This is a genomic window from Streptomyces sp. NPDC002669, assembly GCF_042889165.1.
Classification (GTDB): domain Bacteria; phylum Actinomycetota; class Actinomycetes; order Streptomycetales; family Streptomycetaceae; genus Streptomyces.
Genome location: NZ_JBIAQQ010000035.1, coordinates 1 through 57,671 on the forward strand (window position 1 = coordinate 1; position 57,671 = coordinate 57,671).

Sequence of the window (57,671 nt, forward strand, 5' to 3'; positions counted from 1 at the left end):
CTGCCCCTGACCCCCAACGGGAAGGTCGACACCAAGGCCCTGCCCGCCCCCGGCCACCACCGGCCCGAACTCGCCACCACCTACACCCCGCCCCGCAACTCGACGGAAGAGACCATCACCGCGGTCTGGACCGACGTCCTCGGCATCGACACCATCGGCATCCACGACAACTTCTTCGAACTGGGCGGACAGTCGATCAGCGCGGTGCGGGCGGTTTCCCGGCTGCGGGAAGCCGGCCTGGGCGTCACCCTCCAGCAGTTCGTACGGCATCCGACGGTGGCCCGGCTTGCGGCTGCGCTGGACATCCCGCAGGCGGCTTCGGCCGGGCTGGCGGTGCTCCTGTCGTCCGTGGTGGACCCGGAGCTGCCCGTTCTTTTCTGTGTGCATCCGGGTGGCGGCAGCACACACCCGTACCGGGCTCTCGCACGGTGCCTGACGGGCAGGTTCACCGTGTACGGCATCCAGGCGCCGGGCCTCGACGCGAGTGAGGCACCGCTCGTCGGGATGGAGTCGATCGCGGACCGGTACTGGCGGGAGATCCGCCGTGTGCGGCCCACGGGCCCGTGCGCCATCCTCGGATGGTCGACCGGCGCGGTGATCGCACACGCGATGGGGGTGCGGGCCCCGGAGGAGGTGGCCGGGCTGTACCTGCTGGAGCCGGCGGTGACCGGCGACGACCAGCAGGACCGCTTCCAGCAGTACGCCGAGGTCTACCGCCGGGTGAACGAGTTGTGGCACCGCGGCCAGGACGAGCGTGGTGCTCAACGGGCCGCGACAGAGCGGGAGTTGAAGCGCCTTGCTCCGGAGATGAACCTCGGCGAGGACATGGTCACGCTCGACGAGTGGCTTCCCTTCGAGGTGCTGGAGGCCGAGGTGCGCTCGCTCGCCGCCTACCGGCCCGGCCGCTCGGTGGCCAGAGCGACGCTGTTCGTCAGCGACACGGTGCGCGACGGCAGCGGCGACGAGGTGCCGGAGGCCCAGTACCTCGCCCACTGGCGCGGTCTCTACCCGGAAGGGCTCGCCCAGCGGACGATGCCGGGTCGGCACATGGAGATGGTCCGGGGCGACGAGCAACTGGAGGCCGTGGTCTCCGCGTTGCAGGAGACGACGCCGCCCGACGCCACCGACCGGGAACAGGAGTTGCTGCAGGTCTGACCGCGGGACGTCGCCGGAGCAACGGGAGCCGGCAGAGCCGACGAGGGCCCACCACGGAAACGTGGTGGGCCCTCGTCGTGCTTGTTCGCCGGCTCTTCGTCATCCGTGAGCGGCGGTGTCCGTGGTCCGGAGAGCACGTCACCCTGCCCGGTCCTTCCCGTCCGCGGCTCCACCGGAGTCCCACCCGGGCCGGGCGGCCGGGGCACCGGACCGGAAGGCCGCTGAGGGAGCCCGGCCCCGGCCCGCTCCCCGCCTGTCGGCCCGGGGCTTCGGAGTCTTGAGGCTTCGGAACCTCGGGGCTCCGAGGGCTCCCTGTCCGGCGTTGCCCCGGCCCCGCTGCCGGTGACGTCTCCGTACCGGCCCTCCCGCACTCCCTCCCCGCCCCTTCCCCTGCCGCTCCCGGCGCACATGCCGACGCCCCGGTCCCGTCGGGAGAAGCGGCCGGTGCCGCCCGGCTCACCAGCGCTTCAGCTCGGGGAAGAAGCCCGGTATCTCGGTGGCGCGACCGGTGGCCAGGGCGGTTCGGTAGATGTGGTGGCCGACGGCCAGGTCGAGGACGCCGAGGCCGAACGGGGAGAAGACGGTGGGGCGGTCGTGGGACAGGGTCACCTCGCCGCGCAGCACGTCGGCCAGCGTGCCGTTGATGAAGTCGCGTGTGCCGTACTCCATCTCCGTCAGATGGGGCGAGGTCTGCGCGGTGAGGCAGTGGTCGATGTCGTCCAGGACGTTGTTGCACTTGATCATGACGGTGGGGTGGATGTCGCGCAGGGACAGGTTCAGGATGAGCTGGCCCGGCAGGACGGTCTGCTGGTCGGTCAGCCAGGGCGCCGGGGCGGTGGTGGCGAGGACGACCAGGTCGGCGGTGGCCAGGGCCGCGTCGACCTGCGGCACGGTGCGGGCCTGCCAGCCGTGGGTGTCGGCGACGTAGGAGGCGAAGGTCTTGGCGTACGTGTCGACGTGGTCGTGGACCAGGCATTCGCGGACGTCGGTGCCGCGCGCCGCGAGGAAGTCGGAGACGGTCCGGCCGATGATGCCGGCGCCGACGAAGAGCACCGTCTTCGGACCGTCGTCGGCGGCGAGGGTCTCCACGGCGAGCGCGGCGGACGCCGCGGTACGGGCGGCGCTGATGCCGGACGCCTCCAGGCAGGCGAACGGGTAGCCGGTCTCGGCGTCGTTCAGCAGGAGGACGGCGGAGGCACGCTGCAGGTTCTGGTTCACGTTCTGCGGGTAGCTGGCGATCCACTTGAGGCCGGAGACCGGTGCGTCGCCGCCGAGGTGGGCGGGCAGCGCGATGATCCGGGCGCCGGGATCGTGCGGGAAGCGCAGGAAGTGGCTGTTGGGGTTCACGGTGGCCCCGCGGCTGTGCTGGAGGTAGGTCTCCCGCACGAGATCCAGGACGTCCGACGGCGCGGAGCCGATGACGTCCTGGGCAACGGAGCCGTCGATCACGTGGAAGGTTGACATCGGTGGTTGCCTTTCGCGGGCGGGATCAAGTGAGGACACCGAAGTTCCGCTCGACCCAGTCGTTGTTGTAGACCGTGCCGAGGTAGCGCTCGCCGAGGTCGGGAGAGATCGCGGCGATGCGGGAGCCGACCGGGATGGTGTCGGCGCGACGGCGGACGGCGGCCAGGACCGAGCCGGTGGAGCCGCCGGTGAGCAGGCCGTGGGTGCGGGCGAGCAGCCGGCACTCGCGTACGGCGTCCTCCTCGGCGACCATCACCACGTCGTCGGCGAGATCGGGCTCGAAGAGTTCGGGGATGCGGCTGGCGCCCAGCCCGGGGATGTGCCGCGGGCCGGGGGCGGCGCCGAAGAGGACGGAACCGAGGGCGTCGACGGCGACGATCCGGGTGTGCGGCGAGAACTCGCGCAGGTACTGCGCGCAGCCGACGAACGTACCGGTGGAGCCGACGCCGATGAACAGGTAGTCGAGGTGCTGGACCGTCTTGAGCAGGGTGCGCGCGGTCTGTTCGTAATGGGCGCGCGGATTGGCCGGGTTGGCGTACTGGTTGAGCCAGACCACGGTGGGGTCCGCTTCGATGCGGCGCCGGATGTGGGCGATGCGGGACTGGAGGAAACCACCGTTGGCGTCGACGGTGTCGACGACGACCACCTCGGCGCCCAGGGCACGCATGTGGTCGATGCTGGTGGCGTTGGTGTTCGGGTCGACGACGCAGGTGAAGCGGTAGCCCTTGGTCGCGCAGATGGAACTGAGGGCGATACCGAGGTTCCCGGACGAGGACTCGATGACGCGGGCGCCCGGTGCGAGGACACCGCGGTGCTCGGCGTCCTCGATGAGGCTCAGCGCGGTCTTCAGCTTGACGGAGCCGGCCGGGTTGAGGCCCTCGATCTTCAGGAAGAGGTCCGAGCCGGGCACCAGCCGGGGCAGCAGGACGAAGAGGTCGTCGGTGACCAGCTCGTAGGAGTGCTCGTAGATCATGACCGGGGCTCCCAGAGGTCTTCGGGGCCGGTCTCCTCCGCCGCGTAGCGGCCCAGTGCGCTGACGGCCATGCGCAGTTCCAGCGCCATGGCCTCCAGCAGGCGTTCGAGGCCGTGCTCGGGGTCCTCGTCGGCGGCGATCAGCGCGGCGCGGCCGAGGCCGACGGCGCGGGCGCCGAGGGCGAGCAGCTTCACGGCACGGATGCCGTCCCAGACGCGTCCGCTGGCGAGGAGGGTGCGGCCGGCGGGGTCGACGCGGCGCAGGCATTCGGCGAGGGGCAGCCCGACGTGGCCGAGGAAGCCGGTCGGGGCCCAGCCGGTGCCGCCCTCGGCACCGTCGACGGCGACGGCGTCGGCACCGGCGTCCCAGGCGATGGTGGCGGCCCGGCCGATGTCGCGGCCGGGGAAGAGCTTCACCCAGCAGCGGGCGCGCGGGTAGTTGTTGCGCATGAGCTGGATCTGCCGGCGGAAGATCTCGTCGGTGAAGGTGCCCGGGCTCGCGCAGCGCAGGATCGAGGAGGCGCCGGGGCCCAGCCGTTCGACGGCGTACTGTCCGGCGAGGTCGGCCGCGACCGTTTCGCTGATCATGGTGAGGCCGCCGAGGCCGGGCTTGGCCCCCTGGCCGACCTTGAGTTCGAAGCCGAGGCGGCCGGTGGCCAGGAGCCCGGTGACCGCGGGGTCGCTGTAGACGTGGTTCCAGACCTCGGAGTCGGCGTCCTCGGTGCTCTGCTGGACGCAGATGCCGCCCACGCCGTCGGGGAGTTCCTCGCAGTACGCCTGCACCCGCTCCAGCAGGCCCTTGCGGTGGTCGTCGCCGCTGGAGCGGAAGCCGTTCATGGGGGCGACGTTCTCGCCGATGACCATGGGGACGCCGAGCCGTCCGGCCTGGCGGCTGAGGGCGAGACTGGTGCTGGTGACACGGGTGGAGCCGAGCGCGGACAGATAGACCGGCAGCGGGGCGGTGAAGCCGCCGAGGGCGGTGTCGAGGCGGACGTCGGAGTAGAGGGGTTCGCGGCCGAGGTCGACGAGTTTGGCCAGGCGGCCCGGCATGAAGACGGGCGGGGTCAGGCGCAGAGCGTCGATCTCGTCGCCGGCGGGTTCGGGGACGGCGCCGAAGACAGTGGTGCCGTAGCTGTCCAGGGGCGGGAAGACGGCGGCGGCGCCGTCACGGGCCCGGGCGCGGACGGTGTCCTCGGGCAGGCCGGGTGCAGCCAGCTGGGTCACGGCGACACGACCCCCGCGATCTTCGGGAAGGCCGTGGTCCGCCAGACGGAGTCCAGGCCGGTGACCCAGCGGGTCAGGCGCTCCAGGCCGATGCCGAAGCCGGCGCTGCTGGGGATGCCGTGCCGGGCGACGTCGAGGTACCAGGCGTACTTGGCGGGGTTCTCGCCGGTTTCGCGCATCCGGGTGACCAGGGCCGTGTAGTCGTACTCGCGTTCGCTGCCGCTGCACAGTTCGCCGCAGCCCTCGGGGGCGATGAGGTCGAAGTTGAGCAGGGTGCCGGGCTCGGCCGGGCTCTCCTTGTCGTAGAAGCCGCGGGAGCCCTTGGGGTAGCCGACGATGAAGAACGGGGCGTCGGACTGGCGGGAGATGCGCTCCTCGGCCTCCCACTCGATCTCGGTGCCGGCGTCCTGCGGGTACCCGCCGCGGCGCAGGCCGTCGACGACCTCGCCGTGCGGGACGCGGGCGAACGGCCGGGCCACGAGGCGGCGCAGGGCCTCGGGATCGCGGCCCAGGACGGCGAGGTCGTCGCCGCACTCGTCGACGACAGTGGTCACGGCGTGACGGACCAGCCGCTCGGCGACACCCATGGCGTCGTCCCGGGTGGCGCCCGCGTACTCGACGTCGATCTGCCGGAACTCGGTGAGGTGGCGTTGGGTGCTGCTGGTCTCGACGGGTTCGAGGCGGACGTTGGGCGTGATGAGGAAGATGCGGTCGAAGGCCAGCAGCGACGCCTGCTTGTAGAGGATGGCGCTGGTCATCAGCTTGTAGCGGTGGCCGTAGTAGTCGACGTCGACCTGCTTGGCGCCGCGCGAGCCCGGGTCGGTGACGGGGCCGATGATCGGGTGGGCCATCTCCACGGCACCGTCGGAGCGCAGGAAGGAACGGGCACCGGCCATCAGGGCCTGCTGGATGCGCAGGGCCGCCCGGGTGCGCGGGTCGCGCAGGTGTTCCAGTGGTGAGGGCAGCGCGGCGGCCTCGGGTGTCGGCGGGAGATCTGTCTGAAGTGTCATGTCTGTCATGTCCTGTCCTGTCGTTGCCGGGTCGGGGCACCAGCCATTGGTGGCGGAGGGGCGCCGGGGCGGGGCCGCTCGGATCAGCTCGCCCTGTCGAGGCGGGCCGCGGGATCGTCGTAGCGGTTCTTGACATGGTTGAGCGCCTGCAGCAGCCCGGACGAGGTCAGCCGCCGGGACGGCTGCGCGGCGGTGGGCCGGCCGAGCGGGAGCGACCCGGTGCGGGACCACTCCAGCCGGCCGCGGTCGGAGATGAAGCTGCGGGTGCGCCCCGCGTTGTCGGGGTGCAGGCAGAAGGGGACGTCGAGGTAGCCGTGGGCGAAGGCACGGATCAGGGCCTGGCCCAGGTCGTCGTGCAGGTTCAGGACGGCCTCGACGAGGGAGCGGGCCTCCGCCTCGATGCCGGTGGACGGCGGCGGAGCGGCCGGCCGCGTGGTGCGGGCGGCCGCGGCGGCGGTCTCCAGCGCGATGACGTTCTCCTCGACGGAGGGGATGCGGGCCGACTCCGCCGGCGTCTTGACGATGAGCCGGGCGGCGCCGGTGCGCACGGCGAGCCGGGCGGCGTCCGCCACGAGCCGCAGCGCGCCGTCCCAGGTCTCCGGGTAGACGCCCATGTACGCGTAGACGACCACGTGCCAGGAGACGTCCGGGAGTTGGTCGGCGGCGATGGCGCGCAGCGCGTGGACGGCCTCCTCGTCCTGTTCACGGCTGGTCTGCTGGGCATAGCTGAGGGAGACGCTGCGCAGACCGTGCCGGCGGAAGAACATGGCTTCCAGGACGGAGAGGGCGACGAGCAGGGAGGGCGGGCAGAGCTGGCCCAGCATGCAGCCGCCGAAGGTCTCCAGGTGCGGTTCGGCGCCGGTCTCGCGCAGGGCGGCGAGCCTGCGGGACGCCTCGGCCCAGGCCTGGACCGAAGTGGCCAGCGGGGTGCGGCCGTAGGGCAGGCAGTAGGAGGCGGGGCCGCCCTCGGTGGCGTCGAGCCCGGCGGCGATGAGGGCTTCGACGATCCGGCCGGGCCGCGCGGAGCCGTGCCGTACCTGGACCGGGAAACCGGGCCCGTGGACGCCGTCGAGGAGACCGGTGGTGGTCTCGACGGGCATGCTGACCAGCGGATAGCCGTTGAGGTGGTGGTCCTGGGCGACGGCGCGGGCGGCGGCGGCGTAATCGCCGACACGGGTGAAGCTGTCCAGGGTGAGGGTGCCGACGGTGGTGGCGTCGGCGGCACGGGTGGCGATCAGGCCGGTGCGCATCAGGGCGGGGTCGGCGAAGCCCATACGGGGCTGCACGACGAGGCTGCCGGTGCGGGCGGCTTCGGCGACGAAGCGGTGGAAGGCGCCGCCGGCGGGTGCGGGTTCAGCGGACGGCATCGGCGTGGGGCCTTCCGTGCCGGTGCTCGGGCAGGGAGTCGAGCAGGGCGAGCAGTCCGGGGACGGCGTTCGGGCCGGTCAGGACGGCGTCGAAGCCGGCCTCGGTGAGCGAGTCGTGGACCTCCGGGGCGACGGTGCCCGAGGTGTCCAGCTTGCCTCCGATGACGAGCGGCACCTCGGCCAGCGCCGGCACGGCACGCACCGCGCGGGCCAGGCCCGTGGCCTCCTCGGCGCCGTGTCCGTTGACCGTGCTGACCACGACGAGATCGGGCGTACGGGCCGTGGCCTCCTCGATCAGGAGGTCGACCGGGACGCACGCACCGAGATTGGTGACTTCCCAGCCCTGTTCCTCCAGCAGCAGCTGCAGGAAGAGCAGGTTCCAGGTGTGCGAGTCCGAGGCGATGGTGGTCAGGACTGCGTGGTGCGGGCTGTCCGGGGGCTGGCTATGCGGGTACACGACCGGCTTTTCCTCTCGACACCGTGATGGGGCCGCGACCACTGTGATCGGGCCGGGTACCCGTGAAATCGCCCTCCGTGGGGCGTCCGGGCTGGGCGTTGGTAACGCCGTCCATGGTGGCCAGCGGTGATCGCGAGCGGCACTGGGCAGTTGTGACCATCCCCGGGGGAGTCATTTGTGTCCACTGGGGTCGTGCGTCCGCCCGTCCTAGCCTGCTCGTCGCGGACGTTCGGCGCCGGCGGCCGCGGTTCCGCCGGCGGCACGGCCCCCGGCCCGCCCGGAGGCCCCCGCCCCGCCCCTTGCCGCGCGCCGCACGACGTGCCGCCCGTGAACCGCTTGTACCGCTGACGATGTCCTGACGATGGGGAGAGAACGGTGGCTGATCACCAGCTGGGGGAGTGGCGGCACGCACTGGCGGGCCTCGAACCGTTGGAACTGCCCTCGGACCGCAGGCCGTCGGACGACGGACCGGGTCCTGCGGACCGGGTCCCGTTCGACGTGCCCGCCCGCACCGCCGACGCGCTGACCGCACTGGCCCGTGACCGGGGCGTGGAACTGCCCGCGGTCCTGCTGACGGTGTTTCACACGCTGCTGGCGCGGCACGCCGGCCGGGGCGACGTCCCGGTGGCGGTGCCGGCGGACGGCACGCGGGACGCCGACACGGCGACCATGGTGCGGGGCGCGGCCGGCGACCCGGCGTTCACCGAGGCCCTGGCGCACGTCGCGCGGGGCGTGGCGGACGCCGTCGCCCGCGGCCCGGTACCGATCGCGGCGCTGGCCGACGCGGCCGGCGGCACAGGGGCAGTGGTGGCGTGGTTCGCGTGGCGCACGGCCGGCCGGGAGGCCGCCGCGTTCCCGCCGGACGCACACATCACCCTGGAAGTCGTCGCGGACGGCGGGGAACTGAACGGTTTCCTCGGCTACCGGACCGATCTGTTCGAACGGGCCACGGCGGAGCGGATGGCGGGGCACCTCGCGACGCTCGCGCGTTCCGCCGCCGACGCGCCCGGGGAGCCGCTCAGCGCGCTGGAGATGCTGACGGAGCCGGAGCGGCACCGGATCCTGACCGAGTGGAACGGGCCGCGGTCCGCCTTCCCGGACACCGCGACCGTGCACCGGCTGGTGGAGGAACAGGTCGCGCACCGGCCCGACGCGGTGGCCCTGGAGTACGACGGGCAGCGACTGACCTACCGGGAGCTGGACGAGCGGGCCGAAGGGCTGGCGCAGTACCTGGCGGAGCGGGGCGTGGGACCCGGCGCGCTGGTCGCGGTGTGCCTGGACCACGGCACGGACCTGGTGTGCGCGCTGCTCGGCGTGCTCAAGTCGGGTGCCGCATACGTACCGTTGGACCCGGCCTACCCGGCCGAGCGGCTGCGGTACATGGTCGAGGACAGCGCCGCGCCGGTGGTGGTGACGCAGTCCGCGCACGCGGACCTGTTCGCGCCGGACACCACGCTGCTGCTGGCCGACCGGGAGTGGCCGGCCGGCACCGGCACCGCCCCGGTCGCCGCCGCGGGCCCGGACGACGTGGCGTACGTCATCTACACCTCGGGTTCGACGGGCCGCCCCAAGGGCGTGCGGGTCGGCCACCGGGGCGTCGTCAACTACCTGCACTGGTGCGACCGGAACTACCCCCCGGCACCCGGTGCGCGGATCGGTTCCCTGCTGTGCTCGTCGGCGGCCTTCGACTTGACGGTGACCGCGCTGTTCCTGCCGCTGGTTCAGGGGCTGTGCCTGGTGGTGCCGAAGCCGGAGCCGGGACACGGAGTGTTCGACGCGGCCGTGGACATCGTCGCGACCGGTGTCCCGATCAGCTTCCTGAAGGCGACGCCCGCACACCTGGAGCTGCTGACCGCCCGGCTGGAGCAGGACGGCGTCCGGCACGGCATCGCCACGCTGGTCGTGGGCGGCGAGGACCTGGCACCGGTGCTGGCGCACCGGGCGCTGACCCTGGGCACCGGGGAGACCGCGGTCGTCAACGAGTACGGGCCGACCGAGGCGACCGTCGGCAACGTGGTCAGCCGGACGACGACGGTGGACCCGGCGGCGGACCACGTTCCGATGGGCCGGGCGATCGACAACACCGAGGTGTACGTCGTCGGGGCGCACGGCGAGGTCCAGCCGGTCGGAGTGCCCGGTGAGCTGCTGATCGGCGGCATCAACGTGGCCCTCGGCTATCTGGACCGACCCGACCTGACGGCGCGGCGGTTCGTGCCGCACCCGTTCTCGGCCGATCCCGGGGCACGCGTGTACCGCACAGGCGACCTGGTGAAGTGGCTGCCGGACGGGCGCCTGGTCTACCTGGGCCGCATGGACGACCAGGTCAAGCTGCGTGGGCACCGGGTGGAACTCGGGGAGATCGAGAACGCCCTGCTGTCCCGGCCGGCCGTCGCGGCGGCCACGGTCGTGGTCCGTGAGGACACCCCGGGCGACAAGCGCCTGGTGGCGTACCTGGTGCCGGCCGGCGGCACGGCCGTGCCCGTGGCCGGACTACGCGCGGCACTGGCACGGGAACTGCCCGAGCACATGCTGCCCGCCCGGTACGTCGTACTGGAACGGCTGCCGCTCACCCCGAACGGCAAGGTGGACCGGCGGGCGCTGCCCGCGCCCGAGAGCCACCGCCCGGACGTCTCCGCCGCGTTCGCCGCGCCGCGCACCCCCACGCAGCGAACGATCGCCGGGATCTGGGCCGAGCTGCTGGGCGTCGACGAGGTCGGCGCGGACGACGATTTCTTCGAGCTGGGCGGCCACTCCCTGCTGGCCGCCCGGGTCGCAGCCCGGCTGCGCCGGGACCTCGGGGTGGACGTGCCGTACCGGACGCTGTTCGACGCACCGACACCGGCGCTGCTGGCGACGGCCGTGGACGCGCTGGATCCGGGGACCTGTGCCGCGATCCCGCGGGCGGACCGGTCGACGGGTGCCCTGCCGCTGTCCTTCGCACAGCAACGCATGTGGTTCCTGGACCAGTTGGCCCCGGGCCGGGCCGAGTACGCGATCCCGGTGGGGCTGCGGATCGAGGGGGACTTCGCGCCGGACGCGTTCGGCGCCGCGCTGACGGCCCTGACCGCCTCGCACGAGATCCTGCGGACCCGGTTCGTCGCGGACGCCACGGGACACCCCTTCCAGGTCGTCGACGCCGCGCGGGAAGTGACGGTGGACGTCCACGACGCCCGGCACCTCGGTGCCGACGCCGCGCGCGAGATGCTGCGCGAGGCGGCGGGACGGCCGTTCGACCTGGCCACCGGCCCGCTGCTGCGTGCGATGGCGGTGCGGGTGGCCGACACGGAGTGGCTGCTGCTGCTCACGGTGCACCACATCGTCTCCGACGGCTGGTCGGAGGGCATCCTGGCCCGGGAGCTGGGCGAGCTGTACGGTGCGGCGGTGGCCGGCCTGCCGGGCGAACCGGCTCCCCCCGGTATCCAGTACGCGGACTTCGCGAGCTGGCAGCGCGAGGTGCTGGACGGTCCGGCGCTGGCGGGGCAGTCGGCGTACTGGCGGGAGCGGCTCGCCGGAGTACGACCGCTGGAACTGCCGACCGACCACCGGCGGCCGGCCGAGCGGTCGGGCCGGGGCGGCACGGTGTCCTTCTCGGTGCCCGCCGACGTGGCCGGCGCGGCCCGGCGGCTGGCGGCGGGACAGGGGGCGAGCCTGTTCATGTCGCTGCTGGCGGTGTTCCAGCTGCTGATGGCGAAGTACAGCGGCCAGGACGACATCGCGGTCGGCAGCCCGGTCGCCGGCCGCAACCGTGCCGAGACGGAGGAGCTGATCGGCTTCTTCGTGAACACCCTGGTCATGCGCACCGATCTGTCCGGCGATCCGGTGTTCACCGAGTTGCTGGACCGGGTCAAGGACACCGCGCTCGGTGCTTTCGACCACCAGGACCTGCCCTTCGAACGCCTCGTGGAGGAACTCGCCCCCGACCGCGACCTGTCCCGCAACCCCCTGTTCCAGACCATGTTCGCGCTGCAGAACACCCCCGACGGCCACGCCTGGCAACTGCCCGGAGCAGCGGTGGAGCCGTTCGCCGTCCGCGAGGAGGAGGCCAAGTTCGACCTGACCCTCATCCTCACTGAGCGGCCCGACGGCTCGCTCGCCGGCGATCTGGTGTTCGCCCTCGACCTGTTCGCACCGGACACGGCGGAGCGGCTGGCGGAGCACTTCACCACGCTGCTGCGCGCGGCGGTCGCCGGCCCGGAGCGGCGCCTGTCCGAACTGGAGGTGCTGACCGGTGCCGAACGGCACCGGGTGCTGGGCCGGTGGAGCGGGACGGCGGCCGCCACGGACACCGGGACCGGGACGACGGTGCACCGGCTCGTCGAGGAGTGCGCCGCCCTGCGACCCGACACGACGGCGGTGCTCTCGGCCGACGGGGAACTGACCTATCGGGAGCTGAACGCGCGGGCCAACCGGCTCGCCCGGCACCTGCGCCTTCGCGGAGCCGGCCCCGGGGACGTGGTCGCCGTGTGCCTGGAACGAGGCCCCGAACAGATCACCGCACTGCTCGCGGTCCTCAAATCCGGCGCCGCCTACCTGCCGCTGGACCCGGAGCACCCCGCCGACCGGCTCGCCCACATGGTCGCGGACGCGCGGGCCGCTCTCGTGGTCACCGACAGCGCCCGGGCCGCACGGCTGCCCGACGAGCCCGGCCGGTTCCTCACCGACCGGGACCGGCCCTCCCTCGCGGACCTGCCGGCCCACGACCTCGAACCCGCGGCGTCCTCCGACGACCTGGCGTACGTGATCTGCACCAGCGGATCCACCGGCCGGCCCAAGGGCGTCGAGATCGAGCACCACAGCCTGGTGGGCCTGGTCCACTGGACGGCCGACACCTTCGGCGCGGCCCCGGGACGGCGCGTCGCGCTGCTGGCCGGGGTCGGATTCGACGCGGCGGCCTGGGAACTGTGGCCCGCACTGGCGACCGGTGCCACGGTGTGCGTACCCGACGACACGGTGCGGCTGACACCGGCGCTGCTCCAGCGCTGGCTGAGCGAGCGGCGGATCACGGGCACCTTCGTCTCGACACCGGTGCTGGAGTCGCTGGCGGCCCTCGACTGGTCGGAACCGACCTCCCTGGAGTACGTGCTGACCGGCGGTGACGCGCTGCGCCTGCCGGCCGGGCTGCACCTGCCCTTCCGCGTCGTCAACAACTACGGGCCGACCGAGTCGACGGTGGTGACGACCTCGGCCGAGATCGTCCCCGGCACGGCCGTACCGCCGATCGGCCGCCCGGTGCGCGGCACCTTCGTGTACGTGGTGGACCGGTACGGCCGGCCGGTGCCGACCGGGGTGCCGGGCGAACTCCTCGTCGGCGGCTCCGGACTGGCACGCGGATACCGGGGCCTGCCCGAGCAGACGGCGGAACGGTTCGTGACCGCCGACGTCGACGGCACACCGCGCCGGGTCTACCGCACCGGCGACCGGGTGCGCTGGCTGGCCGACGGGCAACTGGAGTTCCTGGGGCGGCTGGACGACCAGGTGAAGCTGCGCGGACACCGCATCGAACCCGGTGAGATCGAGGCGGTGCTGCTGGCCGGCCCCGACATCACCGCGGCCACCGTCGTCGTCCGGGAGGACGCCCCCGGCGAAAAACGACTGGTCGCGTACGTCGTCCCGGCCGCGGGCGCCACAATCCACGGCGAGACCCTGCGCGGGCGGCTGCGCCGTGAACTGCCCGACTACATGGTGCCGTCCGCGTTCATGGCGCTGGAACGGCTGCCACTGACCCCGAACGGCAAGGTGGACCGGCGGGAACTGCCCGCGCCCGAACCACGCGCCTCCGGGGCCGGCGGCCCGGCCCCCCGTACCCCGGTCGAGCGCGCGATCGCCACGGCCTGGTCCCAGGTGCTGGGCACCGAGGTCACCGGCGCGGACGACAACTTCTTCGAGCTCGGCGGCCACTCCCTGCTCGCCACCCAGGTGACGTCACGGCTGCGGGACGCGCTGGGCGTGGAGGTACCGGTGCGGGAGCTGTTCGCGTCACCCACCGTCGCCGGGCTGGCCGCGGCCGTGGCGGAACTCGCCGCCGACGGCACGGCCGGTGCGGAGCGCATCGTGCCGGCCGACCGGACCGACGGGCCGCTGCCACTGAGCTTCGCCCAGCAGCGGCTGTGGTTCCTCGACCAACTGGAGCCCAGACGCGCCGAGTACGTCGTGCCCTTTGCCCTGCGCGTCAGCGGTGCGCTGGACACCGACGCCCTCGACGCGGCGCTGACCCGCATGCTGGCACGGCACGAGACCCTGCGGACGAGGTTCGTCGCCGCCGACGACGGCGAGCCGACCCAGATCGTCGACCCGCCGCAGCCGGTGCACACGGCCGTCCACGACCTGCGGCACATCGCCGACACCGAGGAACGCCAGGAGGCGGCACGACACCTGGCCCGCGCGGAGGCCGCCCGCCCGTTCGACCTGACGACGGGACCGCTGCTGCGCGCCCACCTGGTGCGCCTGGCCGACGAGGAGGCGCACCTGCTGCTGACGGTGCACCACATCGTCTGCGACGGCTGGTCGGAGCCGGTGATGGCGCGCGAACTGCGGGAGGGCTACCGGGCGGCGACGACCGGCACCCCGCCCGAGGACACGCAACTGCCCGTGCAGTACGCGGACTTCTCCGTGTGGCAGCGGCAGCAGCTCACCGGTGACGTGCTGGAGGGGCAGCTGGCGTACTGGCGGGAGCGGCTCGCCGGGATCGAACCCCTGGAACTGCCCACCGACCATCGCCGTCCGGAGCGGCGGGCCGGAGGCGGCGACACCGTGACGTTCGAGGTGGGCGCGGCAGTGGCCGCCGGGCTGCGGAAGGCGGCCATGAGCGGCACCGCGAGCCTGTACATGGTGCTGCTGGCCGCCTTCCAGGTGCTGCTGGTCAAGTACGCCCGCCAGGACGACGTGACCGTCGGCAGCCCGGTCGCCGGCCGCAACCGTGCCGAGACCGAGGACCTGATCGGCTTCTTCGTGAACACCCTGGTCATGCGCACCGACCTGTCCGGCGATCCGGCGTTCACCGAGCTGCTGGACCGGGTCAAGGACACCGCGCTCGGTGCCTTCGACCACCAGGACCTGCCCTTCGAACGCCTCGTGGAGGAACTCGCCCCCGACCGCGACCCGTCCCGCAACCCCCTGTTCCAGACCATGTTCGTGTTCCAGAACACGCCGGACGAGCACGGCTGGAGCCTCCCCGGGCTGGACGTGGAACCCTTCGCGGTCACACTGCCGGACGCCAAGTTCGACCTCACCCTGATGATGTCCGAGGCCGCGGACGGCGGACTGCGCGGCACCCTGGAGTACCGGACGGACCTCTTCGAACGGGACACGGTCGCCCGGATGGCCGGCCACCTGGGCGCACTGCTGGAAACGGTGGCCCACGAGCCCGCGGCACGGCTGTCGAGGCTGTGCCTGCTCACCGCCGGGGAAGGGCGGCGGACGGTGGTCGAGTGGAACGACACCGGGGCCGCCTTCCCGGACACCGCCACGCTGCACGGCCTGTTCGAGGAGCGGGCGGCCCAACAGCCGGACACGGTGGCCGTCGAGGGACCGCAGGGCACGCTGACCTACGGCGAGTTGAACGCGCGCGCCAACCGGGTCGCCCACCACCTGCGCACCCGGTACGGGGTGCGGCCGGACATGCCGGTCGCGGTGTGCCTGGAGCGCGGCCCCGATCTGGTGACGGCCGTGCTGGGCGTCCTGAAGGCGGGGGCGCCGTACGTGCCGCTGGACCCGGAGTATCCGCAGGAGCGGCTGGCGTACATGGTGGGGGACACCGGGACCCCGGTCGTCCTCACCGGCTCCGCGCACACCGGCCGACTGCCCTCGGACGTACCGCTGCTGCTGCTCGACGAGGACACCGTGACGCTGGCCGACGAGCCGGACACCGATCCCCGGCCGGCCGCCGCGGCGCACAACCTCGCCTACCTGATCTACACCAGCGGTTCCACCGGCCGCCCCAAGGGCGTCCAGGTCGAACACCGCAGCCTGGTCAACCTGGTGCACTGGACGGCACGCGAGTACGGACTGGAACCCGGGCAGCGGATCGCGCTGCTGGCCGGGATCGGGTTCGATCCGGCGGCGTGGGAGCTGTGGCTCGGCCTGATCCGCGGCGCGACCTGCTGCGTCACCACCGAGACCGTCCGGCTCACCCCGCATCTGCTGCGGGACTGGCTGTGCGAGCAGCGCGTCCACACCACGTTCCTGTCCACGCCGATGTTCGAGGCCCTGGCGGCGCTGCCCTGGGACGCGGACAGCACCCTGGAGTACGTGCTGACCGGCGGTGACCGGCTGCGGATGCCACCGCGAGCACGGCTGCCGTTCCGCGTGATCAACAACTACGGACCCACCGAGGCCACGGTCATCGTCACCTCGGCGGTGGTCGAACCCGGCGACGTGGTCCCACCGATCGGCCGGCCCATCTCCAACACCCTGGTGTTCGTGGTGGACCAGCACGGCCGGCCGGTGCCGGTCGGGGTCCCCGGGGAACTCCTCCTCGGAGGCGTGCCGGTGGCCCGCGGCTACCGAGGCAGGCCGGACCTGACCGAGGAGAAGTTCGTCGAGTACGAGGCCGAAGGGGTGAGCACCCGGGTCTACCGCACCGGTGACCTCGTGCGGTGGCGCGCGGACGGGCAGCTCGAATTCCTGCGGCGGATCGACAACCAGGTGAAGATCCGCGGCAACCGCATCGAGCTCGGCGAGGTCGAGTCCACCCTGCTGACCCACCCCGGCATCGGCGAGGTCTGTGTGATCGTCCGGGAGGACACGCCCGGCGACAAACGGATCGTGGCGTATCTCGTGGCCACCGGCGCGGACGCGCCGAGCACCGCGGACCTCCACACCCACCTGGGGCGGTTCCTGCCCGACTACATGATCCCGGCGGTGTTCGTCACGCTGGAGCGCCTCCCGCTGACCGCCAACGGCAAGGTGGACCGGGCGGCCCTGCCGGTGCCGGACCACCAGCGGCCGGACCTGGGGAGTGAGTACACGGCGCCGCGCAACGCCGTCGAGCGGGCCGTCACCACCGTGTGGCAGGAGCTGCTGGACATCGAACGCGTCGGCGTGCACGACGACTTCTTCCAGCTGGGCGGGCATTCGTTGCTCGCCACGCAGGTGGCCTCACGGCTGCGGAAGGCGCTGCGGATCGATGTGCCGGTGCGATCCGTGTTCGACTCTCCCACCCCGGCGCGACTCGCCCAGAGCATCGCCGACCTGATGATGGCGGAGATCACGGCCCAGTTCGCACCGGCCGGGTGACCGCATCCCGTGCCACAGCGTGAAGGGGCCGGACCTCGACGACGAGGTCCGGCCCCTTCGCAGTGGGACGGTTCAGACCATGTCCTCGGCGCGGATGCCGCCGCTGGCGAGCGCGAGGGCGCCGAGCTGGAACCGGCTCTGGGCACCGAACCGATCGGTCAGCTTCTCCGAGAGCCGGCGCACCGTGCGCAGCGAGACGTCCATCCGGCGGGCCGCCGCCGCGTCCGTGAGCCCTTGCGCCCACAGCCGGAGCACGTGCTGCTCCTGGAGGGAGAGGTTGCCGCGGGTACGGGGGCGGGCCTCCGCGAGCGGCAGGGCCTCCTTCCACAGCCGGGCGAACAGGGTCGCGAAGGCTTCCGTGACCGACTCGACGCCGCACGCCATCGCGCCGACCACACTGCGGCCGCTCGTGACCGGCACGACGGCGTGCCTGCGGTCGGAGACGATCATCCACACCGGCAGCGACGGCAGGGTGCGGACGGCGCCGCCGTACTCCTCGTTCCGGCGCAGGCGCTCCGTCGCCTCCGGGTCGTTGCGGACGCTCTCCAGCACGATGGCGCGAGCGGGCGTACCGCGTCGCCGCAGGATCTCGTCCAGCGAGTGGCCGGCCTCGAAGGCCGCCGCGTCCGGCCGCTCGGCCGGTCCGACGGTCAGCCATTCGTTCGCGCACTCATCGGCGAGAAAGGTGATGTGCCGCCACACGGCGTCCGCGCCGGCCAGCCACTTGACGTCCGGAACGCTCTCCCGGCCGCCGCGCCCGCGCTCCGACAGCAGCCGCGTCATCTCCAGCCGGCTGCCCTCCACCTGGAGCCGGTGGCGGGCCAGCTCCTCCTGCTGCCGGGTGAGCATCGCGGCCAGTCCGACCTCCGGGTCGACCGGCCGCCAGCCACTGGCGGAGTCCCCCGGGACGACGAGCAGCAGGGCGGACAGCCGCTCCAGCCCGTCCCGGACCGTTTCCTCGGTCTCCTGCAGTTGCTCGGCCAGCTCGGTCACCTCCGCGCCGGGCCGGTCGACCATCGATATGTACACCTTCCGTGCAACGGAGTCGATATCCAGGGAGGTCCGCATGTCGTGCGCTCCTGTATGTCTTGTCGTACGGCACCTGTTGGCTGTGGGACACGAGTCGATTTCGGACCGACGGCACTCCCTCGGGACGCCACCGCGGGAACCGCCGGCCGGACATCAGTAGAACGGGTGCCGCAGTGACGGCGGATGCGGGATGATCCCCCAAGTTCCTTCGGGACAAGCCCTCGTGGGGCGGACGAGGCACCCCACATGCGGATTCCGCGCCTCGACGGGCCGTCCTCCCACGGTCGAAGCGCACAGCACCGCGCTCACCGGCGGGGGCGACCGGGCGGGGCCCGCACGGGCCCCGGCAGCGCCGGGCGACCGGACGGCCGATCAGGCCGTCATGTGCTCACGACGACCGGGCACCCGGGCGACCGGCCGGGCCCTGCGGGCCCGAACGACCAGCGAGTGCGAGGGACCGGGCCGTGCGATGGCGGCCGGGAGTGCGTGCGCCCCCCACGGCGTGTCGCGCCTGCCCCCATACAACCGCCGGGCCGACCACCTGCCCGTGCTCCCTCGGCCGGCCGGCCCCCGGTCGCATGCCCCCGGCCCGCCTCCTCGGACGGTACGGCCGCCACCGGCGGTACCCCGGCGCCGTGGCGCCCCTTGCCCCCTCCGCCCCGCCGGTGAGGGGGCCGAGGATATGGGGGACAGTCCCCCATGCGGGAGCCCGGCACATCTGCGACCTTTGCCCCGCCCCCGGTGCCCGCTCAGAACAGTTCCAGGCCCTTGCCGCTGGTGTCCGCGATGACCGGCCGGAACTGGGTCGGGAGGCCGTCCAGGCGGTCGGGACCGGCCGCGGCGGCCACGGTGGGGGCCGCCTCGGCCAGCCAGGCACGAAACCGCTCGACGGCTTCGCGGTAGGGGACCTGCGCCAGGACGCGGTGCTCGCCGGAGGGGCAGAAGTCGACGGTGACGGTGAGCAGGCAGGAACGGGGCGCGTTCTGACTGCCCGTCCAGGACACGCGCAGGACACCGCAGGGCTTGCGCCCGCGGGGGGCGCGGTGGGTCGGGCGCAGCGACCGGCAGGCCACGTGGGCGGTCCACGCGGCGAGGTGCGGCAGGGGCAGGGTGGTGCGTGCGCGGCAGCCGGGGCAGCGGTGCCAGTGGCGGAGCCAGGCGTCGGCGTCGGTGTGGAAGAGGCGCTTGTAGCGGTTCGCCACGCGGATGTCGTTGCTGTACAGGTGGTCGGGGCGTTCCTGGGTGTTGCAGGACTGGCAGACGGGGGCGCGGACGTAGCCGTGTTCGTGGCAGTGGTCGAGCACGGTGGCGGGCGCGGTGCGGCAGACGGCGCACGCCCACCCGGCCACCTTGCGGGAGATGCCGGGCTTCCTGCTGAGCACCGAGTACAGCCGGCCCTCCAGCTCCTTGCCGTACGGGCGCAGTGAGGCGGTGGGGTTCTCGGAGCCCGTCGTCGGCCGGTCTTCGGTGTCCCGGGCCTGCCGTGGGCGGGAGGGCGGCTCGGTGACGGCCGGGCTCTCCCGGCCGGCCCGTGCGGCTTGCACCCACTGCTTCTCGGCGTGCTCGGCCGCGTCCAGCAGCCTGACCACGGCACGCGGCAGCCACCACGTGCGCCGTGTCCCGCCGTGGGCCCGCTCCACAAGCATCTGCCGCCAGTCGATCCCCGCCAGATGATGCGGCCGGCCGCCCTCATGCCGTGCTGCCCGCCCGGATCCGCCCGGCTCCCGCAGTTCCTCCCTGATGTGCTGGCGCCAACGCAACGGTGCCTCCCCGTCGCGCCCCTGCCCCGGAGCCTCACGGAACGGACCGATGCGGACCAGGTCCTGCCGGTCCATCTCCACCGCGTTCAGCTCCGCGGCCGCCCGGCGCACCTCGACCTCCGGAACACCCCACCGACCGTCGCTCGCCCGCACCGCCGCCACCACCCGGCCGCCGAGCAGCACGTACCCCGTCCGGGCGCGGGCAGGAGAGCGGGTGAACACCCCGGAAGCCGCCGGCACAGCACTGCCGGCCGTCAGATCGGCCCACAGAGCGTCCGCGGCAACCAGGGTGATCAGGCCGTCCGTACGGCCGGGCACGACACGCTCCGACATACCGACAGACTAACGGCCCGCGACGCGGCAACGGATCCCGAGCGCCTCGGCCGGGACGCCACCCGAAACCCCACCTCATCGACGGGAACGCCCCGGGGCCGTCGAACCGTACGGGCCGCGCTGGCACCATGTCGACGGACGGCCGGGACGCCGGAGGTGCGGCGGGACCTCGCGGGGAAGAGGAAGCGGCGCGAGCGTGGGATGTACGAGGAGGAGCCATGAGCAGGAGGCGAAGCCCGCGGGGCCGGACGCCCGGCAGGGGCGCACGACGGCTGTGGCTGCTGCCCGACCGGGGCGGGGACGACCCGTTCATCGACGTCCGTGGGGACGGTCGCGGGACGCTGAACGTGCAGGTCGACCGGGCCGGCCGACACGATCGTTTCCACTTCGAAGTGACCGCGCAGCAGGTCGCCGTCGCGGAGCGCAGCGCACTTCGGCGGTGGGCCGTCTTCGCCGTGCTCTTCGGTGAACTCGCTGTTTTCCACCCCGACGCCGCACCGGCACGGCCGCCGGGAAAGTGCCTGCGGGTGATCGACATGATCCTCGGGGGCACCGATTCCCAGGTCGAGCAGTACTTGACCACGATGAACAAGCGCTTTCTGGGCGGACTTCGGGACTCACTGGCGATGGTGTGCCGGGTCGACCCGACACGTTCCCGGGACCGTGAAACGTTCGAGAAGCGATTGTGGTTCGGCGCCGAGCCGTTGATCATCAGCGATGCGGAACGCACCCGGCGCGCGCAGGAGACGGAACGCGGGGCAGCGGCCCGGGCAACCGCGGTGCGGCAGTCCTTCGAGCCGTACCAGGACGCCCTCCTGATGACCGAGCACGACGACGCCGTGCGGCGGGTCGTCGGCCTGCTCGGCTCGGCCCCGGTGATCAGCGAGTTCGAGGTCGGTGCGCCCGCACACCACGACCGGTACCTGACGTTCGGCTCCGGCGGCGAGATCATGCTCCGGGACGGGGCGGTGACGGCGATCCTCTTCCACATCCAGCCCACCGATGCCGCGCCGCACGGCTTCACGGGGCTCGGCACCCTGATCCCCGGGCTGAGCCGGGACGCCTCGAAAAGCCAGGTCGAGGAGGCACTCGGTGAGCCGGTCACCGGGCGCGTGGGCCCGAACACGACCCACTCCGTCGGGGCCGGATTCGTGAAGGTCTTCTACGACGCGTGGGCCCGGAAGGACGCGCCGGGCCGTCTGAAGCTCATCCAGCTGACGGCAGAGGACACGTACGCCGGGACCGATCCCGCCGACGGACGCTGCCCCGGCTGCGCGGGCACGCTGATCAGGGCGGCATCGGCGCCCGGTGGCGTCGACGTGGACGCGACGATCACAGCGTTGCGCGACGGGGTCGCCGCCGGACGTCTCCGCCGGGCGCACAACCGGGTGGCCCTGGGCGACATGCTCCGCCTGCACGACTCCGGGCTGATGGAACGCGTCGAGGCACAGTTGGGCTGCACGATCTGCCACCGGCACATCCTCTTCGCGCTGCACCGCGACGCGGACCCGACCTTCGAGTACGTCTCGCTCAACGACACCTACCGCCGGACCCCGGAGAAGGTTCCACCGGTGGAGCGGTGGGGCGATGCCGCCCGGATCGCGCGGGAAGCACAACGCCCGGAACGGATCGCGACCGACGGCAACACCTGGGTCCTGTATGCCGTGGGCGAGCATCTCTTCATGAACGCGCGCTGCTGGTACAGCGCCGTGGACGGGTCGAGGCTGATACGCCTGGAGGCCGCCGAGACGCGGCAGTACGAACGCGACGGCGCGGCCTATTTGTCCCGGCTGCAGGAAGCGATCAACCGCACCTGGACGAGCAGCGACGACCCGTGGCGCTCGCGCGACCTGACACTGAGCGGGATGTCGGACGAGGAGGCCATCGGGGCGAGCCTGGCCGCGGCGTGGGAGGAGCAGGCGGATTGCCTGCCTGGGCGGGCGCCGGATTCAGCGCGGTGAGGAGCCCCGATCGCGAGGGCCGCCGCCACCACGGCGGCGACCCGGGACCATCAGCGTTGTCTTCCTGGAAGGGCGGGAGAAGCCGCGCTGCAGGCCCTCATGGTTTCGCCCTTTTGCCGGTGGCAGGCCCCATCAGGTGCGGGTCCAGCGTTGGTTGCTGCCGTTCGAGCAGGAGTAGAGCTGGATCAGGGTTCCGTCGGAGGTGCCGTTGCCGACGGCGTCGAGGCAGAGGCCGGACTGGACACCGACGATGGAGCCGTCGGAGCCGAGGCGCCATTTCTGGTTGTCGCCGCCCCAGCAGCTGTAGATCTGGACTTTGGCCCCGTTGCCGGTACCGGCGGCGTCCAGGCACTTGTCGCCGTAGACCCGGAGCTCGCCTCCGGCGGTGGAAACCCACTGCTGGTTGGTGCTGCCGCTACAGCCCCACAGCTGCAACTGCGTGCCGTCGGTGGTGGAGGCGTTCGGCACGTCCAGACACCGGCCCGAACCGACGCCCCTGATCTCTCCGGAACCGGTCGGGGGTGTGGACGAGCCGCCGTTGAGTGCGTCGAGGACGGAGGTGTGGGCGGACTTCTTGCTGCCGTCGTTGTTGAACAGCAGCGGCGATTGCTCCGATCGCCAGGAGTCGCTGTCGCGCACGCCCCAGACGGTGATGCCGAGGCAGCGTGGAACGGCCAGGCAGTCGTTGGTCACGGCGGCGTAGGTCGAGGCCGGGGCGCCCTCGATGTCGAGTTCGGTGACGGCCACGTCGACGCCGAGGGTGGCGAAGTTCTGAAGAGTGGTGCGGAAGTTGCTGTTGTAGGGACTGCCGCTGTTGAAGTGCGACTGGAAGCCGACGCAGTCGATCGGCACGCCGCGCTGCTTGAAGTCCCGGACCATGGCGTACACGGCCTGGGTCTTGGCCCAGGTCCAGTTCTCGATGTTGTAGTCGTTGTAGCAGAGCTTGGCCGCCGGGTCGGCGGCGCGCGCGGTGCGGAAGGCGACCTCGATCCAGTCGTTGCCGGAGCGCTGCAGGTTGGAGTCCCGCCGGGCTCCCGAGCTGCCGTCGGCGAAGGCCTCGTTCACGACGTCCCACTGGGCTATCTTGCCCTTGTAGTGGGCCATCACGCCGTTGATGTGGTCATTCATCGCCTGGCGCAGTGTGCTGCCGCTGAGGCTCTGCATCCAGCCGGGCTGCTGGGAATGCCAGGCCAGGGTGTGGCCGCGCACCTGCTTGCCGTTCTGCACCGCCCAGTTGTAGACGCGGTCGGCGGAGGTGAAGTCGAACCGGCCCCGTTGGGGTTCGGTGGCGTCGATCTTCATCTCGTTCTCGGCCGTCACCGAGTTGAACTCACGGCCGGCGATCGTCGTGTACGCCGAGTCGCCCAGCTTGCCCGAGGCGATGGCGGTGCCGAAGTACCGGCCGCTCTGTGCCGCCGCGGCGCCGAGCGTGCTCTCGGCGGCGTGTGAGGCCGGCGGAGCCACCAGTGTGGCGGCCACACCGAGGACGCCGACGACCAGCGCCAACAGCAGGCTGCGGATCTTCAGGTGGACCACCGGTCCGGGAAGGGGAAACGAGCCCATGACTGTGCCTCCAGGGTAGAAAACGCGGAAGGGCCGAAGCGCAGGGGTTGCGTCGTCCGCGCCCAGTCGGCGGACGGACGGACGGACGGGGCGGGCCGGAGACCGGGTAGCACGGAATCACCGGACACCGCGGTCATGGGAGGGGACGGTTCTCGACGTAGGCACGAGGTACTCCATCGAGGCTCAGCCGGGGGACCACCGAGCGGCGTCGCGTACCTCTACGACTGTGCGAAGAGCCAGGATGCGCTGGTGCGAACCTCACCGGAACGAAACAGGGGGCGCAGGTGCTCTGGTGCGCGGATCTGCTGTGCGGCACGGACTTCCCGAGGCCGGTGCGATCGGAGTGCCGAACTGTGGCCGGTTGCCCAGACAGGAATGATTGAGGGGTTGATGATGCATCGTCAATACTCTCGGCAGAAAAAGTTTCCTCCATTGTTTCGAAAGTTTCGAAATCCGGGCGAGTCGGATGGTGGACCCTGGCGCCGCCGTCGGCGGATGACGTGTGGCCGGGGTCGGAGCGAGCACACGGATGTCCGTCGTGTGGTGGATCCTGCCAGGTCTGCGTGGTGCAGCCGGTCCCGCATCGGCCATCAATCGGTGCGGGAGCGGCGTTTCATGCCTGGGGTCCCGCAAATATTTCGGAGTGGACGGCAATACGGTCGAGAGGCGTGGGCGCCGTTCGCCGGCTCCCCGATCATTGAAGCCGCTCGTCACGTCGACCCCTGCTCGATGCGGCGAACGTGTCGAGTCGCTCCGTTCGCGTACGCAAGACGACTCGGGGCTGCATCACTCGGACGCGGCGCCCCAAGGGGACGTGGTGACGCGTATGCCGTCACCTCGTCAGAACCCTGCCGCGGCCCTCTCCTGGTGCCTGGCGTACGAGTGCGCATCACGCACGGCGGAGCCGGTTCCCGCGCGATGCGGGAACCGGCGCTGCGCGCGTCAGCGGCTACGGGGTGACGCAGTCGATCGGGCCGACCGGGAAGTCGTTGCCGGTCGATGTCGCGGTGAACCCGAAGGTGACGCTGCCTTCCGGTGCGATGGTGCGGTTGTGGTCGAGGTTCCCGACCGTGAGCGTGCCATCGGGCGCTGTGGTCGGCGCACCGTTCCACACGCTGCTGACCTTGGTTCCCGAGCCGGGCTTCCATCGCACGGCCCAGCCCTCACGTGCCGCCGTGTCGTGGTTCATGACTTCGACGGAACCCTGGAAGCCGCCGCTCCAGGAGTTGGTCACGCTGTAGGTGGCCATGCACCCGGTGTGCGGGTCGGTGGGTGTCGGAGTCGGGGTCGGAGTGGGCGTCGGATTCGGAGTGCCGCCCGAGCCGCGGATGCCGGTCACCTCGCCGTTGCCGCCGTCGAAGACGATGTCGGAGCAGGAGAAGAAGTTCTCCTGGCTGTCCGAGCGGACCCACTGGATGAACATGACCGCGTCACCCGAGCGGCCCGAGGGCAAGTTCAGGTCCCAGTAGTAGTGGCCGCCCTCCGTCCCGGGCCCGCCCGCCTGCGGCGGGTCGGAGACGGTCTCGATCAGTTCCAGGTCGTCCCAGCCCAGCTCGGTGCTGGGCGAGTAGCCGGGCTTGGACAGGTACACCCGGAAGGAGCCCGGGTGCGCCGCCCAGTTGCTGTGCTCGACCTGGATCGTCTTCCCGGACGTCAGGTGCGTCCGGGGCCAGTCGGAGCGTGGGGCGTTGTAACCGGTGAAGTCGTACGGCGACCGGTCACCGGCACTGCACAGCTTTCCGTCCGGGACGTAACCTGCCCCCCGTCCACCCGCGTTGGAGTCGAGCACGGCGAACCAGTTGTACAGCGAGGTCGCGCCGCTCTCGTCGAGCGCGGCCTTGCACGCCGGGTTCGTCGGGTCCAGGGCGCCGGTGTCGGTCCTGGCGTCCAGCATGCAGAGGTAGGTACGCGATCCCGGTGTCATCGTGACGCCGTGCGCCTGCGCGTTGCCCTGGCCCATCAATGTCAGGCCGATTCCGCCGAGCAGTGTCGCGAACACCGCCGCCAGGGAGGCGAACAGCTTCTTGCGTCGGGCCATGAGGTCTCCTGTGCTGTCGTGGGATGGTCTTCCGGTTGGGTTTCTCTCCTGCGGCCACCGTCGGGCGAGGAGTCCGGGGGCGCCTGGGTCGGGTGGGCGCGGCGGCGCGGCAGGTGGGATCGCCGTGGCCGGTGCGGGCCGTAGCCGTCGGTTCCACCGGAGGCGAACCGGCCGGAGCCGGTCCGTGGCCGCCGAGGGCGGACCGGCCGACGCACGGCAGGAGTTGACGATGCGCGGACCGGGACGCGCGGCGCGGCGGACCCCACCGGGGCCCGCGCCCCGCGCAGAGGCGGGCGAGGGGGGCGGGGGCGGCTCGTGTGCGGATCGGTTCACGCACGGCCGTGCCGTTGAGGCCGGTTCCGCCCGGGCGGGACCCGACGACGACCGGACCGCGTCGGGCCGACGCCGGCAGGAGTGATGAGCGGGCTGCGGGTGGTGCCGGGGGAGTGCGGTGGCGCTCGCATGCGGGGCCTCTCTGGGAGGGACGACCGGATGGGGCGATCGCGGAATGGGCAGCGCCGACCATTCAGTTCTGGGAGCGCTCCCACGCGTTGGTATCACGGACTGTAGGAGTTGTGCCGTGCTCCTGACAACCCGTCGTGGAAGATGTGTCGAGGAGTTCGACAAGGACGAGGGCGAGGGCGAGGGCGTGGGACGGGGCCGACGCAACCGTCGCGTTTCGGCGGGCCGCGGCCGGGTGCCTCACCGGGTGGGAATGGCGGCTCGACGTGGAGTGGGAAGGAGCGTCACGCCGACTCGCGTACCACCGGCCGTGTTCGCGAGATCGCATGGGGTCGGGCCGCCCCGGTTGATCCGCCCCTTCCGGTGGCGGCCACATCATGATCCGGCCGCTCTCCTTCATCGGCAGGCAGCCAGGCAGGCGGGCAGACAGACAGGCGGACGGGCGTCGGCGGCGGCTTGATCCGCCCTGCCGGCTCGAAGTCGTCGAAGCGGCCCCGCCGCGTCCATGTCGGTCACCCGCTCGTTGCCCGGGCGCCTGCCCCGCGGCGCAGGGGGCGGCCGTGTGTCGGCGAGCAGGCCGGCAAGGGGCCCTCGGCCCATACGGGCATCGGCAGCGTCACGTCGACCCGGCTGCCGCGCACGTATTCCACGAGCCGCTGCCGTTCGGAGCCCGTGCGCACGGGCGCGAGCGGCGGATGCCCGCCTCGGCCGGTGCGTCCCCGACCGCTCGCACGACCTGCGAGAGGAACGGATCCCTGAACAGCCGCCGGCCCGTCCTCGTTGCCACCGGGGCGACGGTGCCCGTGCGTCGCCCGCTCGGTGAACGGGCGGCCACGGTGGGCGCGTGGTCCGGTTCGTCGATGGTGCGCTGCGCGGCACGGCGTGCGGACACCTTGGCCTCCGGGGCGTGGTTGATCACCCGGGAAGCCGTGACGGGGGACCGGTCCTGCGCCCTGACGAGGCGGCGGCAAATATACGCCGGGTCCTGTCGGGCCGGAGTCGCGTGGGTCCTCGGTCCGGGCGGTCATCTCCCGTGAGCCCGGTGGAGCGGCGAATCCTGTCCAACCGCTTGACGGCACGTCTCGCGACCCCGAAGTTTGTGGGAGCGCTCCCACTTCTGTCCGTGCCCCGCCGGACGCAAGCCGGTGCCCCAGTCACCGCGCGCTCCGGCCCCTCCCGTAAGGACTTCGGTGTGCCGCGACCTCAGTCACTCGTCCCCCGCCCGTCCCGTACGTTTCGCCGATCGGACCGTTCCAGACGCGTCAGCGTGTCAGTGGGCTTCGTAGCCGCTGCCGGGCTGCTGGCCGGCACTCTTGCAGCACCCGCCGGCGCCGCCCAGCCCCTCGACGAGGCCCCCGAGATCATCGTCAACGGGGACTTCTCCGCGGGCACCGCCCCCTGGTGGTCGACGGCCAACAGCCCTGTCACCGTCTCGGACGGACGCCTCTGTGCCGATGTCCCCGGGGGCACGGCCAACGCGTGGGACGCCATCGTCGGGCAGAACCGGCTCGCCCTCACCGCCGGCGAGGGATACACCCTGAGCTACACGGCGACGTCCACCGTGCCGGTCACCATCCGCACCAACGTGCAGATGGCGACCGAACCGTGGACCACGGAACTCGCCACCGCGCAGCCGGTCGGGGCGACCGCCGAACGCGTCACGGAGACCTTCACGGCCGGAGCCGACCACGACGCGGCGCAGCTCGTCTTCCAGATCGGGGGCAGTGCCGAGGAGTTCACCTTCTGCATCGACGACGTGTCGCTGCGCGGTGGGACCGCGCCGCCGCCGTACGAACCGGACACCGGATCCCCGGTCCGGGTCAACCAGGTCGGATACCTCACGCACGGCCCCAAGGCCGGCACCGTCGTCACCGACGGGACCGACCCGCTGCCCTGGACACTCGAATCGGCCGCCGGGACACGCGTGGCCGAGGGCACCACCACTCCGGCGAGTGTGGACACCGCCTCGCGGCAGAACGTCCACACCTTCGACTTCAGCGCGGTGACGACCCGGGGAGAGGGATACACCGTCACGGTCGCGGGGGAGAAGAGCGAGCCGTTCGCCATCGGCGACGACCTCTACGCGTCGCTGCGCACCGACGCGCTCGCGTACTTCTATCACAATCGCAGCGGCATCGAGATCGACGCGGACATCGTGGGCGAGCGGTACGCGCGGCCGGCCGGCCATCTCGGTGTGAGTCCCAATCAGGGCGACAACGACGTACCCTGCCGACCGGGCGAGTGCGACTACCGTCTCGACGCGGCGGGGGGCTGGTACGACGCCGGTGACCACGGCAAGTACGTGGTCAACGGCGGTATATCGGTGGCCCAGTTGATGTCCACGTTCGAACGGACCCTGTACGAGGAGACCGCCGACGCCGGGCCGCTCGGTGACGGCGAACTCCGGGTGCCCGAGCACGGGAACGCCACTCCCGACATCCTCGACGAGGCGCGCTGGGAGCTGGAGTTCCTCATGCGGATGCAGGTGCCCGCGGGGGAGCCGCTCGCGGGCATGGCCCACCACAAGCTGCACGACAAGGCGTGGACCGGACTGCCGCTCCGGCCGGACCGTGACCCCCAGCCCCGGGAACTGCATCCGCCGACCACGGCGGCCACCCTCAACCTGGCGGCCACCGCAGCCCAGTGCGCCCGCCTCTTCCAGGTCTACGACGCGGACTTCGCCGCGCGGTGCCGGTCGGCCGCGCGCTCCGCGTGGACAGCGGCCAAGGCCCATCCGGACATCCTTGCCGATCCGCAGGACGCCACGGGCGGCGGCGCCTACAACGACAACGACGTGCGGGACGAGTTCTACTGGGCGGCGGCGGAACTCTTCCTCACCACCGGCGAGGACGATTACCGCCAGGAATTCCTCCGCTCCCCGTTGCACGGTGACACCGACGCGGTCTTCCCGCGCGGCGGCATGTCCTGGGGCTCGGTCGCCGGACTCGGCGTCCTGAACCTCGCGAGTGTGCCGGGCAAGCTGTCCGCCGACCAGCTCGCCACGGTGCGCGGCATGGTGACCGAAGCCGCCGACGGATACGCGGCCGACTCGGCCGGGGCCGCGTACGGCCTGCCGTACGCCCCCGACGACGGGAACTACGTATGGGGCTCGAACAGTCAGGTCGCCAACAACATGGTCGTCCTGGGCTCTGCGCACGACCTGACCGGCAGGACCGTCTACCGGGACGCCGTACTGCGCGGACTCGACTACCTTCTGGGCCGCAACGCGCTGAACCAGTCCTACGTAACCGGGTACGGCGAGCGGGACTCGCGCAACCAGCACCACCGGTTCTGGGCCAACCAGCTCGACCCGGCCCTGCCGAACCCCGCACCGGGCTCCCTGGCCGGCGGGCCGAACGCGTCCATCGAGGACCCGGTCGCGCAGGCCAAGCTGAAGGGCTGCGCCCCGGCGATGTGCTACATCGACGACATCGAGTCCTGGGCCACGAACGAGATCACCATCAACTGGAACGCCCCGCTCGCCTGGGTCGCGTCCTACGTGGACGACCTGGGCGGCGGCGAGCCCGCGAAGGAACAGTGCGAGGTGACCTACACCTCGCAGCGCTGGAGCAACGGCTTCACCACCCACGTCGCGCTGAAGAACACCGGCGACCGCACGGTCCGGCCCTGGCGGCTCGACTGGACGTTCGCCGACCGGCAGCAGGTGACCGACATCTGGGGCGCCGACCTCGGGCAGACCGGCCCGCGGGTCACCGCCGAGGCCCTGAGGTGGAACGTCACTCTCGCGCCCGGAGACACCGTGCGGTTCGGCTTCAACGGCCGGCCCACCGGCCTCGTGCACGACCCCCGGGTCTTCAGGCTGAACGGCAAGGTCTGCGGCACGGCGTCACCACGATGAGCGGACGGCCCGTCCTGCTGCGCACGAGGAGGATCGCAGTGAATCGCTTTCTGGCTCCACTGATCACCTGCGCGATGGTCCTGGGCCTCATGGCCCTGTTCGGCCCCCAGGCGGCGGCTGCCGCCGGATGCAAGGTCGACCACACGGTCACCGGCCAGTGGCAGGGTGGTTTCCGGGCCGCGGTGAAGGTCACCAACCTGGGTGATCCCGTCACCGGATGGACCCTGAAGTTCACGATGCCCGACGCGGGACAGAAGCTCGTCCAGGGCTGGAACGGGACCTGGACGCAGTCCGGTTCCGAGGTCTTCGCAGCCGGCGTCGACCACAACCGCACACTGGCCACCGGTGCGTCGGTCGATCTGGGGATGACGGGTACCTTCACGGGCGCCAACCCGAAACCGACGGCGTTCACGCTCAACGGCGTCGCCTGTACGGGCTCCGCGGAGGAGCCCCCGCCCGTCCCGGGCACCGGCACCCCCGTGGACATCAACGGCAAGCTCCAGGTCTGCGGCGTGCACCTGTGCAACCAGTACGGCCGCCCCGTACAGCTGCGGGGCATGAGCACCCACGGCATCCAGTGGTTCAGCAAGTGCTACAACGCCGCGTCCATGGACGCGCTGGCACAGGACTGGAAGTCCGACCTGCTGCGCGTGGCCATGTATGTCCAGGAAGGCGGCTACGAGACCGACCCGGCGGGCTTCACCAGCCGGGTGAACGGCCTGGTCGACATGGCCGAGGCGGGTGGCATGTACGCCATGATCGACTTCCACACCCTGACGCCGGGCGATCCGAACCACAATCTCGACCGGGCCAAGACGTTCTTCGCGTCCGTCGCCGCCCGCAACGCCGACAAGAAGAACGTGATCTACGAGATCGCCAACGAGCCCAACGGGGTGAGCTGGACGGCCATCAAGTCCTACGCCGAGCAGGTCATCCCGGTGATCCGGGCCGCGGACCCGGACGCCGTCATCGTCGTCGGCACCCGCGGCTGGTCCTCACTGGGCGTCTCGGACGGTTCCGACGAGAGCGAGGTCGTCGACAACCCCGTCCGAGCGGACAACATCATGTACGCCTTCCACTTCTGCGCCGCCAGTCACAAGGACCCCTACCGCGCCACGTTGAGCCGCGCGGCCTCCCGGCTGCCGCTGTTCGTCACCGAGTTCGGCACGGTGAGCGCCACCGGTGGGGGAGCGATGGACCGGGCGAGCACGACGGCCTGGCTGGACCTGCTCGATCAGCTGAAGATCGGCTACGCGAACTGGACCTACTCCGACGCGGACGAGAGCAGCGCGGCCTTCAGACCGGGCACCTGCAACGGCGGCGACTACAGCAGCAGCGGTGTGCTGACCGAATCGGGGGCGCTGCTCAAGAGCCGCATCAGCACCCCCGACTCCTTCCCCACCGGCTGACCGGCCGGTCAGCCGGTGCTCCGACGGCAGCACGTCGTGGACGCTGCTCCAACCCTCCATGGACCGCGGCCCTTCACCGGCACGGGCCGCGGCCCATGGGCGGTGCTCAGTTCTCGGGCGGTGGCGCCGTGCTCTTGCGTACGACCAGGCTGGTGGCCAGCTCCAGCCGCGTGGACACCGGTTCCTGGGCCCGTAGCCGCATCAGCATCTGCGCGGCCTCCTCCGCCATCTGACGCAGCGGCTGGTGGACCGTGGTCAGGGCCGGGCTGGCCCAGCGGGCGATGGACACGTCGTCATAACCGACCACCGAGAGGTCGTGGGGGACGCGCAGGCCGTGCACCCGGGCGGCCTCCAGTACGCCGAGTGCCTGGAGGTCGCTGCCCGCGAAGATCGCGGTGGGCCGCTGGGGGCGGGACAGCATCTCTGCGGCGCGCTCGTATCCGCCCTCCACGTGGAAGTCGCCGAACAGGATGAGTCCGGGGTCCACCTCCAGCCCCGCCATGGTCATCGCCGACCGGTAGCCGTCGAGCCGGGCGCGGGAGCAGAGCATGTCCTCGGGTCCGGTGATGACCCCGATGCGCCGGTGCCCGCACTCGATGAGATGGCGGGTGGCGGCCAGTCCACCATTCCAGTTGGCCGAGCCGACCGAGGGGACATCGGGATCGGGGTCGCCCGCCGGGTCGATGATGACGAACGGGATCGAACGCGCCCTGAGCTGCTGTTTCACTTCGCCGGGCAGGGCGGAGAAGACCAGGACGACACCGAGCGGCCGTCGCTGGAGCATCGCCTCCATCCAGTCGGGGCCGGGCGAGTGACGGGTTCCGCTTTCGGTGAGGACAACCCCGGCACCGTGGGCCTTGGCGACGTTCTCCACTCCCCGGATCAACTCCATCGCCCAGATGCTCTCCAGCTCGTGGAAAACGATCTCGATGAGCGGCGCCTCGCTGGCCGACCGGGTGGTGCGTCGGTACGCATGGGCTTCCAGCAGACGTTCCACCTTGATCCTCGTGGGGGCCGCCACGTCCTGCCGTCCGTTGAGGACCTTCGAAACTGTCGAAATGGAGACGCCGGCCCGCTCGGCCACTTGAGCCAGGGTGATGCGGCCCATTTTCTCGTCATCGCGCATGGCGAGGAGCATAAAGCACAAGCCAACTGCCGCCCAGGCGTAACGCTTTGATAACGCCGTGACTGAGGGTTGACCCCCCGGGTGGGGAGTCCTAGCGTCCCGGCTCAGGAAGTTTCGATAAATGAGCCGAAAAAGTTTCGAAAGGTGTGCCGATGAAGCAACGCGCACGGTTCTCGCGGACCGTTGCCGTCGGTGGTGCCGCGCTGGCCCTGGTGCTGTCCCTGACCGGATGCGGAGGAGACTCCGACGCGGCCGGCGACGACACCATCCACGTCCTGGTCTACGGGGACGCGGCGAACAAGGTGGAGAAGGAGATCGTCGCCGCCTTCAACAAGACCTCGAAGGTGAAGGCCGTCCTGGACACGATCCCGGGCGCCGACTACCAGGCCAAGCTGCAGACGATCATCAACAGCAAGCAGGCGCCGGACGTCTTCTTCAACTGGGGCGGCGGCAGCATCAGGCCGTTCGTCGACGCCGGCCTGCTGCTCCCGCTGGACCCCTTCATCGCCGAGGACCCCGACCTCAAGGCGAAGTTCCTGCCGTCCGTGTTCGACAGCACGGTGGTCGACGGCACGTCCTACGGGATACCCATGCGCGGTACGCAGCCCGTGCTGCTGTTCAACAACGGCAAGGTCCTCAAGAAGGCGGGCATCGAACCCCCGAAGACCTGGGACGACCTGCTGGCGGCGGTCAAGGCGCTGAAGGCCGAAGGAGTCACCCCGATCGCGCTGGGCGGCGGCGACCGGTGGCCGACGCTGATGTGGTTCGAGTACCTGTACGACCGCATCGCCGGCCCGGAGCTCTTCCGGAAGGCCCTGGACGGCGACCAGGACGCCTGGGCGAGCCCGGACAGCCGGAAGGCGCTGAGCAAGATCAAGGAACTGGTGGACGCCGGAGCCTTCGGCACCAACTACGACTCGGTGAAGTTCACCGACCAGGGTTCCCCCACACTCCTGGCGACCGGCAGGGCCGGCTTCGAGCTGATGGGCTCGTGGGAGTACTCGACGCAGCAGGACGCGTATCCCGAGTTCGCGAAGAGCGACCTCGGATACAGCGCCTTCCCCGCCGTCGAAGGCGGCAAGGGCGACCGGGCGAACATCGTCGGCAACACCAACAACTTCTACTCCGTGCTGAAGAAGACGAAGCACCCGCAGGCCGTCGCCGAGTTCCTGAAGCTCATGTACTCGGACCAGTTCGTCAAGGCGCAGCTCGCCATCGGCAATTTGCCGACCACGACGAACACCGAAGGCTTCCTGGACGCCGCCGCCAGCCCCGAGTTCGCGAAGTTCCAGTACGACATGGTCAAGGCGGCCCCGGCGTTCCAGCTCTCCTGGGACCAGGCGTACCCCCAGTCGGCGGCCGTCACGATGTACCAGTCCCTCCAGCAGTTCTTCAACGGCTCGATGGACGAGGACGCCTTCATCGAGGCCATGCAGGCGCTGCCGACCTCGTGAGCGCACCGAAAACCGGACCCGGAACACATGACATGACCCGAACCGCACCCCCTTCCGCAGACGGCGACACGGCCAAGAGGGCCGGCTCGTCCGGCATCGGAGCGGGCCGCCCGGGATTCCTCTGGGCGGCGCCCGCCGCCGTGTTCTTCGTCTTCTTCGCCATCGTCCCGCTCATCATGGTCGCCGTACTCTCCTTCGCCAGCTGGGACGGTCTGAGCGCCCCGGAATTCGCCGGACTCGACAACTGGAAGGCGCTTCTCGACGACCCCGTCATGGTCAAGAGCCTCTGGCTGAGCGTCCTGCTCACCGTGCTCGGGGTCGCCGTCCAGACCCCGCTGAGCATCCTGCTCGGGGTCTGGGCGGCGGGGCACCAGCGCAACCGGGCCGTCCTGTCCGCCATCTACTTCGTCCCGATGCTGCTGTCCGTCGCGGCCGTGTCCGTGCTGTGGCGCGCCGTCCTCGACCCCAACCTCGGCGTCCCCGCGCAGGCCACCTGGCTGTTCGGCGACGGCAACCTGTTCGGGACACAGGCCACCGCGATCGGCGTCCTGGTCTTCGTCAGCACCTGGCAGTTCACCCCACTGCACACACTGATCTACCAGGGCGCGGCGCGCGCGGTGCCACCGGTCCTCTACCAGGCGGCGCAGATCGACGGCGCGGGCACGGTGCGGCAGTTCTTCCACATCACGCTGCCGCAACTGCGCAACTCGATCATCACCTCGATGATCCTGATGGTGGTCGGCGGACTCACGACCTTCGACACCGTGCTCATCCTGACCCAGGGCGGACCGGGGAGCGACACCACCATCAGTGCGTACTACATGTACCAGAAGGCGTTCAAGAGCTTCGACTACGGAGCGGCGTCCACCATGGCCCTCCTCCTGGTCCTCGTCTCCACGGTCATCTCACTGATCGTGGTGCGGCTCTCGGGTTACGACAGGATGCGCAGCACCATGGAGGGACTGTGAGGAAGAGCCGTCCCAACCACTTCGCCGGTTTCGGCTCGCTGGTCTGGCTCCTCGTGGTGGGGCTGCCGCTGTACGTGATGCTCGTCGCCACGTTCCAGACGCGCCCCGACTACGCGGCGAACGGCCCGCTGTCCTTCCCCGAGCACTTCACGCTCGACAACTATGTCAACGACCTCAACAGCGGCTTCGCGCAGTACTTCCTCAACACCGTCATCGTCACCGTGTGCGTGGTGGGCATCGTCGTACTCCTCGTCCCGCCGCTGGCGTACACCATCGTCAGGAGCCGGGGCCGCGTCACCACCACGGTCTTCCGACTGTTCCTCCTGGGCCTGGCGATCCCCTCGCAGGCGGTCGTCGTCCCGATGTTCTTCGTCATCAGCGAGGCCGGTCTCTACGACAACCTCATCGGCGTCGTCCTGCCGACGGCAGCCTTCGCCATGCCGGTGTGCGCCCTGATCCTGACGGGGGTGATGCGGGACATCACCCCCGATCTGTACGAGGCGATGACAATGGACGGCGCCTCGTCCCGGCGGGTCTTCTTCCAGCTGGTGCTGCCGCTGTCCAGGAGCGGGATCTCGACGATCGTCGTCTTCTCCGCGCTCCAGGCGTGGAACGGCTTCCTCTTCCCCCTCGTACTGACGCAGTCGACGGAGACCAAGGTGATCACCTTGGGGCTCTACGACTTCCAGACGGAACACGGAGTCGACACCCCGGGCCTGCTCGCCGCAGTCGTCCTGTCCATGCTCCCCATCCTGATCGTCTACCTGTTCGCACGTCGTGCCCTGGTACAAGGGCTGATGGGAGTGGGAGGAAAGTGACCGCCAACATCGACAACGCCGGCGTGCGGACACCCGCCGAGACCGCCGACTCCGGGGCGCCGGTGTCCGGCGCCCCGGACCGCCTCACCGGGCCCTGGCACGATCCCGTCCTTGCCCCCGAGGCCAGGGCCGACGCCCTGATCGCCGCCATGACCCTCCGGGAGAAGGTCTCCCAGCTCTTCGGCGTCTGGGTGGGCGCGTCCGACGAGGGCGGCGAAGTCGCGCCGTTCCAGCACGACATGGAGGAGGCCGTCGCCCTCGACGACCTTCTTCCGCACGGCCTCGGCCAGCTGACCCGCCCGTTCGGGACGGCCCCGGTCGACCCGGCCGTGGGCGCCCTCTCGTTGTCGCGCACCCAGGAGCGCATCGCCGGGGCGAACCGATTCGGCATACCGGCGATCGCCCATGAGGAATGCCTTGCGGGTTTCGCCACCTGGGGTGCGACCGCTTACCCGGTGCCTCTGTCCTGGGGCGCCACCTTCCATCCGGAGCTGGTCCGTGAGATGGCCGCCGCGATCGGCCGCGACATGCGCTCCGTCGGCGTGCACCAGGGGCTCGCCCCCGTACTCGACGTCGTACGCGACGCCCGCTGGGGCCGCGTCGAGGAGACGATCGGCGAGGACCCGTACCTGGTGGGAACGGTCGCCACCGCCTATGTGCGAGGACTGGAGTCGGCCGGGGCCGTCGCCACGCTCAAGCACTTCGCCGGGTACTCCGCCTCACGGGCCGGCCGCAACCTCGCCCCCGTCGGTATGGGCGCGCGGGAGCGGGCCGACATCATCCTGCCCCCCTTCGAGATGGCCGTACGCGAAAGCGGCGTACGGTCCGTCATGCACGCCTACACCGACACCGACGGAATCCCCTCCGCGGCCGACGGACCGCTGCTGACCGGTCTGCTCCGCGACACCTGGGGCTTCGGCGGGACCGTGGTCGCGGACTACTTCGGCATCGCGTTCCTGAAGACACTGCACGGTGTGGCGGAGACCTTCGGGGACGCGGCCGGCGTCGCACTCGGCGCGGGTGTGGACGTGGAGCTGCCGACCGTCAAGACGTTCGGCGGCCCGCTGACCGACGCGATCGCCGAGGGCTTCGTGCCCGAGTCGCTGGTGGATCGTGCGGTACGCCGAGTCCTGGTCCAAAAAGCCCAGTTGGGGCTGCTGGACGTGGACTGGAGTCCGGTGCCGCCGGTGCTCGCCGCAGCCGCGGGCGCGGACGGCTCGGCGGACGGGAACCCGGAGGCGCTGCGCGGGACCGTCCGTCTCGACACCGACGAGAACCGCGCGCTCGCCCGCCGCGTCGCTGAACAGGCCGTCGTGCTCCTGCGCAACGACGGCACCCTGCCCCTGGCGGCGGAGGCCGCCGAAGCCCCTGCCCGTATCGCACTCATCGGGCCCAACGCCGACACCCCGACGGCCGTCCTCGGCTGCTACGCCTTTCCCGTCCACGTGGGGGGCCGGCATCCCGGGACCCCGCTCGGCATCGAACTGCCCACCCTGCGCGAGGCGTGTGCGGCGGAGTTCCCCCACAGCGAGATCGTCATCGCGAAGGGTGCGGACATCGACGGCCCGGACACCGGCGGGTTCGGCGAGGCCGTCGAACTGGCCAGGAGCGCCGACCTCGTGATCGTCGCACTCGGCGACCGGGCCGGTCTCTTCGGGCGCGGCACGAGCGGGGAGGGCTGCGACGCGGAGGACCTGGCGCTCCCCGGTGTCCAGCGGCAGCTGCTCGACACCCTCCTCGACATGGGCGCCCCCGTCGTCGTCATCCTGCTCGCCGGACGTCCCTACGCCCTCGGGCGGGCGGCGGACGAGGCAGCCGCGGTCGTGCAGTCGTTCTTCCCCGGCGAGGAAGGAACGAGGGCCATCGCCTCGGTGCTCAGCGGCCGCACCGAGCCCTCCGGCCGGCTGCCCGTCAGCGTGCCGCGCCACCCGGGCTCCCAGCCCTCCACGTACCTGGCGGCGCGGCTGGGCCACTCCAGCGAGGTGTCCAGTGCCGACCCGACCCCGGCGTTCGGGTTCGGCCACGGTCTGACGTACACCGCCTTCGAGTGGAGCGACCTCGTCGTGGAGCACGGACGGGCTTCTACGGAAGGGGAGTTCACGCTCTCCTGCACCGTCCGCAACACCGGTGCGCGGGAGGGGACCGAAGTGATCCAGGTGTACCTGCACGACCCGGTCGCCTCCGTGGTCCAGCCCGTGCAGCGCCTCATCGGATACGTACGCCTCGACCTGGGTCCGGGACGGGCGGCCAGGGTGCGGATGACAGTCCCGGCGGACCTCGCGTCCTTCACGGGCCGCGACGGCCACCGGATCGTCGAGCCGGGCGATCTCGAACTACGGCTGAGCGCGTCGAGCACCGACGCGCGCCTCACGGCCCGGGTCGCGCTGACCGGGCCGGTACGAACGGTCGACCACACCCGTCGGCTGCACATGAGCACCGCGACGGAGATCCTCACGGAAGCGCCGTAGCCCGGCGCACCCCGGCCGGAAGGGCCTTCGCGGGTGGGACGACCACCCGCGGAGGCCCGTGCGTCCGGAAGAGGCCCGGCTTCTTCGGCGAGCACGACACGAGGAGGTGCTTCATCTGCTGGTGGTGCAGACTCAATACGTTGTCGACCAGCGGAAACGACGGATTCTCAGGCTCGGGAAGCGGTGTTGGCCCGCGTACGGTCCGGCTCTTGAGAGGGCGCCGATTCGCGCGGAACGCTAAGGGCTGTCCCGTAATCCCCGGCGGGCGCACGACGACAGCTACGGCACCTCGCTGCGTTGTCGGAACATCCGAATACATCCAGTATGCGTACGCCCCTCCGCCTTGCGATGCACCGCATCTGACGCCGCGCGCTGATCCACCAGGGATTACGGGACAGCCCTTAGCTTCGGATCATTTGCAGCGTGCCGAGCTCGGCTGAGGGCGTGTCCGGACCGTTCCAGCCGACCCAGCGGGTTCCGCTGATGTCGGCGACGAGCGCGGAGCCAACGCTCCAGAAGCTGTGGCTGGGTTCTTCGAAGACGTACCAGCCGTCCAGCCAGAGCGGGACCGACCGGTCGGGCAGGGGTGCCGGCTCGCTGGTGGTGGCGAGGCTGCGGCATCCGAAGACCGTTTCCTGGAGCACGAAGCTGGTGAGGAAATGTTCGAGGGACGGTGTCAGCGGGGTGTACTCGTCTTCCGGGCCGTCGTCCCACATCCAGTGGGCGTTGCTCAGCACGATGGGCGCCGCTGGACCGGCGACTGTGACACGACATGTCCAGCTGTCCTGGTTCTCGCCGAGGAACTCGACCGTTCCGTCATGAAGGCTCAGAGCCTCGGCGCGTACGAGCACGTCTTGTTGCTGGAAGATCCCGGGCGAGTCCGGCAGGTGCTCCTCCGGATTCGGGCCGGGCCAGCGTCCGGCATGACGGTACAGGCGTCGGAGCGGCACCGGGAGGAACTCGGGCAGTTCCGTCTCGGCCAGGCCATAGCTCGGTTGACGTGGGCCGTGCCACGCAGTGATGAAGTCCTCAAGCCACTCGACCGAACCATCCGACGCTCGCATGCCACCACAATAGACAGATCCGAATGAGGGGCGTGAGGCGCGTGGACGGGGCGACGACGGTCACGCGAGCGCAGGCGGTCCCACAGCCAGGTGGTGATCCCAGCCAAGACCGCGGGGCTTGACCCGAGGCCGGGTAATTAGCGATTGCCATTGCTTGCAAGGCAGTTGGTGTCCAGGTCGTGGCTGTGCCGACCGGACGCAGGTCGACGGAGAGCGTCCCCGACGCCGTCCTGAAGGTCTACGAGGACGGCTCGCACGACATCGCGATGGTCCCCGGGCGACAAGAAGAGGTACAACGCCGACCCGCTGGAGTTCCTCGACACGTGCCCCCCCGGGCGGACGGGACTTTTGGAACATGGCCCAGGCCCTCCCCGGAGTTCACGGCATATCGTGGTGTGCGAGAGCCTGCCGGATCGCCGCGAGGGCTTCCTCGTCAGTGGCGTTGAGCTGCCTGGCCGCGGCTGCGTAACTGCGCGCGTGTTCCGCGAGTTTCACCTTGATGTCGCTGGTGGTCGCAGGAGCGACGACCTGAGTTCCGGAGCCGCGACGGCTCTTGACCAGGCCGGCGGTCTCCAGCTCGCGGTACGCCCGCACCACGGTGTTGTTGGCCAGCCCGAGGTCGGAGGCGAGCTGGCGCACGGACGGCAGTCTGTCCCCGTGATTCAGCCGACCGACGGAAATCAAATCTGCTAGTTGTGCGCGGAGTTGCTCGTACGGCGGGACAGGTGAAGCCTGATTGACATTGACGCTGATGTTGTTTGTCCTCATGGTCGAGCCTTGATGTATGCCTGCGGCAGCAGCAGGACTCCCAGACAGTGAGACGCGGTCAGCGCGGAGGTGAGAGCCGTGACGGCCAGCCCCCACAGGGCCACGCTCTTCATCCCGCCCGCGCAGGACATGCTCAGCACCGCAACGCCCATCGTCAAGGAGACGGCGAAAAGAGGAGCGGTCACCACCACTCCCCAGGCGCCGACCGCTGCCCGGACGCTCGTGCGGCGTTGGTCGTCGCTCCCGCGCCGCGCGGTGACGTGGCGCAGAAGCAACGCGCAGGCGACGGTGCCGAGGGCGAGACCGCCGAGGGTCGGCCAGGCGTAGTAGGGGCCGGGCCAGGGTGAGAGCAGTTGGGTGCCCTTCGGGCATGCGACGGACAGGGCGCGTCCTGCACGGCCGTCGGCGTCCTCCGAGCCCATTGCGGCGGCGACGATCAGGAGTACCGTCAGGACAACGGCCTGTGCAATCAGTGCGGCAGCCAGGAAGCGGGGCAGGTGGTCCCGGATCCTGCGCGGCGCCACTTCGGCCACTCGTAGCCGGCCAGGACTCGGGCGCGCGACCACATCCGCTGCGAACACGCCGCCCATGACACACAGACCGAATACGGGGAACCCGTACAGCAGATCCACATCGGGCTCGGGGCTGAAGGAGACCAGGGCGTTGACGGCCAGACCGGAGGCCGCACCGACCCATCGCACAGGAGTATCCAGCCTTGCCCGCCACGTTCTTTCCGTCTCAGCGGCAGCAGACATGCCCGACCCCGTTCCCTCGCGATGTGTATCAACTCTGTGACACACTGCCCGGCGCATCAAAGTGTGTCAAGTGGGTGACACACTTCCCCGTTCGGTATCGGCCCCCGGCCTTCCGCTCTCGCGCACCACTTGTTGAGGGTGCCGCCGACCCGGGAGCTGTTTGGGGTTCGGGTCCTTGTGGGATCCGGTGGTGTGCTGAGTGGCGCTGGTGGAACTCGGAGGGGCCCGCTGCTGCGGTGGGTGCAGGATCCGTTCAATGGGGTGCCGGGCGTTTCCGTACCGGGAGCGGCCGGTGCGATGTGCCGGAGCGGCCCACGTCGGTTTCACCCCGCTGCGCGAGCAGGGCCTCACCGCTGCTGGACTCAGCCAGGCCGCTCGACCGGCCGCGAGCCTCCTGGCGCGAGTACGGGCCGTACCGTCGAAGTGGCGCAGAGGATCAGTCGCCAGGCGATGGCGAGCCGGACATTGCCGTAGGCGCCTCTGTACCGGGAGCCCCCTGCCGTCGCCCGGGGCGGCCCTCCTCGCCGTCGTGAGTTCGTCCAGGCGGAACACCCCGGAGCCGAACGGTCCCGTTCTCCGGTGCGGTCAGGCATCCGGAGCCCCACCCTGGGGGCCGTACAACTGCAACAGCCGTTCCCGTGTTCCGTACAGGCGCTTTGCCACGGTCTCGGCGACGAACCTGTATACGGCCCGGCCCAGTACCGCATCGGCCTCGCAAAGCGAGCGAACGGCGGCGGCATCGAATTCCACGGCCTGCCCCGCCCGGATCACATGCGCACCCAGGTGCCACACATGTGGGGGAAAGAGCCAGGACCAGCCCAGCAGATCGTCCCGCCCCAATGTCTCGACGACCGCCGCACGGCGGCCGGGCACATGGAGGTCGACCTCGACCTGTCCGGAGCGGATGACCCAGAACCGGTCGGCCCTTCTTCCTTCCTCGAAGAGCCGCGCGCCGAGAACCAGCGGTACCTCGTGGGCCGCCTTGCCGAGCAAGTGGGCCCGGCCCTCGGGCGGGACCGCGTCGAGCAGACTCCTGGTCGTTGACATGGGGCTTCCACTTCCGGCCGACGGTATGGACCCGCCCATCCGCTCCGGACGACATGCGTTCCTCCGGAGGAGCGGCTCGGCCACGCCGCGCGGCGCGAAACATTGTTCCGCGTACTCCTGGTCCACTCCATTGTGTGCTGCCCGGGACACAGGGCGCTTGGGCCGACCGGCCCGGTTCCGCGCCCCGCTCAGCCCATGCTGCAAGCCGCACAGGGCGGACAGGATGGTGGCATCCGCTCCCGTCCACGGGTTTCACGGCGCGCCACGGGCAAGGAGCGGTGCAGTCGGGGGAGTGAGGCTGGAACATGACCGGGGAAGTGCCCCGGAAGCGGGCACAGGCCCAGGATCCAACGGGTCCGGTACCCGTGGTCTGCCGGTTTGCGCTTCGGACCGGAACCAGAGCTGGGACAGGGTGCCCCGGTTCCGGTGCTTCTGCCGGCTGCGTTCTCCGCATCGACCGCCACGGGCTGCGCGGTGCACGGCACCGGGATCCGTCGTGCCGCAGTTCTCCCGGATGCCGCGAGGGCCGAAGCCCGGCTCGTCTCCGAGCCGGAGACCCCGCAGCGGACACTCTCAGGCCGGGGGGTGGGAGAAGGAGTGGGACGAGGGGGGGAAGTCGAACTGTCCGAAGGGTTCCGAAATTGCCGACGGATCGGCACGCGTAATTCCGAGGAGAGACCATGGACAGCACTCGATCAAACGTGGTCATGACGGGACCGGTCGTGGTCGGCACCGATGGCTCCGACCATGCGACGCGGGCGGTGTGGTGGGCCGCGGGCGAGGCGGCTGCTCGTAGTCGGCCGCTGCGGATCGTGTACGCGACCGCGACGGGCCACGGCAGACCGTACCTCTCCCGGGAGGACAGCCGTCAGATCGAAGGCTTCGCGCAAGGGGTGCTGGAAGAGGCTGCCGCTCTCGCACGCCGGCTTGCTCCTGCCGTCCCTGTGACGACGGCCATGTGCGAGAACGAACCGGCGGCATGCCTGCTCGACGCAGGGGGTTCCGACGCCACGATCGTCGTGGGTTCCCGGGGGCGTGGCGGATTCGCGACCTTGCTGGTCGGTTCGGAGTCGCTCCGGGTGGCCGCACGTTCCTCCCTCCCGGTCGTCGTCGTGCCAAGGCGTGACGGCCACGAACCGGCCGGCGTCGTGCTGGCCGCGGCACGGGACGAGCGCGACGAGGAGACGTTGCGCGTCGCCGCAGCCCTGGCAACGAGGGACGGATCCTCGCTGCAGGTGCTCAGCGCATGGGTCTTCCTGGAGAACGTCGGCAGCATGGCGACGATGTTCGACGGTGCGGACCGGCTCGCCGCTGATCAGTCGACCGCCACCGCCAGGCTCGTCGCGCCCGTGCGCAAGGACTTCCCGGACCTCACGGTGACCGAACACGTCGTTCGTACCGGCTCCGTCTCCGAGGCGTTGGTGGCAGCGACTGCCGGCGCCGACGTGATCGTCATCGGCTCCCGTCGGCGTCCCCACTCCATCGGCTCCCCACTCGGCCACGTGACGCATGCGGTCCTGCACCATTCACACTGCCCGGTCCTCCTCGTCCCCCATCCTTGATCGCTGCAAGGGCCTTCTCCGGACCCGTTGCCCAGGCCACTGTGCCGGGGCGGTCGAGGAATTGCTCTTCTCGGGGACTTGCCGTCCAGCGGTCAGAGCTCCTCGTCGAGGACGTTCGGCCGCGCCGGGCCTTCCGTGCTCCCGTCGGGCCGGGGCAACGAGATCTCCGCCCAGATGACTTTCCCCCGAGGGGTGTAACGGGTGCCCCAGCGCTCGGCCAGCTGTGCGACGAGGAACAGACCGCGGCCCCCTTCGTCCATCGCGGCGGCATCACGCAGATGGGGCGAGGTGCTGCTGCTGTCGGCGACCTCGCAGGTCAGGGTGCGGTCGTACAGCAGCCGTACGGTGACCGGCGCGGAGCCGTAGCGAATGGCGTTGGTGATCAACTCGCTGAGCACCAGTTCCGTGGTGAACGCAAGCTCGGACAGACCCCAGTCGTCGGCTTTTTCTGCCACGGCAGCACGCGTTCCCGCCACAGCGGCAGGATCGAACGGCACGTCCCAGTCGGCGGCACGGTCGGGCGGGATCGCCCGCGCCCGGGCGATGAGCAGCGCCACATCGTCCTTCGGTCGATCTGGCAGGAGCGCGTCGAGAACCGCCTGGCAGCTCTTTTCCGGCGACCGGTCGGGATGGCCCGCCAGGACCTGCCGTAGCAGCTCGATCCCCACGTCGATGTCCCGGGTGCGGTCCTCGATGAGCCCATCGGTGTAGAGGACGAACTGCGTGCCCTCCTCCACCTCCAGCTCGGCCGTCTCGAACGGCACGCCGCCCAGGCCCAGGGGCGGGCCGGCAGGCAGGTCGGGGAACGACACACTGCCGTCGGGCCGGACCAGCGCGGGGGGAGGATGCCCCGCCCGGGCCATGGCGCAGCGGCGGGAGACGGGATCGTAGATCGCGTACAGGCAGGTGGCTCCCATGATCCCCGGATCGGCGGTGGCTTCCGCCTCCTCCTGGTCGATGCGCCCGACCAGGTCGTCCAGGTGGCGAAGGATCTCGTCGGGCGGCAGGTCGAGGGTGGAGAAGTTGTGCACGGCCGTACGCAGTCGGCCCATGGTTGCGGCCGCGTGCAGTCCGTGGCCGACGACGTCTCCGACGACCAGTGCCACCCGGCTGCCCGGGAGCGGGATCACGTCGAACCAGTCGCCGCTCACCCCGGAGAATGCGGGCAAGTAGCGATGGGCGACGTCGAGCGCGCTCTGTTCGGGCAGGGCCCGCGGGAGCAGGCTGCGTTGCAGCGTCGCTGCCATGGTGTGCTCACGGGTGTAGCGGCGGGCGTTGTCGATGCTGACGGCTGCCCGTGCGGCCAGTTCTTCGGCCAGGGACAGGTCGTCCTCTTCGAACGGCTGGGGTTTCTCGGAGCGCCAGAAGTTGGCCGTGCCCAGGATGACGCCCCGTGCCTGGAGAGGCACGGTGATGAGCGAATGGATGCCGTAATCGATGATCATCCGAGTTCGCTCCGGGTCCTGGGCGAGCCAGCCGGGAGCGTCGGACAGGTCGGGCACCAGCTCCGGCAGACCTGTGACGAAGGCCCGTGACTGTGGCGTGGAGGGACGAAAATTGATCAGCTGACCAGGTTCGTACAGGGGATGGTCGTCCCGGATGCCGCGTACAGCGGCGCGGCGCATGCCCGCGTCCGTACCGGCCAGCTCGTCCCCGTGGAGGACCGATTCGGCCAGATCGACGGTTCCGAAGTCGGCGAGCCGGGGTACCGCGATCTCGGTCAGTTCCTCGGCCGTGCGCACCACATCGAGCGTGGTACCGATGCCGAGACCCGCGTCGTACAGCAGCCGCAGCCGCTCGCGCGCGTTCTCCGCCCTGCCGGACAGCGCTCGCAGTTCTGTGGAGTCACGCAAGGTCGCGACTGTCCCCCGGGGTCCACCGTGACGATCCGTGGATCGCTGGTTCACCGCGAGCAGTCGGCTTCCCACGAGGTGTACTTCGTCCGTGGCCGCGCGCCCCGAGGCCAACAGCTCCACCATGCCGGGATCAAGGCTGGACAAGTCCGGGATGCGTCGTCCCTCGGCGTCGAGCGGCAGATCCAGCAGCCGTCTGGCCTCGTCGTTGGCCAGCAGCAGTCGACCGTCCTTGCTGACGATGAGTACGCCTTCGCGCACGGCGTGCAGCACCGCGTCGTGATGCTCGTACATGAGGTTCATCTCGGCGGGGCCCAGATGGTGGGTCTGCCGCCGCAGCCGCCTGGACACCAGGGCCGTCCCACTCGTGGCTGCTCCGAGCGCGACTGCTCCCGCACCGAGGATGATCGGAATCTGCCGTGCCACCGATTCGTTCACGCTCTCGACCTTCATGCCGGCAGCCACCAGGGCGACGACCTTCGCGCGATCGTGGACGGGGACGATCACCTGCGCCTCGCGCCCGAGCGGACCGTTGACGCTCTCGGTGTACACCTGACCGGCCAGTGCCGGAGCGATGGTGGCGACCGCCTTCTTCCCGATCAGCTCGGGACGGGGGTGCGTGTAGCGGGTCCCCTTCGTGTCCATCACCACGATGAAGTCGACGCCGGCCGCCTTCCGGCCCGCTTCGGTGAGGGGCTGGAGCACTGCAGCGGGGTCAGGGCTCCTCAGCGCGGCCAGGAGGCCCGGGGAGTGGGCGAATGTCTGCGCGACGGCGATGGAGCGGTCTTTCGCCTCCGTGCTGTTGTCGTGCCGGGCCTCCGCTACGAGTGCCAGCACCGCAACGACCACGAGGAGCACGACGACAGCCACCTGCAGAGCGAAGACCTGGCCTGCAAGACTCCGGGGACGCTTGCCCGTAAGTGACCGAATCCGTGCGCTCCGAAATCGGCCGAAGCGACTAACCACAGTGCCCTTTGTAACACCGCGAGGTCGAAGGTGCGTGCGGTCACGTCGCGCCCGGGGAGGTGAGTGCGTGGCGATCCGACGTCAATTCCGCAGCGGTGGAACCGGATCGGCGCCGGGACGGTACGGATATGGCCGCATCATCGGGAGGGCTTGCCGGGGCCGTGCCGACGTCCGGTCACGGCCCCCGCGAGATTCCCGGTACTCGCGCGAGCAGGTGTGCCTTTCGCGGACCCGGGCGCGGCCTGCAGAAAGGGCTCCGCGCCGTCGACACGGCCGCGGAACAGAAGCTGGTCGAGGACGGCTGTTGCCCCGGGCCGGATGGCCGGACCGGTGGCAGTGAGGAAACCGCACCGGCCGGGGGAGGCCGTCTGCCGTGGCGACGAAGCGCGGCAGCCCGACCGTGAGGTGCCGACGCTCCGGGGGTCCTCGGGCCGTACGACGGAGACCGTCCTCACCGTTGGGTGGAGGCGGCCTGCACGTTCTTGTGCGGATGCGACGGGCTGCCCGTCGAGGACCTGCTCGGATGGCTCCCCGCTGCGATGCACGCGGCCGTGGTCCCTACGGTTCGATGGTCAGTACATGGTCGAGGGGACGTCGCGGTGTGCGCGGCCCGTTCGGGCCGTATCCCAGACGGACGATCATCTGCGGGTGTCCCGTGCCGAAGACCGGGTCGCGCAGAATCCAGCGCAGCTCCGGCCATTCGAGCGGCTGCGTCGCGAACGAGGTGGACACCCGGTGGAGTGTGGCCGTCAGCAGGACGCGTTCCAGAGCCTGGCCCGCACACAGCCAGTCCGCGACACGGTCACCCGGAGTGCTCAACAGGGCCAGTTGAGGCCGGTTCTCGAACAGGACACGGGCCCGGCCCGGAACGACCCGGGTCCCGGCGAAGTCGCGGGTGGTGGCTCGTTCGGAGGCGTCGCGAGGGCCGAAAGCGTAGTCGGGGATTCCGTCCACGGGAGCCTCGCTCCTCGTGTTCCGCGTCCAGCGTCGCTGTTCCGCATCCCGGGCCGGGTCACCGCGGTCGTAGCCCTCGGCGTCCCGGATCAGTCCGAGCACGGTCTCCAGGTGGATCGGGGTCAGGAACGCGAAGTCCGCTCCTTCGGCCCGGGCCGCGTCGGCGAGTCGTGCCCGGACGTCGCCGGGGACCGGCCGTTCGTCGAACGGATAACGGCTGGTGTGCCGGTCCTTGATCGCCGGGTGGAGAACCGCGAGAGCCCCATCGGCGGGTTCCCGCGCGGCCTCGGGGCGGATGCCGGGACGGACGGTGGCCAGTACGGCGGGTTCCGACGGCACGGGCAGCAGTGCGGTGACCGCGTCCAGGCCGTGGTGGGCGGCGGAGACCCGCAGGTTGAGCAGGGCCGCGCCGCAGCCGATGTGAAGGGCGCGGGTGGAGGGATCGGCCTTCGGCATCGCGCGCTCGAAGTCCGCCCGGAGCGTGAGGGTGCGGCTCCGGCATCCGTAGCGGAACTTCCAGGGCTGGGCATTGTGCATCGACGGGGCGGCGGTGGCATCGGTGACGAGGTCGGCCAGTACGGTGCCGCCGGGTGTTTCGGTGAGCATTGTGGGCTCCGGGGGCAGGGGGCGGTGGTTTCAGCATGCAGCGGATCGCCGCCCGGCACGTATGGGCCGATCGTCCCTGTCCCGGCCCCGGACGGCTCCTCGTCGCAGTGCGTCCCCGTTCCCTGGACCAGGGCCTGTCCGGCGGACCCGGCCGAGGCCGGTACCGGGCCTCCGAGCGGCAGATCCAGCCCCTGGAGGGCCGGGAAACCGGCGCCCCCAGCCGTGACCGGCTGTCGGGGTGGCGGAGACCGCGGCCCGTTTTCGGCATCGCGGCCGTCGGCGGGGCGCACCGGCCACATCGGTGGGTTTCGTCACCTGTCCGAACGGCCGGGGCGGGGCCGGACGGAGCGGGGTGCAGCTTCCGTTTCGCAGGGAGCGTTTGCCGGACCTGCCGGTCGGCGCGAGGCTGGGAGCATGAGGCGCGGGTCGGCTTCGGAAACGCTGACCGGGTGGGCCGTAGGGAGTCCCGGACCGATCGGTGACGGCCCGCTGGTGCGTGTGCGGCGTGCGATGCCCCCACCGGGGCCTGGTGAACTGTTGCTCACGGTGGAGGCGTGCGGTGTGTGCCGCACGGACCTGCACCTCGCCGAGGGCGACCTGAGCCCGCACCGGGCGTCGACCGTTCCCGGCCATGAGATCGTCGGCCGGGTGGCCGCCGTCGGCGAGTCCGTCACGCGGTTCCGGGCCGGGGACCGGGCCGGTGGAGCCTGGCTGCGCAGCACCTGCGGCCACTGCCACTACTGCCGTGCCGGCCGGGAGAACCTCTGCCCGGCCTCCCTCTACACCGGCTGGGACGCGGACGGTGGCTTCGCCGACATCGCCCTCGTACCGGCCGACTACGCGTACCGGCTCCCGGAGGACCGGGACGCCGCAGAGCTGGCGCCACTGCTGTGCGCCGGAATCATCGGCTACCGCGCCCTGCGCCGCAGCGCCCTGCCGTCCGGCGGCCGGCTCGGGATCTACGGCTTCGGGGCCTCGGCCCATCTGGCGGCACAGGTCGCTCTGGCCGAAGGAGCGACCGTGCACGTGCTGACCCGTTCGGAACGGGCCCGTGAACTCGCCCTCGACCTGGGGGCCTCCTCCGCGGGCGGTGCGTACGACCGTCCGCCCGAACCCCTGGATTCGGCGATCCTGTTCGCGCCGGTCGGTGATCTGGTGCCAGTGGCACTGGAGGCGCTGGACCGTTCGGGAACGCTTGCCGTCGCGGGCATCCATCTCACCGACATCCCCGTGCTCAACTACCGGCGCCACCTCTTCGAGGAACGCGATCTGCGCAGTGTCACCTCCAACACCCGGCAGGACGGCCGTGACTTCCTGGACACGGCCGCACGGATCGGCATCCGGGTCACCGTAAGCCCTTACCCGCTGAGCCGTGCCGACCGGGCTCTGGGCGATCTGGCCGCGGACCGGGTCCGCGGGGCCGCCGTCCTCGTCCCGGGCTGAGCCCCGTTCCGGCACGGCAGCCCCCGCTGCCCGTCCGCAAGGCACCTGCCCGGCCGGCCATGGGCCGATCGGTCCCTCTCGGGCACGGCCCACTCGGCCCAGATCCTGGCCTCCTCGGCCCTGCGGCGGGGTATCCGGGGGAGCGATGGTGGATTTCGGGCGCCTCGTCCGGACTCCGCCCCTTCCGAAGCGAGTGCGTCAGCTTTCCGGGCGCTCCGGGCTTTTCTCTTCCGGCATGGGGCGACGTTACGGAAGAGACCATGCCCGAAGTCAAGCGTCAGTGCCGAACGGGCTCCGCCACTCGGATTCACCGCGACGCGTTCGATGAGCCGGGTCGGCCGATGGGCCGGGTTCATCCACCAACGTGTGAGTGGCCGTGCCGCTGTTGTCCGGCCATACGTTTCCCGGAACCGGCTTCCCGGTGTGCGGGGCACGCGAGGTGCAGCGTCCTGGGCGGATTTCGTCGGCGGCTGCCTGCAATGCAGACCGGTACGGACCGTTCAGCCCACGGCAGGGGCCATGTTTCCTCTTCTCATCGATGACACGCGGCGCCACGCTGGAACTGTTGACGGCAGCCTGAAAGGAGGTGATTGGCATGATGTGGTACGGCGGCGGCTGGGGGTGGAGCGGATGGCTCTTCATGACCGTGATCATGGTTGTGTTCTGGTCGCTGCTGATCGTGGGGACCGTTGTCATGGCCCGCTACCTCGCCGGCCTCCACCGTGATCACCGACCTGGCCCGTCCTCCGGTGATCCGGCGTGGGGAAGCCGACGAGCCGAGGACCTGCTCGCGGAACGGTTCGCCCGCGGGGAAATCGACGAGGACGAGTACAAACGCCGTCTCACACTGCTGCGTGAGCAGCGGTGAACAACGCCGCCTCCCACCGGGGCCGGATATTTGGGGGTCGGTACGCGGTGGCCCTCGGCGGCTGTGGCACCGGCCCGCCCGGGTACCTGGTCCTCTCCGAATGCCGTCCCTGCCGTCTCGGTGCCGCCGAATCCGGTCTCGGGCGGCATCGAGTTCCTCCCGGTGGGGGCTCACGCGCGCTGGCTCACACCCCCTCTTGACCGGCATGCGTACGGGGCACGAAGAACCCACACTGGATTCAGGGGAGCGATTCGGGTCGTATCCGGACCACGGGCCGTGTCCGAGCATTCCGGGCCGGAAGGAGATGGCCATGACCATCGCACGGGAGATCATGCACACAGGTGCGACCTGCATCCAGGAGAGTGAGAGCCTGGAGGCCGCGGCGCGCCGGATGAGCGAGCTGGATGTCGGAGCGCTCCCGGTCTGCGGGCCGGACGACAGGCTTCACGGCATCGTCACCGACCGCGACATCGTGGTGAAGTGCCTGGCCAAGGGGAAAGATCCGAAGACCATGACCGCAGGCATGCTCGAGCAGGGCAAACCGATCACCGTCGACATCGAGGCCGACACGGACGATGTTCTGCGTGTCATGGAGGAACACAGGATCCGGCGGCTCCCGGTCATCGAGAACCACCGGCTGGTCGGCATGATCAGTGAGGCGGACCTGGCGCGTCGCCTGCCGGAGGAGAGGGTGGGCCACTTCGTCGAGGCCGTCTGCTCCGCGAAGTGAACATCGGTGACTGCCGGGGAGGACGGCTCTTGGACGGTGCGGCCGCACCCCTGGAACGGAGGTGCGGCACACCACGTGCCGGTCAGCCGCGATCGGGGTGCGCAGTGGTGGAGTAGGCGTCGTGCCAAGCGGCTCTGGCACCCGAATCGCCGATTCGGTAGACCTGCACACCCGCACCCACGCCGATGAAGAGGGACAGCGCCGCAGCGGTGATGCGGAGAGGCGTGCCCACCGTGCCGGAGGATCCCTCCGCCCCGGGGGAGCGGTGGCCGGCGCGGTGGTGGAGCCACCACACCGCCGCGGACGCCAGGAAGAGCCCGATGACCCAGGGGAGCAGTTGGTCGCCGAGTCCGGCGTGCTTACGGACCAGGGGATCGGGTTCCACGTGCCGTTCCAGCCACTCGCCGGCGTTGGTCGTGAGCGGCACGCTGATCAGGGGCACCAGGGCGAGGGCCGGCAGGGCGAGGCCGAACCTGCGCATGACGGAGGGGACGGTGGCGCACAGGATCAGGGAGAGGGCGGTGAGGGGCACCAGGACCACGACGACGTGCACGAACAGGACGTGGGCGGGAATGCCGTTGATCAGGTCGAGTCCCACAAGGGGCTCCTTCGTAGGGTGGGTTGAATGCCGGAGGGGAACAAGTCGGGCTCCTGCGGCGGCGTTTGGGTCATGCCCGGCTCGCGTGCCCCGGTGCGTGCGCCCGCCGAGTCGTCGTCGATCGCCGGGGCTCCTTCCCCGAGCTCTCGGCTCCGTTCGAGCACGGGAGACACCATCTGGCTCCCTCCTCCACCCTGCGATCGCACACACCCGGACCCCGCTCACCGGTCCGGTCCGATCCAGACGGAAGACCCTGGGCGGCGAGCCGCTGCCGCGGCCAGGCGGAGCCCGCCCCCGGCATGCGGGAATGACGCTATTTCGCACCTTATGCCCCATAGTGGATGAATCCTGGAGTCCGCCATTCCCGGCCGTCGGGCAGAACCGCGAAGGCTTCGTAGCCGTCCAGCGTCTCCACCCAGTCCTGCGCCCCGTCGCCTCGGGCGAACGCGGCGGTGGCGTAGGTGTCGGTCAGCGTCAGGCGGGGCCCGACGAGGGTGAGTGAGGCGAACGTGTCGGCAGGTCTTCCGGTGTGCGGGTCGACGATGTGATGGCCGCGTTCGGCCGTGCCGGAAGTGGCGACGGCCAGGTCGTGGTCAGCGGTGATGACGGTGGCCAGTTCACCGGGGCGCAGGGGGTGGGCGATGCCGACGCGCCACGCGGTGTCCGGGGCCGCCCGGCCGCGGAGTTGCAGGTCGCCTCCGCCGTTGACGCATGTGTGGTGCGCGCCTGCGTCGTGAAGGAGCTGGGAGGCCGCTTCGGTGGCCCAGCCCTTGACGAGTCCTGAGGGGTCGAGGGTTCCTGCCGGGATGACGCTGAACCAGCCGTCGCTGGTGTGGGCGGCCTGTGCGCACAGGGACAGGACTTCGTGGACTTCGGGCGGGCAGTCCTCCAGCCGGATCTCGTCGTGGTCGAGGCGGCTGATGTGGCTGTCGGACCGGTAGGTGGAGAACATGGCATCGATCCGGTGGAGGTGGCGTACGGCCTCGGCGAGGGCGCGGCGGATGGCGGGGGTCGGCCGGTCGCGGATGTCGAAGGAGAACACGGTGCCCATGACGTGCTCGACGTGGCGCAGCCCGGTCGCGGTGTCAGACATGGGCCTGGTCCAGTGCGCTCTGGAGGGACTGGACGTAACCCTGGCTGGTGTAGCTGGCGCCGGAGACGGCGTCGATGTGCGCGCTTTGGGCCCCGATGGCCTCCCGGGTGAGGCGGGGCAGGGCGTAGGCGGCGATCTCCTGATCACGGCCACTGCGGTCGGGGGCCCGGAGGACCTTGACCGAGGTGATCCTGCCCCGGTCGAGTGTGGCGGCGACCTGCACGGTTCCGTACCGGGTGTCGACGGGATCTCCGGTGAACGTGCCCGTCCCGGTGGGGGCGCCCGGCGAGGCGTCTGCGGGAGGGTGCGAGGCCGCGGGGGAACGGGGAGCCGCCCCGGCCGGGGCGGGGAGCTGGTGGGGTTTGAGAGCGAGCAGGGCGAGGATCAGGGCGCTGGCCCCGGTGGTGGTGAGAACGGCTCGGCGCATGGCGGTTCTCCTCAGAACGCGAAGGACTCGTGGTGGATGCGCCGGGCCGGGACTCCGGCCTCGCGCAGGGCCCCGATCGCGGCCCCGGTCATGCCGGGCGGGCCGCAGAGGTAGACGTCGTGCGCGGCCAGGTCGGGGACCAGGGCGCTCAGGGACCGGGCGGTGAGAGGGGCGGAGCGTTCGGCCGGTTCGTCGACGACGTAGTGCACGGTGGCCCGGCGGCGGGCGGCTATCGCGTCGAGTTCACCGCGCAGCGCGAGGTCGACGGTGCGGCGTGCCCGGTAGACGAGGGTCACGTGGCCCGGCAGCGTCTCGAAGAGCGCACGCAGGGGAGTGATGCCGATGCCGCCTGCCAGGAACAGGACCTTGGGGGCGGTGCGGCGGTTCGCGGTGAAGGAGCCGTAAGGTCCCTCGGCCCACACCCGGGTGCCGGGCCTCAAGCGGGCGAGGGCGGCGCTGTGCCCGCCGGCGGCCTTGACCGTGATCCGCAGGTGGCCGGGGTGGGCGGGGGCAGAGAGGGAGTAGGGGTTGGCGGTCCACCACAGCCCATGGGTCAGGAAGCGCCAGCGCAGGAATTGCCCCGGTTCGCCCCCGAGGTCGTCGAGGTGCCGACCGGTGAGGTGGATGGAGACCACGCCCGGTGCTTCGGGGCGGACCGCGGCCACGCGCAGGCGGTGGCGCAGCCCTCGCCGGACGGGGGCGGCGAAGCGGTACCGAGCGAGCAGGGCCGTGACCCCGAGGAACAGCGTGTACCACGCCGCCTGCGCGAGGCGGTCGCCGACGAAGTCGGCTCCGTTGGAGAGCTGGTGCCCGAAGGAGAGGAAGACCGCCAGATAGGTCGCGAAGTGCAGGTAGTGCCACGTCTCGTAACTCATCCTGCGGCGGGCGGCGCGGGCGGACACGATCCCTGTGGCCACGAACAGCAGGAAACCGGCCGTGCCCTTGAGCAGGTCGGGGTAGTGAAGGACGAGGGTGGAGGTCTGGTCGACCACGTTCGTGCGGGAGGACAGCGAGTAGCCCCAGATGATCAGCAGGGTGTGCGCAAGGGCGAGGGACACGGTGCAGCGGCCTCCCCAGGCGTGCCAGCGGGCGAGTCGGTCGGTGCCGATGTTGTGATCCAGGAGCGGCATCCGGGCCATCAGCGCCAGCAGAACCGCGCAGGCGTATCCGGCCAGGAGACCGGTGATACGTCCCGCGCCGGTGAGCCAGGCCGCCGGGCCGACCACCGAGGTCGTGTCGCTCCACCACAGACCCAGCACCCCGGCGGCACCGGCCCAGATCGCCAACGACACCAGGAGCGGAACGCGGCTGCGGCGCGGGCGCCGGTGGCGCATCCCACGGCTCGTGTACGTCATGGTGGTGGATGTGGTGGTCATGAGGCTCCTCCGGACATGGCGCACGCTCCGGCGACGGGCGGCCAGCCTCACAGCCCAACTTCTGCGTACCTTCTGAAACAGCGTGATCGATCGCTCTCGGCCCCGATTCAGAGGAAACTCAGAGACACCCCTCACCCCTGCCGCGGCCTGTGTCGGGGATGCTGAAGAAATCATGGACAAGCCGCACACGACACCGCTTCTGCACCGCCCGGACGGAGCCCCCGTACGGATCCTCGTCGTCGACGACGAACCCGACGTCACCGATGTCCTGGCCGGGGCCATTACCGGTGAGGGCTGGCAGGTGCGCACCGCGGGCGACGGCGCGACCGCGCTGGCGACGGCGCGTGTCTTCCGGCCCGACGCGGTGGTTCTGGACTGGATGCTGCCCGACCTGGACGGCCTCCAGGTCCTGCGGGCCCTCAGACGTGAGATGCCCGAGGTGTGCGTCCTGTTCCTGACAGCCCGTGATGCGGTCGAGGACCGCATCGCCGGGATCACGGCGGGCGGTGACGACTACGTCACCAAGCCCTACAGCCTGGAGGAGGTCCTGGCCCGGCTGCGCGGGCTGCTGCGGCGGGCCGGAATGACCGCCGGACCGGGCACGAACCGGCTCACCGTCGGCGACCTCACCATGGACGAGGAAGCCCGGGAGGTCCGGCGAGGCGGGGCCGCCGTCGAGTTGTCCCGCACCGAGTTCGAGCTCCTGCGCTTCCTCATGCGCAACCCGCGCCGGGTCCTGTCCAAGGACCAGATCCTCGACCGGGTCTGGTCCTACGACTTCGGCGGCCGTGCCCACATCGTCGAGCTGTACATCAGCTACCTGCGCAAGAAGATCGACGCCGGACGCACCCCGATGATCCACACCGTGCGCGGCGTCGGCTACGTCCTCAAGCCGGAACCCTCATGAGGCGCCTGCCGCCCCGCTCGCTGCGTGGCCAGCTCACCGTCGGACTCGTCGTCCTGCTCGCCCTCGCCTGTTTCGCTGTCGGGGTCACCACCACCCTTGTTCTGCGGAGCTTCCTCATGGGACGCCTGGACGAGCAGCTCTCCGCATCCGGTGGCCGGTTCGCGGCCAGCCTGGAACACGAGGCCAGGCCCGACGCCGACAACCGCCCCGATACCCGGGGTCAGGCCGAGGAGACCTTCGGCGCCCGCCTCCTGGACGACACCGTCACCCGGGCGGCCGTCGTCGACGATGCCGCCGACCGCCCCCTCGCACTCACCCCCGAGGACCGCCGCGCCCTGACCGGAATCCCCGTGGACGGAAGCGGGCACAGCATCCGCCTCTCCGGCCTGGGCAAGTACCGTGTCACGGCTGTCCGGGGCGATGACCGGGACATCCTGATCACGGGCCTGCCCCTGCGCCCGGTGGAAGAGACCGTCCACCGCCTCGAAGCGGTCGAAGCAGTGCTGTTCACTGCCGCTCTCGTGGCGACCGGCATCGCGGGAGCCGCGTGGGTGCGGATCTCCCTGCGCCCCCTCCGGAAGGTCACCGCCCATGCGGCGGAGGTCGCCGGACTACCGCTCGCCAGTGGCGAGATCGCCATGCCCGACCCACTCTCCGACACCGACCCCCGCACCGAGGTCGGCCAGGTCGGCACCGCCCTCAACCACATGCTCGGCCACGTCGAGGACGCGCTCACCCGGCGCCAGGCCGTCGAGGAACGCCTGCGGCACTTCGCGGCCGACGCCAGCCACGAACTGCGCACCCCCGTCTCCAACATCCGCGGCCACGCCGAATTGGCCCTGCGCCACCGAGGACCTGTCCCCGCCGAAGTCCGTCATGCCCTGGAACGCATCGACAGCGAGTCCCTGCGCATGACCCGCCTCGTCGATGACCTGCTTCTTCTCGCGCGTCTTGACGCCGGACGGCCCCTCGAGCACGAGCCGGTCGATCTGACCCTGCTGATCCTCGACGCGACGGACGACGCCCGCGCCGCCAGTCCTGGTCACCACTGGCTCCTCGACCTCCCCGAAGAACCGGTCACCGTCACCGGCGACGCCCACCGCCTCCAGCAGGCGATCGGCAACCTCCTCGTCAACGCCCGGACCCACACGCCGACCGGCACCGATGTGACCATTGCCCTCACCGAGGAACAGGGCACCGTCCTGGTGGACGTGAGCGACAACGGCCCCGGCATCCCCGAGGAAATCCAGCCCGAAGTCTTCGGCCGTTTCGTCCGCGCCGACCACGCCCGCTCCCGCAGTACCGGAAGCACCGGGCTCGGCCTCGCCATCGTCCACGCCGTCGTCACCGCCCACGGCGGAACCACCACCGTCACCAGCCGCCCCGGACACACCACCTTCCGCATCACACTCCCCTCCTGAACTGCTCGCTCTGCCGGCACACCCATCGAGCGGGTCGGACGAACAGCCCCACCGCTCCGGCCCTCGGGTCGTCGGCGCTTCGCAGGGAAGGGCGTGCAGGCGTCATGACGCAGGCCCGGACCGTGGGGTGCTCATGCGGCAGCGTCGACGAGGGCTTGGAGCAGGCGCTGGGGGTCTTCGGCGATGCGGTTGCAAATGTAGAGCCACCATTCCGTGCCGAAGACGATGTACTCCCGGGTGGGGTGGCCGCGCTCGGCCATGACCCGGAGGCGATCGGGCCCGAGGCCGAGGAGGGTCTCGAACTCCCAGGGGGCGGAATGGGTGCCCTTCCCTCCGAGGTGCTGGTCGATACGGTCGATCAGATCCCAGTCGTGGGTGGCGAAGGAGCACAGGTGGCCCGAGTCGGCCAGCTGTTGCGCATACGCAAGATAGGCGGCGGTCAGGGCGGGGGCCTCGCGGCGGTGGGCGATGGCCTCGGGTTCGAGGAAGGCGCCCTTGACCAGGCGGATGCGGCCGGGGAGGGAAAGCAGCTCCGGCAGGTCGTCCGCGGTGCGATACAGGCGAGCCTGCACGGTGATGCCCACATGGTCGAACCGCTCGCACAGCTTGCGGTGCAGGGCAAGTACCTCGTCGGTCCGATCGGAGCCTTCAGCCGAGATCACCATCTCCCGCCCGGCGTCGGCGGTGGCCCGGGCGATGCGGGAGGCATTGGCGAGGGCAAGCTCCGCATCGACGGCGAGGCCGATGTGGGACAGGTCGAGGGAGATCGAGCACCCGGGTGGCAGCAGTCGGGCCGCGGAGAGGAACGTGTCGGTCTCTTCCGTGGCCCGCTGCGGGTCGCGGCAGCTCTCGCCCATGTACTCGACATTCACACGGTGGCCGACGGCCAGGACCTGCCGGGCCCGGTCCAGGGCGTCGGGCAGGGTTTCACCGGCCACGTACCGCCGCGCGATTTTGCGGGCCAGAGGGCCCAGGACCGGGTCACCGGGGACACGCCACTTCAGTTCCTCGTCGAGTGCGAGCCCGCGCAGGACCTGGGCGGCCTGTGACGAGAGGGTGGCGTCGGCAGTCGGGTTCTGCGTGGTCATGCGCTGTGCCTAGC

At 70.9% G+C, this 57,671-nt stretch carries 37 protein-coding genes; 15 read left to right on the forward strand and 22 right to left on the reverse strand.

Annotated elements, in window-relative coordinates; genetic code table 11:
- The coding region (locus ACFYW1_RS34405; RefSeq protein WP_389002387.1) for an alpha/beta fold hydrolase at positions 1-1,155 on the forward strand (1,155 nt) is incomplete at its 5' end.
- 456 nt (positions 1,156-1,611) lie between these two features.
- On the opposite strand, the gene sbnB is transcribed toward ACFYW1_RS34405, so the two are convergent.
- The 6 genes from sbnB to ACFYW1_RS34435 all read right to left on the reverse strand — a co-directional run bounded on the left by sbnB (position 1,612) and on the right by ACFYW1_RS34435 (position 7,649).
- A complete protein-coding gene (gene sbnB / locus ACFYW1_RS34410; protein ID WP_389002390.1) occupies positions 1,612-2,619 on the reverse strand; it encodes a 2,3-diaminopropionate biosynthesis protein SbnB in 1,008 nt (335 codons plus the stop codon).
- A 25-nt stretch (positions 2,620-2,644) separates the two neighbouring features.
- A complete protein-coding gene (sbnA, locus tag ACFYW1_RS34415) occupies positions 2,645-3,592 on the reverse strand; it encodes a 2,3-diaminopropionate biosynthesis protein SbnA (RefSeq protein WP_389002393.1) in 948 nt (315 codons plus the stop codon).
- Positions 3,589-4,815: a glutamate synthase-related protein gene (locus tag ACFYW1_RS34420; protein ID WP_389002396.1), complete on the reverse strand. Its 1,227-nt coding sequence runs from the start codon at positions 4,813-4,815 to the stop codon at positions 3,589-3,591. The genes sbnA and ACFYW1_RS34420 overlap by 4 nt, the downstream gene beginning before the upstream one ends.
- Entirely contained in the window at positions 4,812-5,825 is a 1,014-nt protein-coding gene (locus tag ACFYW1_RS34425) for an asparagine synthetase A (protein ID WP_389002399.1), read from the reverse strand. The genes ACFYW1_RS34420 and ACFYW1_RS34425 overlap by 4 nt, the downstream gene beginning before the upstream one ends.
- An 83-nt stretch (positions 5,826-5,908) precedes the next feature.
- Entirely contained in the window at positions 5,909-7,192 is a 1,284-nt protein-coding gene (locus tag ACFYW1_RS34430; RefSeq protein WP_389002402.1) for a methylaspartate mutase, read from the reverse strand.
- Entirely contained in the window at positions 7,179-7,649 is a 471-nt protein-coding gene (locus ACFYW1_RS34435) for a cobalamin B12-binding domain-containing protein (protein ID WP_389002405.1), read from the reverse strand. The genes ACFYW1_RS34430 and ACFYW1_RS34435 overlap by 14 nt, the downstream gene beginning before the upstream one ends.
- 375 nt (positions 7,650-8,024) lie before the next feature.
- Here ACFYW1_RS34435 and ACFYW1_RS34440 point away from each other — a divergent pair, with 375 nt between their 5' ends.
- Complete coding sequence (locus ACFYW1_RS34440) at positions 8,025-16,883, forward strand: amino acid adenylation domain-containing protein (protein WP_389002409.1); 8,859 nt, start codon at positions 8,025-8,027, stop codon at positions 16,881-16,883.
- A gap of 72 nt (positions 16,884-16,955) precedes the next feature.
- Here ACFYW1_RS34440 and ACFYW1_RS34445 read toward each other — a convergent pair whose 3' ends face one another.
- Positions 16,956-17,951 carry a LuxR C-terminal-related transcriptional regulator gene (locus tag ACFYW1_RS34445; protein WP_389002412.1) on the reverse strand — a complete coding sequence of 332 codons (996 nt, stop codon included), beginning with the start codon at positions 17,949-17,951 and terminating at the stop codon, positions 16,956-16,958.
- Between the two features lie 710 nt (positions 17,952-18,661).
- Positions 18,662-20,005, reverse strand: a complete 1,344-nt coding sequence (locus ACFYW1_RS34450; protein WP_389002415.1) for an endonuclease domain-containing protein — start codon at positions 20,003-20,005, stop codon at positions 18,662-18,664.
- A 218-nt stretch (positions 20,006-20,223) separates the two neighbouring features.
- Between ACFYW1_RS34450 and ACFYW1_RS34455 the strand changes: the two genes are divergently transcribed.
- Positions 20,224-21,966, forward strand: coding sequence for a hypothetical protein (locus ACFYW1_RS34455; protein ID WP_389002417.1), 1,743 nt, complete (start codon positions 20,224-20,226; stop codon positions 21,964-21,966).
- 132 nt (positions 21,967-22,098) lie between these two features.
- Here ACFYW1_RS34455 and ACFYW1_RS34460 read toward each other — a convergent pair whose 3' ends face one another.
- On the reverse strand, positions 22,099-23,529 hold the full coding sequence (locus tag ACFYW1_RS34460; protein ID WP_389002420.1) for an endo-1,4-beta-xylanase: 1,431 nt from the start codon (positions 23,527-23,529) through the stop codon (positions 22,099-22,101).
- A 949-nt stretch (positions 23,530-24,478) separates the two neighbouring features.
- Positions 24,479-25,567 (reverse strand): lytic polysaccharide monooxygenase, encoded by a 1,089-nt coding sequence (locus tag ACFYW1_RS34465; RefSeq protein WP_389002423.1) that lies wholly within the window; start codon positions 25,565-25,567, stop codon positions 24,479-24,481.
- Between the two features lie 1,735 nt (positions 25,568-27,302).
- Here ACFYW1_RS34465 and ACFYW1_RS34470 point away from each other — a divergent pair.
- On the forward strand, positions 27,303-29,888 hold the full coding sequence (locus ACFYW1_RS34470; RefSeq protein WP_389002426.1) for a glycoside hydrolase family 9 protein: 2,586 nt from the start codon (positions 27,303-27,305) through the stop codon (positions 29,886-29,888).
- Between the two features lie 38 nt (positions 29,889-29,926).
- Positions 29,927-31,297 carry a cellulase family glycosylhydrolase gene (locus ACFYW1_RS34475; protein WP_389002429.1) on the forward strand — a complete coding sequence of 457 codons (1,371 nt, stop codon included), beginning with the start codon at positions 29,927-29,929 and terminating at the stop codon, positions 31,295-31,297.
- Positions 31,298-31,403: 106 nt separating this feature from the next.
- Here the strand turns inward: ACFYW1_RS34475 and ACFYW1_RS34480 are convergent, their stop codons facing one another.
- Complete coding sequence (locus tag ACFYW1_RS34480; RefSeq protein ID WP_389002432.1) at positions 31,404-32,435, reverse strand: LacI family DNA-binding transcriptional regulator; 1,032 nt, start codon at positions 32,433-32,435, stop codon at positions 31,404-31,406.
- Positions 32,436-32,575: 140 nt separating this feature from the next.
- Between ACFYW1_RS34480 and ACFYW1_RS34485 the strand changes: the two genes are divergently transcribed.
- From ACFYW1_RS34485 to ACFYW1_RS34500, 4 genes are read left to right on the forward strand one after another with little or no spacing between them, the layout of a single operon-like run.
- Positions 32,576-33,877 (forward strand): ABC transporter substrate-binding protein, encoded by a 1,302-nt coding sequence (locus ACFYW1_RS34485; RefSeq protein WP_389002435.1) that lies wholly within the window; start codon positions 32,576-32,578, stop codon positions 33,875-33,877.
- Positions 33,878-33,909: 32 nt separating this feature from the next.
- A complete protein-coding gene (locus ACFYW1_RS34490) occupies positions 33,910-34,845 on the forward strand; it encodes a carbohydrate ABC transporter permease (protein WP_389002438.1) in 936 nt (311 codons plus the stop codon).
- A complete protein-coding gene (locus tag ACFYW1_RS34495) occupies positions 34,842-35,663 on the forward strand; it encodes a carbohydrate ABC transporter permease (RefSeq protein ID WP_389002441.1) in 822 nt (273 codons plus the stop codon). The genes ACFYW1_RS34490 and ACFYW1_RS34495 overlap by 4 nt, the downstream gene beginning before the upstream one ends.
- Positions 35,660-38,131 (forward strand): glycoside hydrolase family 3 N-terminal domain-containing protein, encoded by a 2,472-nt coding sequence (locus ACFYW1_RS34500; protein WP_389002444.1) that lies wholly within the window; start codon positions 35,660-35,662, stop codon positions 38,129-38,131. Before ACFYW1_RS34495 ends, ACFYW1_RS34500 begins: the two co-directional genes overlap by 4 nt.
- 401 nt (positions 38,132-38,532) lie before the next feature.
- On the opposite strand, the gene ACFYW1_RS34505 is transcribed toward ACFYW1_RS34500, so the two are convergent.
- The 4 genes from ACFYW1_RS34505 to ACFYW1_RS34520 all read right to left on the reverse strand — a co-directional run bounded on the left by ACFYW1_RS34505 (position 38,533) and on the right by ACFYW1_RS34520 (position 41,765).
- Complete coding sequence (locus ACFYW1_RS34505; protein WP_389002447.1) at positions 38,533-39,195, reverse strand: hypothetical protein; 663 nt, start codon at positions 39,193-39,195, stop codon at positions 38,533-38,535.
- 378 nt (positions 39,196-39,573) lie between these two features.
- Positions 39,574-39,963 (reverse strand): GntR family transcriptional regulator, encoded by a 390-nt coding sequence (locus ACFYW1_RS34510; RefSeq protein WP_389002450.1) that lies wholly within the window; start codon positions 39,961-39,963, stop codon positions 39,574-39,576.
- Entirely contained in the window at positions 39,960-40,664 is a 705-nt protein-coding gene (locus tag ACFYW1_RS34515; protein ID WP_389002453.1) for a hypothetical protein, read from the reverse strand. Before ACFYW1_RS34515 ends, ACFYW1_RS34510 begins: the two co-directional genes overlap by 4 nt.
- A 639-nt stretch (positions 40,665-41,303) precedes the next feature.
- Positions 41,304-41,765, reverse strand: a complete 462-nt coding sequence (locus tag ACFYW1_RS34520) for a cyclic nucleotide-binding domain-containing protein (protein ID WP_389002456.1) — start codon at positions 41,763-41,765, stop codon at positions 41,304-41,306.
- A 680-nt stretch (positions 41,766-42,445) separates the two neighbouring features.
- On the opposite strand from ACFYW1_RS34520, the gene ACFYW1_RS34525 reads away from it, so the two are divergent.
- Complete coding sequence (locus ACFYW1_RS34525; RefSeq protein WP_389002459.1) at positions 42,446-43,327, forward strand: universal stress protein; 882 nt, start codon at positions 42,446-42,448, stop codon at positions 43,325-43,327.
- Positions 43,328-43,419: 92 nt separating this feature from the next.
- Here the strand turns inward: ACFYW1_RS34525 and ACFYW1_RS34530 are convergent, their stop codons facing one another.
- Both ACFYW1_RS34530 and ACFYW1_RS34535 read right to left on the reverse strand, forming a co-directional pair.
- On the reverse strand, positions 43,420-46,146 hold the full coding sequence (locus ACFYW1_RS34530; RefSeq protein ID WP_389002462.1) for a SpoIIE family protein phosphatase: 2,727 nt from the start codon (positions 46,144-46,146) through the stop codon (positions 43,420-43,422).
- Between the two features lie 558 nt (positions 46,147-46,704).
- Complete coding sequence (locus ACFYW1_RS34535; RefSeq protein WP_389002465.1) at positions 46,705-47,706, reverse strand: Acg family FMN-binding oxidoreductase; 1,002 nt, start codon at positions 47,704-47,706, stop codon at positions 46,705-46,707.
- 441 nt (positions 47,707-48,147) lie between these two features.
- Between ACFYW1_RS34535 and ACFYW1_RS34540 the strand changes: the two genes are divergently transcribed.
- The 3 genes from ACFYW1_RS34540 (at position 48,148) to ACFYW1_RS34550 (ending at position 50,747) form a co-directional block, all read left to right on the forward strand.
- Positions 48,148-49,149 carry a zinc-binding alcohol dehydrogenase family protein gene (locus ACFYW1_RS34540; protein WP_389002549.1) on the forward strand — a complete coding sequence of 334 codons (1,002 nt, stop codon included), beginning with the start codon at positions 48,148-48,150 and terminating at the stop codon, positions 49,147-49,149.
- Between the two features lie 595 nt (positions 49,150-49,744).
- On the forward strand, positions 49,745-50,017 hold the full coding sequence (locus ACFYW1_RS34545; protein ID WP_389002468.1) for an SHOCT domain-containing protein: 273 nt from the start codon (positions 49,745-49,747) through the stop codon (positions 50,015-50,017).
- Between the two features lie 310 nt (positions 50,018-50,327).
- Complete coding sequence (locus ACFYW1_RS34550) at positions 50,328-50,747, forward strand: CBS domain-containing protein (RefSeq protein WP_389002470.1); 420 nt, start codon at positions 50,328-50,330, stop codon at positions 50,745-50,747.
- Positions 50,748-50,829: 82 nt separating this feature from the next.
- Here ACFYW1_RS34550 and ACFYW1_RS34555 read toward each other — a convergent pair whose 3' ends face one another.
- From ACFYW1_RS34555 to ACFYW1_RS34570, 4 genes are all read right to left on the reverse strand, one after another.
- On the reverse strand, positions 50,830-51,345 hold the full coding sequence (locus tag ACFYW1_RS34555) for a DUF2231 domain-containing protein (protein WP_389002473.1): 516 nt from the start codon (positions 51,343-51,345) through the stop codon (positions 50,830-50,832).
- A gap of 325 nt (positions 51,346-51,670) precedes the next feature.
- Positions 51,671-52,438, reverse strand: a complete 768-nt coding sequence (locus ACFYW1_RS34560; protein WP_389002476.1) for an FAD:protein FMN transferase — start codon at positions 52,436-52,438, stop codon at positions 51,671-51,673.
- Positions 52,431-52,865, reverse strand: coding sequence for an FMN-binding protein (locus ACFYW1_RS34565; RefSeq protein WP_389002479.1), 435 nt, complete (start codon positions 52,863-52,865; stop codon positions 52,431-52,433). The genes ACFYW1_RS34560 and ACFYW1_RS34565 overlap by 8 nt, the downstream gene beginning before the upstream one ends.
- Before the next feature lie 11 nt (positions 52,866-52,876).
- The gene (locus tag ACFYW1_RS34570) at positions 52,877-54,241 is read right to left on the reverse strand and encodes a ferric reductase-like transmembrane domain-containing protein (protein WP_389002482.1); all 1,365 of its coding nucleotides are present in this window, start codon (positions 54,239-54,241) and stop codon (positions 52,877-52,879) included.
- 172 nt (positions 54,242-54,413) lie between these two features.
- Between ACFYW1_RS34570 and ACFYW1_RS34575 the strand changes: the two genes are divergently transcribed.
- Together ACFYW1_RS34575 and ACFYW1_RS34580 are read left to right on the forward strand one after the other, a co-directional pair.
- Positions 54,414-55,148, forward strand: a complete 735-nt coding sequence (locus tag ACFYW1_RS34575; RefSeq protein WP_389002485.1) for a response regulator transcription factor — start codon at positions 54,414-54,416, stop codon at positions 55,146-55,148.
- The gene (locus tag ACFYW1_RS34580) at positions 55,145-56,569 is read left to right on the forward strand and encodes a sensor histidine kinase (protein WP_389002489.1); all 1,425 of its coding nucleotides are present in this window, start codon (positions 55,145-55,147) and stop codon (positions 56,567-56,569) included. The genes ACFYW1_RS34575 and ACFYW1_RS34580 overlap by 4 nt, the downstream gene beginning before the upstream one ends.
- Positions 56,570-56,700: 131 nt before the next feature.
- On the opposite strand, the gene ACFYW1_RS34585 is transcribed toward ACFYW1_RS34580, so the two are convergent.
- The gene (locus ACFYW1_RS34585; protein WP_389002492.1) at positions 56,701-57,657 is read right to left on the reverse strand and encodes a proline dehydrogenase family protein; all 957 of its coding nucleotides are present in this window, start codon (positions 57,655-57,657) and stop codon (positions 56,701-56,703) included.
- Positions 57,658-57,671: the final 14 nt, after the last annotated feature.

Coding starts and splice junctions, on each gene's coding strand:
- ACFYW1_RS34560 (WP_389002476.1), bottom strand. CDS start 52,438: ATGTCTGACACCGCGACCGGGCTGCGCCACGTCGAGCACGTCATGGGC.
- sbnA (WP_389002393.1), bottom strand. CDS start 3,592: ATGATCTACGAGCACTCCTACGAGCTGGTCACCGACGACCTCTTCGTC.
- ACFYW1_RS34425 (WP_389002399.1), bottom strand. CDS start 5,825: ATGACACTTCAGACAGATCTCCCGCCGACACCCGAGGCCGCCGCGCTG.
- ACFYW1_RS34450 (WP_389002415.1), bottom strand. CDS start 20,005: ATGTCGGAGCGTGTCGTGCCCGGCCGTACGGACGGCCTGATCACCCTG.
- ACFYW1_RS34550 (WP_389002470.1), top strand. CDS start 50,328: ATGACCATCGCACGGGAGATCATGCACACAGGTGCGACCTGCATCCAG.
- ACFYW1_RS34430 (WP_389002402.1), bottom strand. CDS start 7,192: ATGCCGTCCGCTGAACCCGCACCCGCCGGCGGCGCCTTCCACCGCTTC.
- ACFYW1_RS34565 (WP_389002479.1), bottom strand. CDS start 52,865: ATGCGCCGAGCCGTTCTCACCACCACCGGGGCCAGCGCCCTGATCCTC.
- ACFYW1_RS34485 (WP_389002435.1), top strand. CDS start 32,576: ATGAAGCAACGCGCACGGTTCTCGCGGACCGTTGCCGTCGGTGGTGCC.
- ACFYW1_RS34535 (WP_389002465.1), bottom strand. CDS start 47,706: ATGCTCACCGAAACACCCGGCGGCACCGTACTGGCCGACCTCGTCACC.
- ACFYW1_RS34480 (WP_389002432.1), bottom strand. CDS start 32,435: ATGCTCCTCGCCATGCGCGATGACGAGAAAATGGGCCGCATCACCCTG.
- ACFYW1_RS34455 (WP_389002417.1), top strand. CDS start 20,224: ATGAGCAGGAGGCGAAGCCCGCGGGGCCGGACGCCCGGCAGGGGCGCA.
- ACFYW1_RS34505 (WP_389002447.1), bottom strand. CDS start 39,195: ATGCGAGCGTCGGATGGTTCGGTCGAGTGGCTTGAGGACTTCATCACT.
- ACFYW1_RS34460 (WP_389002420.1), bottom strand. CDS start 23,529: ATGGGCTCGTTTCCCCTTCCCGGACCGGTGGTCCACCTGAAGATCCGC.
- ACFYW1_RS34490 (WP_389002438.1), top strand. CDS start 33,910: ATGACCCGAACCGCACCCCCTTCCGCAGACGGCGACACGGCCAAGAGG.
- sbnB (WP_389002390.1), bottom strand. CDS start 2,619: ATGTCAACCTTCCACGTGATCGACGGCTCCGTTGCCCAGGACGTCATC.
- ACFYW1_RS34520 (WP_389002456.1), bottom strand. CDS start 41,765: ATGTCAACGACCAGGAGTCTGCTCGACGCGGTCCCGCCCGAGGGCCGG.
- ACFYW1_RS34580 (WP_389002489.1), top strand. CDS start 55,145: ATGAGGCGCCTGCCGCCCCGCTCGCTGCGTGGCCAGCTCACCGTCGGA.
- ACFYW1_RS34585 (WP_389002492.1), bottom strand. CDS start 57,657: ATGACCACGCAGAACCCGACTGCCGACGCCACCCTCTCGTCACAGGCC.
- ACFYW1_RS34445 (WP_389002412.1), bottom strand. CDS start 17,951: ATGCGGACCTCCCTGGATATCGACTCCGTTGCACGGAAGGTGTACATA.
- ACFYW1_RS34545 (WP_389002468.1), top strand. CDS start 49,745: ATGATGTGGTACGGCGGCGGCTGGGGGTGGAGCGGATGGCTCTTCATG.
- ACFYW1_RS34465 (WP_389002423.1), bottom strand. CDS start 25,567: ATGGCCCGACGCAAGAAGCTGTTCGCCTCCCTGGCGGCGGTGTTCGCG.
- ACFYW1_RS34525 (WP_389002459.1), top strand. CDS start 42,446: ATGGACAGCACTCGATCAAACGTGGTCATGACGGGACCGGTCGTGGTC.
- ACFYW1_RS34510 (WP_389002450.1), bottom strand. CDS start 39,963: ATGAGGACAAACAACATCAGCGTCAATGTCAATCAGGCTTCACCTGTC.
- ACFYW1_RS34575 (WP_389002485.1), top strand. CDS start 54,414: ATGGACAAGCCGCACACGACACCGCTTCTGCACCGCCCGGACGGAGCC.
- ACFYW1_RS34570 (WP_389002482.1), bottom strand. CDS start 54,241: ATGACCACCACATCCACCACCATGACGTACACGAGCCGTGGGATGCGC.